Annotated in this window: 38 protein-coding genes, 1 tRNA gene and 3 pseudogenes; 21 read left to right on the forward strand and 21 right to left on the reverse strand. The window is 68.3% G+C overall.

What is annotated here, in order from left to right; genetic code table 11:
- A pseudogene (locus Z052_RS05465) lies at positions 1-228 on the reverse strand (ISH3 family transposase); the annotation flags it as partial.
- A gap of 134 nt (positions 229-362) precedes the next feature.
- Entirely contained in the window at positions 363-1,067 is a 705-nt protein-coding gene (locus tag Z052_RS05470) for a TetR/AcrR family transcriptional regulator (RefSeq protein ID WP_099288888.1), read from the reverse strand.
- Between the two features lie 202 nt (positions 1,068-1,269).
- Between Z052_RS05470 and Z052_RS05475 the strand changes: the two genes are divergently transcribed.
- From Z052_RS05475 to Z052_RS21370, 3 genes and pseudogenes are all read left to right on the forward strand, one after another.
- Positions 1,270-2,901, forward strand: coding sequence for a COG1361 S-layer family protein (locus Z052_RS05475; protein WP_394338382.1), 1,632 nt, complete (start codon positions 1,270-1,272; stop codon positions 2,899-2,901).
- A 3-nt stretch (positions 2,902-2,904) separates the two neighbouring features.
- On the forward strand, positions 2,905-5,376 hold the full coding sequence (locus Z052_RS05480) for an RND family transporter (protein WP_094580385.1): 2,472 nt from the start codon (positions 2,905-2,907) through the stop codon (positions 5,374-5,376).
- A gap of 297 nt (positions 5,377-5,673) precedes the next feature.
- Positions 5,674-5,754 (forward strand): annotated as a pseudogene (locus Z052_RS21370) (transposase); the annotation flags it as partial.
- Between the two features lie 348 nt (positions 5,755-6,102).
- Here the strand turns inward: Z052_RS21370 and Z052_RS05490 are convergent.
- From Z052_RS05490 to Z052_RS05495, 3 genes are all read right to left on the reverse strand, one after another.
- On the reverse strand, positions 6,103-6,558 hold the full coding sequence (locus tag Z052_RS05490; RefSeq protein WP_089308075.1) for a pyridoxamine 5'-phosphate oxidase family protein: 456 nt from the start codon (positions 6,556-6,558) through the stop codon (positions 6,103-6,105).
- A gap of 125 nt (positions 6,559-6,683) precedes the next feature.
- Positions 6,684-6,842, reverse strand: a complete 159-nt coding sequence (locus Z052_RS20425) for a hypothetical protein (RefSeq protein ID WP_007345024.1) — start codon at positions 6,840-6,842, stop codon at positions 6,684-6,686.
- A 74-nt stretch (positions 6,843-6,916) separates the two neighbouring features.
- A complete protein-coding gene (locus tag Z052_RS05495; protein ID WP_099288889.1) occupies positions 6,917-7,552 on the reverse strand; it encodes a helix-turn-helix domain-containing protein in 636 nt (211 codons plus the stop codon).
- A 114-nt stretch (positions 7,553-7,666) separates the two neighbouring features.
- Here Z052_RS05495 and Z052_RS05500 point away from each other — a divergent pair, with 114 nt between their 5' ends.
- The 6 genes from Z052_RS05500 to Z052_RS05525 all read left to right on the forward strand — a co-directional run bounded on the left by Z052_RS05500 (position 7,667) and on the right by Z052_RS05525 (position 14,729).
- The gene (locus Z052_RS05500; protein WP_049931354.1) at positions 7,667-8,053 is read left to right on the forward strand and encodes a helix-turn-helix domain-containing protein; all 387 of its coding nucleotides are present in this window, start codon (positions 7,667-7,669) and stop codon (positions 8,051-8,053) included.
- A 134-nt stretch (positions 8,054-8,187) separates the two neighbouring features.
- A complete protein-coding gene (locus Z052_RS05505; RefSeq protein WP_099288890.1) occupies positions 8,188-9,969 on the forward strand; it encodes a PAS domain-containing sensor histidine kinase in 1,782 nt (593 codons plus the stop codon).
- A gap of 89 nt (positions 9,970-10,058) precedes the next feature.
- The gene (locus tag Z052_RS05510) at positions 10,059-12,221 is read left to right on the forward strand and encodes an acetate--CoA ligase family protein (protein ID WP_099288891.1); all 2,163 of its coding nucleotides are present in this window, start codon (positions 10,059-10,061) and stop codon (positions 12,219-12,221) included.
- Positions 12,214-13,275, forward strand: a complete 1,062-nt coding sequence (locus tag Z052_RS05515) for a phosphotransacetylase family protein (protein ID WP_099288892.1) — start codon at positions 12,214-12,216, stop codon at positions 13,273-13,275. Before Z052_RS05510 ends, Z052_RS05515 begins: the two co-directional genes overlap by 8 nt.
- A gap of 126 nt (positions 13,276-13,401) precedes the next feature.
- Positions 13,402-14,445, forward strand: a complete 1,044-nt coding sequence (locus Z052_RS05520; RefSeq protein ID WP_099288893.1) for a hypothetical protein — start codon at positions 13,402-13,404, stop codon at positions 14,443-14,445.
- Between the two features lie 101 nt (positions 14,446-14,546).
- Positions 14,547-14,729, forward strand: a complete 183-nt coding sequence (locus tag Z052_RS05525) for a hypothetical protein (RefSeq protein ID WP_049931360.1) — start codon at positions 14,547-14,549, stop codon at positions 14,727-14,729.
- Positions 14,730-14,780: 51 nt separating this feature from the next.
- Here the strand turns inward: Z052_RS05525 and Z052_RS05530 are convergent, their stop codons facing one another.
- Positions 14,781-15,890, reverse strand: coding sequence for a DUF373 family protein (locus Z052_RS05530; protein WP_049931361.1), 1,110 nt, complete (start codon positions 15,888-15,890; stop codon positions 14,781-14,783).
- A gap of 91 nt (positions 15,891-15,981) precedes the next feature.
- Positions 15,982-16,704: pseudogene (locus tag Z052_RS05535) on the reverse strand (DUF6517 family protein).
- A gap of 125 nt (positions 16,705-16,829) precedes the next feature.
- On the opposite strand from Z052_RS05535, the gene Z052_RS05540 reads away from it, so the two are divergent.
- Both Z052_RS05540 and Z052_RS05545 read left to right on the forward strand, forming a co-directional pair.
- On the forward strand, positions 16,830-17,828 hold the full coding sequence (locus tag Z052_RS05540) for a radical SAM protein (protein ID WP_089308067.1): 999 nt from the start codon (positions 16,830-16,832) through the stop codon (positions 17,826-17,828).
- 170 nt (positions 17,829-17,998) lie between these two features.
- The gene (locus tag Z052_RS05545) at positions 17,999-18,295 is read left to right on the forward strand and encodes a rubredoxin-like domain-containing protein (RefSeq protein WP_049931363.1); all 297 of its coding nucleotides are present in this window, start codon (positions 17,999-18,001) and stop codon (positions 18,293-18,295) included.
- A 37-nt stretch (positions 18,296-18,332) separates the two neighbouring features.
- On the opposite strand, the gene Z052_RS05550 is transcribed toward Z052_RS05545, so the two are convergent.
- The 6 genes from Z052_RS05550 to Z052_RS05575 form a co-directional block, all read right to left on the reverse strand.
- Positions 18,333-18,608, reverse strand: a complete 276-nt coding sequence (locus tag Z052_RS05550) for a preprotein translocase subunit TatA (protein ID WP_049931364.1) — start codon at positions 18,606-18,608, stop codon at positions 18,333-18,335.
- A 62-nt stretch (positions 18,609-18,670) separates the two neighbouring features.
- Positions 18,671-19,996, reverse strand: a complete 1,326-nt coding sequence (gene nreA, locus Z052_RS05555) for a DNA repair protein NreA (protein ID WP_099288894.1) — start codon at positions 19,994-19,996, stop codon at positions 18,671-18,673.
- Positions 19,997-20,061: 65 nt separating this feature from the next.
- Entirely contained in the window at positions 20,062-20,988 is a 927-nt protein-coding gene (locus Z052_RS05560; protein ID WP_094520107.1) for a hypothetical protein, read from the reverse strand.
- Positions 20,989-21,039: 51 nt separating this feature from the next.
- Positions 21,040-22,035, reverse strand: a complete 996-nt coding sequence (locus Z052_RS05565; protein ID WP_049931367.1) for a transcription initiation factor IIB family protein — start codon at positions 22,033-22,035, stop codon at positions 21,040-21,042.
- 30 nt (positions 22,036-22,065) lie between these two features.
- A complete protein-coding gene (locus Z052_RS05570; RefSeq protein WP_049931368.1) occupies positions 22,066-22,404 on the reverse strand; it encodes a hypothetical protein in 339 nt (112 codons plus the stop codon).
- A gap of 30 nt (positions 22,405-22,434) precedes the next feature.
- Positions 22,435-22,860: a pterin operon protein gene (locus Z052_RS05575; RefSeq protein ID WP_049931369.1), complete on the reverse strand. Its 426-nt coding sequence runs from the start codon at positions 22,858-22,860 to the stop codon at positions 22,435-22,437.
- A 112-nt stretch (positions 22,861-22,972) separates the two neighbouring features.
- Between Z052_RS05575 and rnhA the strand changes: the two genes are divergently transcribed.
- Both rnhA and Z052_RS05585 read left to right on the forward strand, forming a co-directional pair.
- Positions 22,973-23,569: a ribonuclease HI gene (gene rnhA, locus Z052_RS05580; RefSeq protein WP_049931370.1), complete on the forward strand. Its 597-nt coding sequence runs from the start codon at positions 22,973-22,975 to the stop codon at positions 23,567-23,569.
- Positions 23,556-24,332, forward strand: a complete 777-nt coding sequence (locus Z052_RS05585) for a hypothetical protein (protein ID WP_241897906.1) — start codon at positions 23,556-23,558, stop codon at positions 24,330-24,332. Before rnhA ends, Z052_RS05585 begins: the two co-directional genes overlap by 14 nt.
- 105 nt (positions 24,333-24,437) lie before the next feature.
- Here the strand turns inward: Z052_RS05585 and Z052_RS05590 are convergent, their stop codons facing one another.
- On the reverse strand, positions 24,438-24,788 hold the full coding sequence (locus tag Z052_RS05590; RefSeq protein ID WP_049931372.1) for a PadR family transcriptional regulator: 351 nt from the start codon (positions 24,786-24,788) through the stop codon (positions 24,438-24,440).
- A gap of 353 nt (positions 24,789-25,141) precedes the next feature.
- Between Z052_RS05590 and Z052_RS05595 the strand changes: the two genes are divergently transcribed.
- Positions 25,142-25,675 (forward strand): inorganic diphosphatase, encoded by a 534-nt coding sequence (locus tag Z052_RS05595; protein WP_049931373.1) that lies wholly within the window; start codon positions 25,142-25,144, stop codon positions 25,673-25,675.
- Positions 25,676-25,900: 225 nt separating this feature from the next.
- On the opposite strand, the gene Z052_RS05600 is transcribed toward Z052_RS05595, so the two are convergent.
- The 3 genes from Z052_RS05600 to Z052_RS05610 all read right to left on the reverse strand — a co-directional run bounded on the left by Z052_RS05600 (position 25,901) and on the right by Z052_RS05610 (position 29,603).
- A complete protein-coding gene (locus Z052_RS05600; RefSeq protein WP_099288895.1) occupies positions 25,901-26,698 on the reverse strand; it encodes a winged helix-turn-helix domain-containing protein in 798 nt (265 codons plus the stop codon).
- Between the two features lie 107 nt (positions 26,699-26,805).
- On the reverse strand, positions 26,806-27,054 hold the full coding sequence (locus Z052_RS05605) for a hypothetical protein (protein WP_049931375.1): 249 nt from the start codon (positions 27,052-27,054) through the stop codon (positions 26,806-26,808).
- 356 nt (positions 27,055-27,410) lie between these two features.
- Entirely contained in the window at positions 27,411-29,603 is a 2,193-nt protein-coding gene (locus Z052_RS05610) for a caspase family protein (RefSeq protein WP_094520109.1), read from the reverse strand.
- 152 nt (positions 29,604-29,755) lie between these two features.
- Here Z052_RS05610 and Z052_RS05615 point away from each other — a divergent pair, with 152 nt between their 5' ends.
- From Z052_RS05615 to Z052_RS05625, 3 genes are all read left to right on the forward strand, one after another.
- Positions 29,756-30,712, forward strand: coding sequence for a succinylglutamate desuccinylase/aspartoacylase family protein (locus Z052_RS05615; RefSeq protein WP_094494406.1), 957 nt, complete (start codon positions 29,756-29,758; stop codon positions 30,710-30,712).
- A complete protein-coding gene (locus tag Z052_RS05620) occupies positions 30,712-31,896 on the forward strand; it encodes a pyridoxal-phosphate dependent enzyme (protein WP_099288896.1) in 1,185 nt (394 codons plus the stop codon). The genes Z052_RS05615 and Z052_RS05620 overlap by 1 nt, the downstream gene beginning before the upstream one ends.
- Before the next feature lie 82 nt (positions 31,897-31,978).
- Positions 31,979-32,875 (forward strand): ketopantoate reductase family protein, encoded by an 897-nt coding sequence (locus Z052_RS05625; RefSeq protein WP_049931379.1) that lies wholly within the window; start codon positions 31,979-31,981, stop codon positions 32,873-32,875.
- 56 nt (positions 32,876-32,931) lie between these two features.
- On the opposite strand, the gene Z052_RS05630 is transcribed toward Z052_RS05625, so the two are convergent.
- The gene (locus Z052_RS05630) at positions 32,932-33,153 is read right to left on the reverse strand and encodes a hypothetical protein (protein WP_094494408.1); all 222 of its coding nucleotides are present in this window, start codon (positions 33,151-33,153) and stop codon (positions 32,932-32,934) included.
- A gap of 358 nt (positions 33,154-33,511) precedes the next feature.
- Between Z052_RS05630 and Z052_RS05635 the strand changes: the two genes are divergently transcribed.
- The 3 genes from Z052_RS05635 to Z052_RS05645 are packed head-to-tail and all read left to right on the forward strand — an operon-like array spanning position 33,512 to position 36,790.
- On the forward strand, positions 33,512-34,360 hold the full coding sequence (locus Z052_RS05635; protein WP_049931381.1) for a CBS domain-containing protein: 849 nt from the start codon (positions 33,512-33,514) through the stop codon (positions 34,358-34,360).
- Positions 34,360-36,162, forward strand: coding sequence for a glycine--tRNA ligase (glyS, locus tag Z052_RS05640; RefSeq protein ID WP_049931382.1), 1,803 nt, complete (start codon positions 34,360-34,362; stop codon positions 36,160-36,162). The genes Z052_RS05635 and glyS overlap by 1 nt, the downstream gene beginning before the upstream one ends.
- A 4-nt stretch (positions 36,163-36,166) precedes the next feature.
- Positions 36,167-36,790 (forward strand): hypothetical protein, encoded by a 624-nt coding sequence (locus tag Z052_RS05645; RefSeq protein WP_049931383.1) that lies wholly within the window; start codon positions 36,167-36,169, stop codon positions 36,788-36,790.
- Between the two features lie 58 nt (positions 36,791-36,848).
- Here Z052_RS05645 and Z052_RS05650 read toward each other — a convergent pair.
- A tRNA-Ser gene (locus tag Z052_RS05650) sits at positions 36,849-36,933 on the reverse strand.
- Between the two features lie 129 nt (positions 36,934-37,062).
- Between Z052_RS05650 and Z052_RS05655 the strand changes: the two genes are divergently transcribed.
- Entirely contained in the window at positions 37,063-38,025 is a 963-nt protein-coding gene (locus Z052_RS05655; protein WP_049931384.1) for a MoxR family ATPase, read from the forward strand.
- Positions 38,026-38,052: 27 nt separating this feature from the next.
- Here Z052_RS05655 and pyrE read toward each other — a convergent pair whose 3' ends face one another.
- Positions 38,053-38,607: an orotate phosphoribosyltransferase gene (gene pyrE / locus Z052_RS05660; protein ID WP_049931385.1), complete on the reverse strand. Its 555-nt coding sequence runs from the start codon at positions 38,605-38,607 to the stop codon at positions 38,053-38,055.
- Positions 38,608-38,678: 71 nt separating this feature from the next.
- On the reverse strand, positions 38,679-41,613 hold a 2,935-nt coding region (locus Z052_RS05665; protein ID WP_241897907.1), incomplete at its 5' end, for a PAS domain-containing protein.

The following is a 41,613-nucleotide window of genomic DNA, read 5'->3' on the forward strand; positions in this document are numbered from 1 at the left end:
GAGATGTCCTCGGACGGTGTTGGCGTGTGGCGAGTCCTCGGTCGTTTCGCAGACGTGATTGATCGAGGTCCCGCCGGCGCTGGCGCCGGCGAGGACCTCGTACAACGTCTCTGTCGTGACCTTGACGTTCTCGTCGAGGTCTATCTCAAGCTCTTCGTTGAGGCTGTTGACGACAAAATTAAGAAGGTGCTCTTCCTCTATCTCGTTGTCTGCTTCGGTAGGTTCCACACTTTCCCAAGCAGACACTCACTCAAACCCGATGTGATCGACTGAGTCTGTAACAACGGCTATTGGCAAATGACTTGCTTGAACATTATCAAGGAGCGAACGGCGTCAGCCGTGAGCGAGCAGGGTGGGGTAGTTCACCCGCTGTGATCGTCACAAGAAGTCATCGATTCATCTGCGAACAATCCCGTGATAACCGTGTCGATTAGTGCCTCCTCAACCTCATCATAGGTCTCGTTCAGGACGATCGGTGTGTTCTGTGCTTGCGTGACGAACAGCAGCGACCGTAGGAGTCCTCGTACGATGTCCGGATCGTCTATCCGGACATCATCGCGCGCAACCCATGCTTCCGGCTGCGGTAACACGCGGAAATCTGCTTCGGCACCTGTGTCGGGTTTGTTGTCGCTATCGCTTTTACTAATCGTGCCCGTGTTATTGTTGTCCCCTGTACTGGTAGCATCATCATAGTTTGTTCCATTCAACTGCTCATCGATCCGCCGTATCTCACCCTCCACAAACAGCCTCCGAATAAGAGGGTTCGATCGGACTTGTTTAAGTGTCGTCCGCAGGATCATTTCAGCTTCCGCCTGTGGTGTCTCCACCTCACCGATGACTGCTTCGAGTTGTTCAAATAACTGATCGCGCTCAGAGACCAGCACAACAAGATACAGTTGCTCTTTCGAGTCAAAAAACTGGTAGAACGTACTAGTACCGATTCCCACCTCTTCGGTAATATCATTCACACGCGTTCGATCGAAACCGAACTGCGCGAAAAGTTTGTGGCCCGCCTCGATCAACTCTTCGCGGATACGCTCGCGATCTTCATCGGTAAAGCGCGCCATTATTGCTTCCTCGCGTCAGCTGCGATAGCTTCGTTTTTTCGCTCCATGCCGAGATACGAGAGTCCACGAACAAAATGTTTATTGGTTCTCGGGTGAAGTAGTGAGTGTGCAACGAGCTCGCCACTTCTCGCCGAATAGTCCCGCAACGGAATTCCCCCGATCCCGGAGTACAAACACCACGACTATCGAGGTGCGGTAGCGCATGCGGACTCGCCCCCTATCCGTTGTGCTTGTGAGTGTGCTTCTCCTCACTAGTGGTCTCGGCATCGGTGCTGTCGGCGCCGAGCTAACCGGCTCCGACGCCGCACCTAGCATCGGCGTTAGCGCGCCCGCACAGGCCTCGAACATCGGTGGGTCTCCTGATCTTGACGTGTTCGCGCCGAACCCGAACCTCGTCCCCGGCCGGACCAACCAGATCTCCCTCCAGATCGCCAACGACGGAAACCTCCGGTTCGGGAACGCTGCGAACAGCGATCTTGTCACTACGGCGCGCAACGTCCGCGCCGAGGTTGAGGCGAGTGGTCCACTATCTGTCGAGTCGGGCGAGACATCGATCGGCAGCGTGACGACAAGCGCCCCCGGTGAACTACCGGTGAGTCTGAACGTGCCGCAGGGCGTCGAGCCCGGAACATACTCGCTAGATCTAGATCTCACCTACGGCTACATATCCTCCGGCGAGAGCCGAACCGTAACGATCTCCCGCGACGTCGAAGTCCGCGTGCGCGACGACGCCCGGTTCCAAGTCGTTGACATCGACAGCGACGCGCAGATCGGTGACAGCGGCACCGTTGAGGCGACGATCGAGAATGTCGGCGCGGAGACGGCGCATAATGCTGACGTGACTTTTGGGACGCAAAGTAATAGTGTCACAGTGAGTGACGGTCAGTCCAACACTGTTCGGATCGAGGAGATCGAACCCGGCGAGACGACATCTGTCGCATACGATGTGGGCGTCGCGTCCGATCTACCAGTCCAGCAGTACACGCTCTCCGGTTCCGTACAATTCGAAGACCCAGACGGGATCACCCGCACCGATGATGGGCTCTCACTCGGGATCCTCCCGCTTGCCGAACAGGAGTTCGCATTCACTAACGTGGAGTCACAGCTTCGCGTCGCCGAGGACGGCGAACTGGTCGGCACCGTTCGCAACGACGGCCCTGTTCCGGCCCGTAGCGTTGTTGTTCAGTACGCCGGCAATTCCCAGAGCGTGATCCCGGCAGAGCGGTCGACCGCTGTAGGGACGCTTGATTCCGGTGAATCCGCGAACTTCACACTGCCAATCTCGATTAGTGGCGAGGCCGAGTCCGGCCTGCGCTCGCTCGATATGGCAGTCCAGTACCGAAACGGTGAAGATGAGTTGCGGGCCTTCGAAGACCTCGTCGTCGACGCTGAGGTTGCCCCTGAGCGCGACCGTTTCGACGTTGCGGTCGAGAACCGCACTATCCAGTCAGACGGGACTCGTACCGTCGATGTCACCGTAACGAATAATCTCAACGAGACTGCCAGCGACGTCGAGGCACGGTTGTTCGCCGACGATCCGCTCGATACAGGTGATACCGACACGGGATACGTCCAATCACTCGACTCCGGGGAAACCACCACGATGACTTTCGAGTTGACTACTACAGGCTCTGCAACGCCGGGTAGCACGTACCCAATCTCGCTTGACTTCCGGTACGATGACGCGGACGGAGACAGCCAACTGACAGACACCTACCGTGTCCCGATAGACGTGATCGAGAGTGAGGGCGGCGGACTGCCGCTGCCAGTTATCATTGTCGCGCTGCTTGTCGTTGGGACGGGGGCGCTTGTCGTCTACCGGAGGCGGCAGTAACCGATGTCTCTCGGCGAGCGGATCGAGGCGTGGACACGGCGACTTAACGACGCCATCGTCGACAGCCCGCGCCGAGTCATCATCATATTCCTTGTTCTCACGCTGGTGTTTACCGGCGGGATAGGCCTTGTCAGCACGGACACTGAGGCCACCGATTCGTTCACCGATGGTCTCGAGGAACAGCAGGCACTTGACGCGGTTAACGAAGAATTCGAAGATCCATTCGAATCCGATGATGAGTCCACACAACTCATCCACTCGGGAAGTAACGTTTTGACAAAAGAGGCGTTACTCAGAGACCTCCGGGTCTTAGAGGAGGTTGAGTCACGAGACGACCTCCGGGTAGCCTCGGCCAACGGCCCGGCCACAGTCGTCGCACAGACAATCGACCCGTCGGCGACCACGGCAGCCGAACAGCGGCGCGTCCTGGAGTCGACGAGTGCGACCCGAGTCAGACAGGTCGTTCGCAGCCTCTCAGAAAATCCGCGGTTTACGGGGACGCTCGCGACAGATTTCAATCCGGCGAGCGTGAGCGCAAGCGCGTCGATTACGGTCATCTCACACGACGTGCCGGGAGGGTTCTCGGATGGGGACCTCCAAGAGGTTCAAACGACGATCCGATCGATTGCGGCTGATCAGCCAGGGGATCTCACGGCGTTCGGCAGCGGCGTGACGAACGCCGAGACGGCCAACGTCATCGGTGATTCGCTCACCATCGTAATGCCTGTCGTTGTGCTGTTGCTGCTTTTGTTCCTGGTCGTCGCCTACCGTGACCCGATCGACCTCGGGCTCGGGCTGCTGTCGCTTCTGATGACCATCATCTGGACGTTTGGGTTCCTCGGATTCTCTGGAATCCCATTTAACCAACAGATGATTACCGTTCCTGTGCTGTTGCTTGCGGTCGGGGTCGACTTCGGAATCCACATTATCAACCGCTATCGCGAGGAGACCGTCAAGGGGTACGAGGCGACAGAGGCGATGCGTGAGGCGAATAACCAACTGATGATCGCGTTCATAATTGTCACTGTGACCACTGTGTTCGGATTTGGGGCAAACGTAATCTCTGACCTCACGCCGATCCGAAACTTGGGAATCGCCTCGGCGGTCGGGATTACCTTCACTTTCCTGATCTTCGGGTTGTTTCTGCCGGCAGCAAAACTGGTCGTCGACAGACTGCGAGAGCAGTACGGAGTCCCAGAATTCAACTCGGCTCCGATCTCTTCGGAGGACTCAACACTTGGAAAATTCTTGACGTTCCCGGCACAGGTCAGTCGGTACGCGCCAATCGCGTTCGTGGTCGTGCTGCTCGTGACGGGGGGGATGGCCGCAGCGTACGGCAGCGGCGTCGACACCTCTTTCGAGACTGAGGACTTCCTTCCCCCGGAGGAGCAACCGGACTATGTGACCGGCCTCCCTGAGCCGTTCGCACCGAGTGAGTACACCGTCACTGAGACGTTGAACCTGCTTGAAGATCGGTTCTCGACCAATCAGGACCAAACAGTGAAGTTGTACGTCGAAGGGAACTTCGAAGAGGGCCATGCGCTTGAGGCTCTCGCGGACCCAAACGACGATGCATCAGGCTCACTCGCAGTCGGTGACGGCGGGAGCGCCCAGCCAACAAGTATTGTGACTGTGATTCAATCGCATGCCGAACAGAATCCGGAGTTTGCCAAACTGGTTGCCCGCAACGATATCGACGGAAACGGAATTCCCGACCAGAATCTCGACCGCATCTACGACGTGCTGTTCGCCTCGTCGTCCGGCGATCGGGCTGAGCAGTACCTCACGCCGGATCGACGGAGTGCGCAGGTCGACTATGCGATCGACTCCGGGGCTTCACAGGCTGAGGCCGCGGCCGACACTCGGGAGTTCGCTGAAGAGTTCCGGTACAAGACGACCGCCACCGGTCAGATCGTCGTATTTGATGCCGTGACTGATATCATCTTCAATTCTTCGATTCAGGGACTAATCATCGCAATTGGGTTAACAGGATTGTTCCTCGTTATTGCCTACGCCGTATTGGAGAGCAAGCCGCTCCTCGGAATAGCGAATCTCTTCCCGATCTTAATCGCAATCGCATTCTTACTTGGGACAATGCGATATCTCGGGATATCACTGAACGCGCTGACCGGCACAATTCTATCGATTTCCATTGGGCTCGGAATTGCGTACTCAGTACACGCCACTCATCGGTTCATCGATGAGTACAACGCCGGCGCCGACGCTTACGAGTCGATGATTATCACGCTCTCGGGGACGGGAGGCGCCCTGCTCGGAAGCATGCTCACCACTTCGCTCGGGACGGGCGCGCTCGCGCTCGCCATCACACCCGTGCTTGGGGACTTCGGCCTTTTGATGGCGCTGAGCGTGGTATACTCTTTCGTATTCACAGTGATCGCGCTTCCTCCAGCAGTGTTGTTGTGGGAGCACTATCACGGGATATGGGAAGGGATCAACCTGTCTGTCTCTGGGTGAGATTCAATATTTGCCAGTATTATAATTTTACAAAGTAAGCTATAGAAACAAACCCTTCACCCTCAAGAGGAGAACCGTGTCAGCGGTGATTGAGTAGGGTTGGGAAGAAGTCAGTATATTTTCGACATGTAATTCTAGTCGAATTGTTGCTTGGACAGGTAGCTATCTATCCAGCAAGAGTCACCGGTTGTTGTCGGCGATGCTACTCTGGGATCTGTACTAGTGTGTACGGTTACCTGACTTGGCATCGGTCCGGGTGCGTCGTCGACACCTTTCGTTTTGATCGAGTAGTGAAATAATGCGGTGAAGGATATCGGGCTGAAGTACCTCTGCGACCAGCAAAAGTCTAGGCATAGAGGCGCATCCGTAGGCGTGTGATTGGACAGCGAGGCGTTGAATGTGAATGGCGGATCCTCGCCTACTACCTTGGGCAGTTAAAACGGGAGTCCACGCTGAATGCCACGCTCTTGCGTCTCGTCCGCACACAAGAGCTGCTCTTGTGAACACTGTATCCCCTCTCTACTCACTCGCTTCGCTCGTTCGTTGAGGAAGGGGCCTCAGCGCCTCAATTCAGGTAAACTACAATATCCCAACCCAGTGGTGCGGTGCCGTGGGAATCTTTGCGCTTCAGCGCGGGGAGGGTGTCAAACAGCCTGAGTTATTCGCTTCCCATGAGACGGCAGAAAAATTAGTTTGGATTAAATACAAACCTAATCGGAAAAATCCCTACGCCTCGTCGCGCTCGACAACGACCCTCCGTCCGGTCAGTTCTTGGGGCGCAAAGCGGTAGAGTTCGATGTCGAGGTCCGGCTTGTCGTCGGCCCAGATCTCGAAGAGGGGACGCTGCGTCTCACCGTACTGGGCGATAGTTTCGGGGGTGAGCTCGTCGACATCGACGCGTTCGAGGGTGCCGACGCCGACGACGCTGGCGTACTCGTCGTCTTCGTCCTCGTAGACGACTACGCGGGCCCGCGGCGTCGACGCGAGGAACCCGCGCTTTTCGCTGTCGGGCGTCGACACCAGCCGGAGGTACAACGCGCGCTCGTCCGCGTCGTACCCGTAGGAGATCGGGATCGCGTACGGCGCGTCGTCGCGCGCGAGCGCGAGAACGCCCGTCTCGTGGCGAGACAGGTGTGCGTCCACCTCGGTCGATGACATCTCGACCTCGCTGTTCGTCGGCATATCGAACCTTCTTCCCACGAGTTGATAAAGGGAACGAGACGGCGCGCAGCGCGGGGACAGCGGGGAGGCGTCTCTGCGGTGCGGACGACGGCGGAGGCTCTGCGGCGGTCGCCGGCCGACTCCGTTCAGCTGATCGTCGGCGCCTCGCCGATGTCCTCCTCGGTGACCGGCGCCCCGCAGACGACACAGCCCGTCTCGAGTAGCGTCGCCCGCATCGCGTCGTCCACCTCGATCGAGCGCCGACACTCCGGGCAGACGAAGGTGTGGGTGGATCGCCCCGTCATACCCGTGCGTACGCTCCCCATGCCCATCAAACGGACCTCGGATTCTCGCGGCGTCGGAATGTGATAATCGATCCTTAGTCAAGCAGCGACCGGAACAGCTTCCGCTGGGCGGCGGCGACGTGCTCGGTGAACGTCGACCGACCGATGCCCAGCGACGCCGCGACCTCGCCGGCGTTGGCGCCCTTCGGGTGGTCGAAGTACCCCGCCTCGTAGGCGGCTTCGAGCACCTCGCGTTGGCGCTCCGTCAGTTCGCTCCGGTCGACGGTCACCAAGTCCGACTCCGTCGGCGTCGTCGACGACTGGAGCAGGCGCTTCACCTCCATCTCCGGACACGCGTCGCGGAACGCCTCCAACACCGACCGCAGTGTCGGCAAGTCGCTCGCGTGGAAGGTGACGCGCAGCCGCCCGTCGCGGACCACCGCCTCCGAGACGGGCGTCTCGTGGCGGTCGAGGACGGCGAACGGCGAGTCCGGGTCGACCGCCGCCTCGAACCGGTAGGCCGCCCGCCCGCCGTAGTCGAAGACCACTTCGACTCCCTCGGGGACCGAGAGGTCGGCGTCGGCGATGAACTCGACGACTACTCGCTCGGGGTCGTCGGCGGGCGTACACCGCGTGACGCCCGTGACAGGCGTCGTTCCGTCGACGACGCCGTCGAACGGCGAGGCCGCCGCGGTCGGCAGCGAGACCTCCGCCCGGATTCCCGATCCCATCTCGTTCGTCCGTGCCCGCGCCGGGCAAAAACGTTGGCGGGCGCGCGGTCGGGTATAAAACTCCCCGTATATGAGGGGCCACAGTTCGGGAGGCTGTAGCCGTAACGTACAGGTATGAAACGTCCCCCGCGCACGACCGACGCCACGACGACGACCGAGGGAGACGCGGCGCTCGACGCGACGTTCGAGGCGCTCGCCGACGCCGACTGTCGGGCGATCCTCGCCGCCGCGGCGACGCCGAAGACGACGAGCGAACTCGCCGACGACTGCGACATCGCCCTCTCGACCGCCTACCGGAAGGTTGAGCTGCTGAGCGAGACGCCGCTGCTCGCCGAGGGGGTTCGGCTCGACCCGGACGGCGACCACGCCGCCGAGTACGTCCGCGATGCCGCCGAGGCCGCGATCGAGTTCGGCGACGACGGCGTCTCGCTCGCGGTCGACGACGAGGGGGCCGACCCGCTTGCCGCCGCGCTCAACGCCCCCGGCGTCTCGGCCGACTGATCTGCCACGGCGCGACGGATCGGCCTCCCGGAGGTGCGATCAGGGCGCGTTCGCCCGGCGGTTCGTCGGCGACCGTTTTCGCACCTGATAATCACGCGGCCACGCTTATACGCCAGTTCTCGAAGGTGTTCCGTATGTCCCGCTCACCGGAACCCGAAACCCTCGTCGACCTTGCGCAGGACAAGGTCGCGGTGATCGACGAGAAGGGCCGGTTCCGATACCTCAACGCGGCCACCCGCGAGTTGCTCGGGTTCGACCCCGACACGCTCGTCGGGACCGACGCCTTCGACCTGATTCACCCCGACGACGCCGACCGCGTTCGGACGGCGTTCGAGGCCCTCGTCGCCGGCGGAACCGCCCCGGAATCGCCGTTGGAGTACCGCTACGCGACTGCCGACGGCGACTGGGTGTGGTTTCGCACCCGCGTGTTTCCGCCGTCGGAGACCGGCCTCGACGGCTACGCGCTGAGTTCTCGCGACGTCACCCTTGAGGTCGAGTCACGCCGGCGCTTGGAGACGATCGCGTCGACGTCGCCGGACGTGCTCTGGATGTTCAGCGCCGACTTGGAGGACCTGTTATTCGTCAACGGCGCGCTCGAATCCGTGTTCGGGATCGAGCCGGACGCGCTCGAACGGCGCCCGCAGATGTTCCTCGCCGCGGTTCACCCCGACGACCGTCCGGCCGTCGAGGACGCGATGGAGCGGCTCTCCGACGGCGAGCCGACGAACCTCGACTACCGGATCGGGCCGGCCGATGGGCGGACCACCTGGGTCAGGGTGCCCTCGCGCCCCGTGTGGGAGGACGGCGAGGTCGTCGCCGTCACCGGTTTCGCCCGCGATGTCACGGACGAGTACCGCCGCGAGCGTCAGCTCACGGTGATGGACAACCTTCTCCGACACACGATCCGCAACGACATGAACATCGTCGACGGCACCGCGGAGCGCATCGCCGACCGCGTCGAAGACGCCGTCAGCGCGACGGCGACCGAGGAACGCGGTGTCGTTTCCGACGAGTTCGACCTGGCCGAACTCGCCGCCGACCTGATCGACCACGCGGAGACGGTTCGCCGGGTCGCCGACGACCTGTTGACGACCGCCGAGAAACAGCGCGGCGTGATCGACCTCCTCCGCCACCACGAACACCCGCAACCCCTCCGGGTCGCGCCGCTCGTCGAGAGCGCGGTGGCGGACGCCGTCGACGACCGGTCAAGTCCGACCGCGGAGATATCGGTCTCCTGCCCCGGCGACGTGCGGGCGTTCACGCACCCCGAGCTCGACTACGCGATCGCCGAACTGATCGAGAACGCGATCGAACACGCCGAGGCGGCGCCGAGCGTCGAGATCGAGGTCACCGCGCCCGCCGACCGGGTCAAGATCGCGGTCCGCGACAACGCGCCGCCGATCCCCCCGGCCGAGCGGGACCCGATCACCGACCGGTGGAAGATGGACGACCTCAGACACACCGGCGGGATGGGGCTGTGGCTCGTCTACTGGATCGCCGATCGGTCCGGCGGCGACTTGGCGTTCGACGCCGGCGCCGACGGCAACGAGGTGACGATCTGTGTCCCCGACGCCGACTGTGACCCCGGCGACTCGACGGTGGATCGGACCCATCCGGTCGCGCCGGACGCCCGCCCGAGGCCAGCCGGACCGGACGCGGGGGAGATGACGCCGGTCGTCAGTTCGCCACCGTCCGATGTTGAGGTCGCCGAGTCGCCCTCGGCTGACGCCGAGACCGCCGAGTCGCCCCCCTCCGACGCCGGGACCACCCAGCCCGAATCCGAAGCCGGCGGCGCGGAGTCGGCCGATCCGGAGCCCACCGGCTCGGAGCCGATTGACTCCGGCCTCTCCGCGTCCGAGACTGCCGCGGATCTCGACGGCCCCCCCGACTCACCGCCGGGATCCACGAACGGTTAACCGAAACCCGATCGATCGTTCACCGTTGACTCCGATTCCGAAGAACATCCCACCGATCTTAAGCCGTCGCTTCGCGTACTCCCGGGTTGATGGGTACGCTCAACGAGCTGTTCGACCCGGACCGGGTCGCCGTCGTCGGCGCGACCGCCCGCGAAGGGGCCGTCGGCCGCGCCGTCACGTCGAATCTCCTCGACGACTTCGACGGCGACACGGTCCCCGTCAACCCGAACTACGACGCGGTGCTCGACACGCCCTGTGTCGACGACGTCGCCGACGCTGACGCCGATGTCGCGGTCGTCGTCGTCCCCCCCTCGATCGTGTTGGACGCCATCGAGGCGTGCGGGGAGGCGGGGGTCCGCAACGTCGTCGTGATCACCGCCGGGTTCGGGGAGACCGGAGAGGACGGAGCGGCGAGGGAGCGTCGCCTCGCGGAGCTAGCCGACGAGTACGACCTCAACCTCGTCGGCCCAAACAGCCTGGGGATCATGTCGACGCCCTCGGGGATGAACGCCACGTTCGGCCCCGAGAACGCGCTCCCCGGCGGGCTCTCCTTCATGAGCCAGTCGGGCGCGTTCGTCACCGCGGTCCTCGACTGGGCCAACGACAACGGGATCGGATTCAAGGATGTCGTCTCGCTCGGCAACAAGGCCGTCTTAGACGAGACGGACTTCGTCGACCACTGGGGTGACGACGAGGAGACCGACGTGATCATCGGCTACCTCGAGGGGATCGAGGACGGCCGCGAGTTCATCGAGACCGCCCGCGAGACCTCGCAGGACACCCCGATCGTCGCGGTGAAGTCGGGGCGCACAAGTGCCGGCGCGCAGGCCGCCTCCTCGCACACCGGCACGCTCGCCGGCTCCGACAAGGCGTACGAGGCGGGGCTCGATCAGGCAGGCGTGATCCGCGCGGAGTCGGTCGACGAGTTGTTCGACGCCGCGGGGATCTTGGGCAGTCAGCCCCTCCCCGACACCGACAGCGTCGCCATCGTCACGAACGCCGGCGGCCCCGGCGTGATGGCGACCGACGCGGTCGGCGACGCCGACCTCGACATGGCGTCGTTCACGAGCGAGACGAGCGACGCGCTCGCCGAGTCGATGCCCGACGAGGCGAACATCCACAACCCGGTCGACGTGATCGGCGACGCCGACGTCGACCGGTTCCGAGAGGCGTTGGAGATCACGGTCACCGACGACAACGTCGGCGCCGCCCTCGTGTTGGCCGCGCCGACCGCGACGATCGACTTCGACGAGCTCGCGGACGCGATCACCGACGTGAGCGACGAGATGGACGCGCCCGTCGCCGCCTGCCTGATGGGCGGCGACCGCACCCGCGAGCCGAAACAGCAGCTTCAGGCGCGGGGGATCCCCTGCTACTTCGATCCTGCGCGCGCTATCGACAGTCTCGCGACGCTCGCCACCTACCGCGACATCAAGGCGCGCGAGTACGCCGACCCGATGTCGTTCGACGTCGACCGCGAGCGCGCCCGCGAGATCCTCGGAGCGGTGCGCGACCGCGACGACAACCGCTTGGGCGTCGAGGCGATGGAACTGCTCGACGCGTACGGCATTCCCACGCCCGACGGCGCCATCGTCGACTCGCCCGAGCGCGCCCGCGAGGTCGCCGAGGGAGTCGACGGCGACGTGGTGATGAAGATCGTCTCGCCGGACATCCTCCACAAGTCCGACATCGGCGGCGTCGCCGTCGGCGTCGCGAACGACGACGTGGCCGACACCTACGAGGACCTGATCACCCGCGCCCGCAACTACCAGCCGGACGCGACCGTCCTCGGCGTCCAGGTTCAGGAGATGGTTGACCTCGACGACGGCGTCGAGACCATCGTCGGGATGAACCGCGACCCGCAGTTCGGCCCGCTGCTGATGTTCGGGCTGGGCGGCATCTTCGTGGAGGTGATGGAGGATACCACCTTCCGCGTCGCGCCCGTCTCCGAGCCCGAAGCGCGGGAGATGACCGAGGAGATCCAGTCGGCGCCCCTGCTCCGGGGCGCCCGCGGCCGCGACCCGGTCGACGTCGACGCCGTGATCGACACGATCGGCCGGCTCTCGCAGCTAGTCACTGACTTCCCGGCCATCCTCGAACTCGACATCAACCCCCTCGTCGCACTGCCCGACGGCGACGGCGGCACGAACGCCGCCGCCGTCGACGTGAGACTCACCGTCGACCCGCAGGAGCTCGATCCGGCGGAGACCGAACAACAGCCGCTCGACGCGGAGGAACCCACCAATGACTGACACACCCACCACACTCGTCACCGCGACCGGAGACAGCGCCGGAAAGACAGCGATCACCGTCGCCTTAGCGCGGCTCGCCGCCGACCAGGACAGCAGCGTCGGCTACATGAAACCGAAGGGGACCCGGCTCCAGTCGAACGTCGGGAAGACGCTCGACCAAGACCCGATGCTCGCCCGCGAGGTGCTCGGCTTGGACGCCGAGATGCACCAGATGGAGCCCGTCGTCTACTCGCCGACGTTCGTCGAGGGCGCCATCCGCGGCACCGAGGACTCCGAGGCCCTGCGCGACCGCATTCGCGAGGAGTACGACGACATCGCGGCCGACCACGACCAGGTGTTCGTCGAGGGCGGCGGCAGCTGGACCACCGGCGGCGTCGTCGACCTCACCGACGTCGACGTGGCGGAGCTGCTCGACGCGAACGTCGTGCTCGTCGCCGAGTACGGCTCGCCGAACGACTTAGACGACGTGCTGGCGGCCGCCGACGCGTTCGGCGACCGCCTCGCCGGCGTCGTGTTCAACAAGGTGTCCGACGACGCCTTCGAGTCGCTCGATCAGGACGGCATCCCGTTCCTCGAATCGAAGGGGGTCACCGTGTTCGGCGCGCTCCCGTACGAGAAGGAGCTCGCGGGCGTCACGGTCGGCGAGCTCGCGGACGAGCTCGGTGCCGAGCTCCTCACCGACGCGCCGACCGACGCCTTCGTCGAGCGCTTCCTCGTCGGCGCGATGGGCGGCGACGAGGCGCTCCGCTACTTCCGGCGCGCCCGCGACGCCGCCGTCATCACCGGCGGCGACCGCGCGGACGTCCAGACCGCGGCGCTCGACGCCTCCGGCGTGGCCTGCCTCGTCCTCACCGGCGGGCACCGCCCCTCCGGCGCGGTGCTGGGCAAGGCCGCCGACGCCGGCACGCCCGTCCTCGCCGTGAACACGGACACGGTCACCGCCATCGACCGGGCCGAGGAGGTCGTCCGCGGCGGCCGCACGCGCGACGTCCGCACGGTCGACCGGATGGCGGAGCTGCTCGGCGACCACGTCGACGTCGACGCGCTCGTCTGACGGCGGGCGCGGCTCCCCGACTCCGACCGCTCCGCGAGCCGCGATCGCTCGCGGTCCGCGCCCTCGCCCGCTTCCGCGGGTGATCGTCTGACGTACTGTTTTCAGGGTGGACGACGTACCCCACCCATGACCAGTCTCTCGGAGGCGTACGGCGGACGGGGACGCTCCGGGGTCGACCCGCGACGGCTGTACCTCGGCGTGGGGGCGTTCGCCGCGGGCGCGCTGCTCGTCGTCGCGGGCATCCTCGTGGCGGCGGAGGTGGCGGTGCCGGCGGGCTACAGCTCCGGCGCGGCCCGGGAGCTCGGCGGAATCCTCGGCGGCGTCGGCGTTCCCCTCGTGTTGCTCGGCGTGATGGCGGTCCTCCCGGCCGACCGCAACACCTACGCCGCGGCCGTCGTCGGCGCGGCCGTCATGTGCCTCGGCGTGGCGCTGTTCGCGCACGCGTACCCCCAGCAGTGGGTCGGCGGCCCGCGCCCGGAGCTGACCGACCTCACCCTCCCCACCGCCGGCGTCTACTTCCTCGGCGCCGCGACGACGCTGTGGAGCGTTTTCGTCGGCGTCGCCAACTTCAAGACCCGCAACGACCCCGGCGGCACCGTCACGATGGAGGTGACCCATAAGGGCGAGACGAAGGTCGTCGAGGTCTCCCGCGACCAGCTCGGGAGCCGCGGCGGCGTCGGCCTCCTCGGCGGGACCCCCGACGGCGAGATCGAGACGCAGACAAACCGCCCCGACGACGCCGAGAGTGACTCCCCGGGCGCCGCGCCGTCGCGTTCGAGCCCGCCTTCTGGAGGGAACTCGTCCGGAACGCCGAGCGGCGCCGAGCGCTCGGACCGTCCGGGACGAACGAGTAGCGGGGGGCGCTCCGGGGCGAGCGGTCGCTCCGTCCCCGGGTCGCCGGGCGTGAGCGACGGCGGCAGCGCCGACAGCGACATCACCTCGCCGCTGGACGACGCGGGGCCGACGGACGGGCCGGAGTCCCCGACCACGCCGGAGTCCGCGCCCGCGCCCGGCTCTCCCGCGGCGCGTGACGGGCCCGGAGACGCCTACTGCGGCAACTGCGCGGAGTTCGACTACGTCCGGACCGACGACGGGATGCGCCCCTACTGCGGCCACTACGACGAGCTGATGGACGACATGGAAGCCTGCGACGATTGGACGCCGCGATAGTCTGCCACGTCGTCGCGAGCGCGCTGGCGACACCAAGAGACGGTCGGGTCGGGGCGGTTTCCCGACAGAAGAGCTAACTTGCGGAGCGTCGAGCGGACCCCATGGACGACCGCCGTACCCTCCTCGTCGCCGGATTCGTCGGAGCGTCGCTCTCGTATGTCTTCAACGTCCTCGCGTTTACCGGCGCGTTCGACGTGTTTCGCTGGGTCGTGTTCGCCGCGCTGTCCCTCGGGTTCACGTACGGATTCGACCGATTCATCGGCTGGCAGACCGCCCCGGCCTGACCTGTCCGACGGCGGGCGCCGCGGCTCGCCCTCGGCGCCGCCGTGGCGGCATCACACCGGTTCGGCCGACGGGAGTTGTGACTCGGCGACCGCGAACGCGAGCGTGCTCAACACGCCGATGAGCGTCCCCGCCGCGAGCGCCATCGCCAACTCCGAGAGCCCGAGCGCCGTCACGCCCGGCGCGTCCGGGAGGAAGAACCCCGACACCGCGAACAGCACGACGGCGATGGAGACCACGTAGAAGGGGGCGTTGAGGTAGCGCCACCGGAACCGGCCGGCGAGGTACTCGTCGGTGATCTGCCCGAGGCTGGAGGTGACGCCCGCGACGCCGAGCCACTGGACGAAGCCGTGGACGAACGCGGCGAGGGTGGTGCCGGCGGCGAGCGAGCTCCCCTGAACCCCGCCGACGGCGTCGACGGTCTCGACTCCCTGTACGCCGCCGACGACGACCAGCGCGAGCGCGACGACGTAGGTGACGAGGGTCACGCGGCCGGTGTAGAGGACGTTCCGGACGCTCTCCGCGGCGCCGTCAACGCTGTCTTCGAGCCCCAGCCCGCGGAACAGCGAGTAGAGCCCCACCGCGCCGGAGAGGATCCCCAGCACGGCCGCCCCCGCCACGTCGAAGAGGTTCGCGACCACGACGAGCGGGTAGATCAACAGCAGGACGCCGAGTGGAATGAGGATCGTGCCGCGGGTCTCCGGGTCGGCGAGGACCTGCTTGATCGTGTAGTACAGCGACTCGAGGTCCTGCGCCTGTCTGACGACAACGCGCCGCATCCCGTCGATCGGCATCCGCGACCGGATCACGGGGAGGACCGACTCGTCTTGTGCGCCGTCGGTGATCACGACCGCGGAGACCTCCTCGCTGGTCGACAGCTCGGCGAGCACGCGGTCGACCTCCTGGCCGACCGCGCGGTTCGCCTTCACGTCGGGACCGTCGACGCCGGTGACGGCGGCGACCTCGACGGCCTCGCCGTCGGCGGCCAGCTCGTCGTGGACGTTGACGCCTTGGAAGAGGACGTTGACGTCGGAGTCCTCGGGGTCGGCGGTCGCGAGCGCGACCGCGGCCTCGGTGACGTCCTCGTCGCCGATGACGGGCGTGGGGATCCCCGTCTTGCGGCCGAGGTCGTCGTCGAGGTCGACGCAGAGGACGAGCAGCATCGAACGGGGCTACGCGAGGGGACGACATATGTTTTCGGCTCGCGTCGCCCCTCCGCGTCGCACGCGATCCGCCGACTGCGTCGCCTCGCCGTCAGCTCTCGTCGGTCGGCTCGTGTTCGACCCCGTTCATCATCCGGCGGACGTTCTCGCCGTCGCTGAACGCGGCCGGGTACGCCGCCAGCGGGAGGACGAAGTCGTCCTCGACGCCGACCGGTTCGCCGATGTGGAGCTCCAGCTCGGTGGTCACGCCCGTCCCCTCGATCTCCGCATCGACCGTGTACACGACGACCGCCGTGTCGGTGTCGAGGACGCTCGTCGAGTACTCCGAGCCGCGCTCTAAGCCGCCGACGTTCTCGAAGCGGCTCAAGATGAGCTCGGCGCGCTCGCGGGTTCCCATCTCCGCGATCGGGTTGAGCGCCCGGCCGAGGACCTCTATCTGCGGCGTCGTCACCGCGGCGAACACGGCGGCCTGGTAGCGCTCGCCGAGCAGTTCGACCGCCTTGTCCTACTCCGCGACGGTGTTCGTCACCCGGACCTCTCGGGTCTGTCCGGCCGCCTCGACCTCTCGGGAGATCGTCTCGTCGGACACCTCGTTGAGCTCGTACCCGCTCTCCGAGAGCGTCGCGTCGGCCACCGTCGCGGTGCCGGCGGCGAACTCCGCGGGCCCGTCGCCGGTCGCGACGTCGAGCGCGGTACAGCCGGCGAGGCTCGCGAGGCCGACCGCACCGCCGGCCGCGAGCGCCCGGCGACGGGTGACCGCGTCGCTCGCGTTACTGTTCTCCGCGGCGTTCTCGGCGTTCGGGTTCCGGTTCATGGCCGCTGCTGACACCGTGCGGGGGTACATACTTTGTGTTCGGTGCCGCTCCGCCGTGCCAACGGCTCTCTCGGGAGCGCGCGGTTCGGACGCTTTTTGAGGCCGCGGCCGGTAGGATAGGGTAGATGATCTCCAAGGGCTGCGAACAGTGCGCCAAGGGCGGGAAGATGGTGCTTTTCGTCTACGGCTACTGCGACCAGCGGGACTGCTTCTACTGCCCCCTCGGAGAGAACCGGAAGAACGTCACCGACGTGTACGCCAACGAGCGGAAGGTCGAGTCCGACTCCGACGTGATCGAGGAGGCCAAGCGTATGAGCGCGCTCGGCACCTCGATCACCGGCGGCGAACCGCAGGAGGCGATGGCGAAGACGACCCGGTACCTCGAACTGCTGAAAGACGAGTTCGGTGAGGACCACCACACCCACCTCTACACGGGCATCACGGGCGGCCGCGAGAACATGCGCCGCCTCTCGGAGGCCGGCCTCGACGAGATCCGCTTCCACCCGCCGCTGGAGATGTGGGGCGACATGCACGGCACCGAGTGGGAGGAGATCCTCCACATCGCCCGCGAGGAGGGGCTCACCCCCGCCTTCGAGATCCCCGGCATCCGCGCGGAGCCGGAGTTCTTGGAGTTCTTAGACGAGGGCGCCGCCGAGTTCTGTAACATCAACGAGTTCGAGATGTCCGACGGGAACTACCGCCGGATGCAAGAGGAGGGCTTCGAACTACAGGAGGGCCACATGTCCGCCGTCGAGGGGTCGAAGGACGACGCCATCCTCGAAGAGATGGCGAGCCACGAGAAGGTGTACTTCTGTACGTCGGTGTTCAAAGACGCCGCCCAACACCGCAACCGCCTCAAGCGGATGGCGAAGAACATCCGCCGCGAGTTCGACGAGGTGACCGACGACGGGACGCTCGTCTACGGGAAGGCGTTCGCCGACCCCGAGCGGTTCGAGGCGCTCGGCGTGCCCGAGGAGTTCTACACCGTCAAGTCGAACCACGTCGAGGTCGCGTGGTGGCTCCTCAAGGAGATGATCGAGGACGGCGACCTCGACGAAGGCGAGATCGTCGAACAGTACCCGACCGTCGACGGGACCGTCGTCGAGCGCACGCCGGTCGCCTGACCGGTTCCGCCGACTCCCCACCCCCGTCGCACCTCCTGTTCCGGTCGAATCGCTTGTCCCGCCGGTCCCGACTCCGAGGCCGCGCTCCGGCCCCCTCGCCGCCACTTTCCTCGCTACGCTTCGTGACATTTGGTACCACACTTATGTACTACCGGCACTTATTGCCGCGTATGGCCTCGGAAGAACCCGTATTCGCCGACGTGAGCATCGGACAGGCGGTGTACAACGAGGACGGCGAGCGGCTCGGGTCGATCCGCGGCGTCGACGACGACGGCTTCTACGTCGCGTCGCCGTCGAGCACCGACACGCTGGCGCTCACCGACGCCAGGGACGTGTTCGGCACCGCGTACGTGATGTGGCGCTGTTGGGAGTGCGGCGAGATGGGCGAGATCGGCGACCAGCTCCCGGCGAACTGCCCGAACTGCGACGCGCCGCGCGAGCAACTGTACTACTGGGCAGAGGACTGATCGACGCGCCGCGAGTGCGTCGACGCGGCGGCGCCGCTCAGGCCCGCTCGCCCTCCTCCTCGTGCGCCCCGTCATCCACCTTCTCGCGGAGCCGCTCGACCTCCGCTTCCAGCTCCGCGATCCGCTCGGCGTCGGGCCCTCCCGCTCCGGACGCACCGTCCTCGGACCCGTCGTCAGACCGAGTCGTGAGGTAGAGCACCGCTCCCCCGACGAGAACGAGGGGGACCCCGAACAGGAGGACGGCGATTATCAGGACGATCACCAGCTCCGGACCGCCGGGGACGCCGCCGAACGCGAGGGCGAGAGGGACTATACGCCGCCCACTCGGGCCCGCGACTAAAACGGATCGGCGGCGAGGGCCCTTCGCCCGCCGGTTCACTCCGCGTCGACGAAGTCCGCGAGGTTCGCCTGTAGCCCCGCCGCCAGCGTCGACTTCCGGCGGAGCCGGCCGAGCGAGACGGGCAGGTGGTCGGCGACGCCGCGGACCGCCTCGCCGAACGTCTCCGCCGTCCCCCGCTCCCCCTCGAAGGCGTCGCGGACGGCCTCGCGCACCTGCCACACGCCGACCGGACCCCAGTAGTCGTCGGAGACGTGGCGCACGACGAGCGCCTTCGCCTGCCGGCCGCGGTCGTCGAGGTGTTCCAAGACGCCCAGCCGCGCCGCGTAGTATGCGCCCGCCGTCTCCTCGACGTAGCCGGTCCGTCCCTCGCGGCCCTCGCTCGCGGCCGCGAGGTAAACCCCCGCTTCGGGGTCTGGGTTCCAGATCGACCCGGGCGACTTCATCTCGACGAGCTCGTACTCCCACCGCCCCGGCACTAAGATCACCCAGAAGGCGTTGCCGAGGTACTCGTTGCGGTGGACCTCGATCCGATCGACCGCCGGGTTGTCGCGGATCGACCCGTGGAGGAACTGGCCGACCGTGTCGTCGACGGCCGTGATCGACCAGCGCGTCGGCACGAGCCGACGGTTCTCGCCGCGCCCGAGCGCCCCCGCCGAGAGGATCGTGTTGATCTCGTACACGTCGAACCCGCGGCGGTAGAGGTACGTCATCGCCCCCTCCGCGCGCCAGTCGTCGTCTTCGAGCGTCTTCTTCACCGGCCGCGGGACGTGCGGGTTCTCGCCGAGGTCGGCCGTGCGCGCCGCCGCGCGCGGCCCGGTCGGCGTCTTGATGTCTTCCGTGCCGACCTCGAAGTCGAGGTCCGGCCGGCCGTCGAGCCCGATTTCCACGTCGACCGGCCGGTCCGCGATGGCGATCTCGCGCTGGACGCCCAGCCAACCGTCCCACGCGTCGTGAACGCTCTCGGCCGGTCCGCCTCCGCCGACCGACTTCACCCCGCCGCTCGCCCCCGCATCCGCCACGTCGACCCCCCGCGTCGAGTTGAGCAGGCTCGTCCGACGGTCGAACACGTCAGAGATGGAGACGCCCTCCTCGTACCACGCGGCGGAGGTCTCGAACGCCTCGGCCCGCTCCTCGCGGCCGACCGGCGAGAGCAGGCCGGTCGAGACGTTCGGGTAGTCGGCGCGGCCGACGAAGATTGACGGCGAGACGCTCCCGACGACGGCGTCGTCGGAGACGTGTTCGTCGAAGCGCCGCTCGAAGGAGTCGAGATGATCGAGGATGCCGTAGTCCTTCTCGCTCGCGAGGCGCCGCCGCTCGGCCCGCTCGTTCGCCTCGTACTCGATGAACTCGTCGAGCCGCATTCGCCGACCGTAGGGGCGAGTCGGACTTGACGGTGTCGCCGCCGTGGCCCCGCGGCGCGGGACGGTCAGGTCGAGAGCGACGTGACGCCGGCCGGGAGTTCGGCCCCGAGGGTCCACTCGTCGCCCTCGCGGCGGATCAGCGGGGCCGACGTCTCGGGCGCGAACCCGTCCTCGTCGACCCGCATCGTCCCGCCGACGAGCGCCCCGTCGACGACCGCCCAGGAGATCGCGAACGCCGGATCGGCGGCGGGCAACGGATCGGCGACGGCGTCGAACGCGGGGTCGCCCGCGGCCGCCGAGAGGGTCACGCCCGCGGGCGCCTCCGGTCCCCAGCGGTTCGCACTGGCGTAGAGGCGGCCGTCGTGGACGACCGACTCCCGGAAGTAGTTCGCCCAGAAGTCGCGGAAGTCGGTATCGAGCCGGTACCACCGGTCGCCGCCGTCCGTCCGATAGAGCCCGTTCCCAGTGGCGGCGACCACGCCCCCGTCACCGAGCACGCGCAGGTCGTGGACGTCGTCGTGGACGCCCTCCCCGTACCGCCGCCAGAAGTCGCCAGCGAACGCGTAGACGCCGCCGGGCTCTAACCCTGCGAGGACGCCGTCGTCCGGGTGGACGGCCAGCGTCCTGACGCTCGGCGCCCCGCTCGGCGCGCGGTCCCGCCAGCGGTCGCCGTGCGGGTGCGCGCCGAGGTCGCCGACCGGGTCGAAGCGCCACCCGTCGGTCGCCGGTCGCGCGCGCAGCACGTCGGCGTCGCCGGTCCCGACCAACACGGTCTCGGGGCCGGCGAGCACGGAGACGGGGTCGTCCGGGCCGTCGAGCGGTCGCCAGTCCTCGCCGTCCGGCGACCGGAACAGCCCGTCGGCGGTCGCGGCGAGCCGCGCGTCGCCGCTCGGTGCGACCTCGTGGACGCGGCCGCACTCGGCCGTCCGCGTCGGGTCGTCGTGCGGTCCGTCGAGCCGATACAGTCCGCGGTGGGTTCCGCAGACCAGCATGTCTCGCGATTGAACGTCGAGGAGAAAAACCGTGCCGCTTCCGCGGGGCCGTTAGCTGTGGATCCCCATCGCCTCGATCTGCTCTTGGTACCGATTCCGGATGGTGACCTCGGTGACCTGCGCCACGTCGGCGACCTCGCGCTGGGTCTTCTTCTCGTTACAGAGCAGCGACGCGGCGTAGATGGCGGCGGCGGCGTAGCCGGTGGGGGACTTCCCGGAGAGCAGCCCCTGCTCGGCGGTCGTCTCGATGATCTCGTTCGCCTTCGACTGGACCTCCTCGCTCAGCTCCAGCTCCGAGGAGAACCGCGGGACGTACTTCTTCGGGTCGACCGGCCGCATCTCCAGCCCGAGCTCCTGGGAGATGTAGCGGTACGTCCGGCCGATCTCCTTTCGGTCGACACGAGACACCTCAGAAATCTCCTCCAAGCTCCGGGGGATGCCCTCCTTGCGGCAGGCGGCGTAGAGGGCGGCGGTGGAGACGCCCTCGATGGAGCGGCCGCGGATCAGGTCCTCGTTGAGCGCGCGTCGATAGATGACCGAGGCGACCTCCCGCACCGAGCGCGGGACGCCGAGCGCGCTCGCCATGCGGTCGATCTCCGAGAGCGCGAACTGGAGGTTGCGCTCGCCCGCGTCCTTGGTTCGAATTCGCTCCTGCCACTTTCGCAGTCGGTGCATCTGCGAGCGCTTCTTCGACGAGATAGAGCGCCCGTACGCGTCCTTGTCCTTCCAGTCGATCGTCGTCGTCAGCCCCTTGTCGTGCATCGTCTTCGTCGTCGGGGCGCCGACGCGCGACTTCTCCTGCCGCTCCGAGTGGTTGAACGCCCGCCACTCCGGGCCGGGATCGATCTGCTCGTCTTCGATGATCATCCCCGTCTCCTCGTGTATCAGCTCCCCGTCGGCCGTCCGAGTGAGATCCTCCGGATCGAAGTCCTCGGGGTCCAGTTCGTCGATGTCTTCGATCGCCTCGACGTCGATCTCGTCTTCCTCGGCGTCCTCGTCCCCCACGCGCTGCCGGTCGTGATCCCGTTGCCGGGTGGGCCGTGTCATCGCATTTATATGCTATCCAATCCGTTTAACTTAAAAGTTCGTTACCGTGCGGGTCGTTACCACACCTTCGTGCGACGTCCAGTCGGACGCGGATTCGTCGGAACACCCCCCGGACGCCGCGGGTTCGCCCCCCGGCCCGTCCAGTCGGTCAAGCGACTCCGGCGGATCGACCGCGTCGACCGCCTCGCGGACCGCGGCGAACGCGTCGACGAGTCGCTCGATCAGCGACGTCTTCCCCGACCCGCGCGGGCCCGCGACGCCGACGACGGTCGGGAGGGGGCGGTCGGTTCCCCGCGCGTCGTTGGCCGCCCGCGACTCTCCGGCCGCGGACCCGTCCGTCGCGCCAGCGTCTCGCGTCGCGGGACTCATGCGTCGGTACCCGGTCTATGCCCTCGCGTTTCACTCGCCGCCCGGCTCCGACCCGTCTCCGCCCACGGTCCCCGGAACGGGGTCGGCGTCGGGCGGGAGCGCGACCGGCGCGAGCGCCGCGAGGTCCCTGACGGCCTGCGAACTGTCGAATCCCGGGCCGACGAGCCGCGGGAGGCCGTCCGCCGGGCCGTCGAGGCGCTCCGTCGCGACGACGGCGTCGAGCGCCTCTCGCACCGCGACGTGCGCGCGGTACCCGTCCGCGGACTCGACGCGGAGGTGGGTCGTGTCCGGCGGCGCCCCGTCGAGGAGCGGCCCGACCGGCACGCCGCGCCACTCGCCGCCGAACTCGGACCCGGTCGCGCACCGGTAGCAACAGGTGACGACGACGGTGCCGCACCGCTCTCGAACGGCGTCGAGCGACGCCAGCAGGTTCGACTCGACGTTCGACGCGGTCATCGCGTCGTGATCGAGGGACGCACCGCCCGTGTCGGCTGCGCCTCATCCGTTCGGGCTTTTTTCCGGCGGCGGACGGACAGCCCTTTGTCCGGCGAGCGCGGAGTCCGGCCGAATGCCGACGATCGACTGCGACCCGGCCGCCGCGCGCGAGCGCCTCGCCGACGCGGGCGTTCGGATCGACGAGGGCAACACGCCACACGAGCGGTGGCGCGCCGACCGCGACGGGGCCGTCGCGGTCGCGTACGACGACAAGGTCGTCGTCCAGGGGAGCGACCCCACCCGCCTGACCGCCCTGCTGCGCGACGGCGGCGGGCGCGCGCACGTCTACTTCGACGGCGCCTCCCGCGGCAACCCCGGTCCGGCCGCGGTCGGCTGGTGTCTGGTCACGTCCGACGGGGTCGTCGCCGAGGGCGGCGAGCCGATCGGCCGCGCGACGAACAACCAGGCCGAGTACGCCGCGCTGGTCCGTGCGCTGGAGGCGGCCGACGAGTACGGCTTCGACGCGATCGACGTCCGCGGCGACTCGGAGCTGATCGTCAGGCAGGTCCGCGGCGAGTGGAACACCAACGACCCGGAACTCCGCGAGCGTCGCGTCCGGGCCCGGGAGCTGCTGGAGCGGTTCGACCGGTGGTCGATCGCGCACGTACCGCGGGAGATAAACGAACGCGCCGACGATCTGGCGAACGAGGCACTCGATGACGCGAACTGACGACGAACCGCCGGAGTGGGCGAAGGAGCGCGCGCGGGAGATGATGGACGCGGCGGCGGGCGAGGGGGCGGACGACTCCGCGACCGCGGAAACGCCCGAACCCGACGACGAGCGCGTCCCGGACGTCCCGGTCGAGGCGGTCGACGAGGCGGAGCGGCTCACGCGGCTCGCCCGCGAGGCCGAGTCCGCGGAGCCGACGCCGGAGATCGAGCAGGCGGCCGACCAGTACCGGGAGCGGCGCGACGCCCTCGCTGCCGAGTACGGCTACACCGCGCGCGTCCGCGACGAGGACGACGCGCTCGTGTTGTACCCCGACGAGTGGATGGACGACGGGACCGTCCAGCTCGACCGCGTTGAGGACACCGAGCGCGCCGTCGAAGTGTCGCTGTCCGGCCCCGGCGACGCCGACCGCTACCGCGAGGTGGCCGCGTACAACGAGGCGGTCGCCGAGGCCGTCGCCGAGCGGGAGGCGGACGTCCACGCCCGGACCGCCGAGACGTTCGCGGCGTTCATGAGCAACCACTACGTTCGCCCCGTCGACGACGCCACGCCGGCGATGCGTACCGAGTTCCGAGAGGAGTATCTGGTCCGCAACGGCTGGCCGACCGACGAGCAGCTCGCCGCGGTCGACGAGTCGCTGTCGGTGATCGAGTCGGTCGCGGCCGGGGTCGACGGTCCCGCCGCGGACGCGGGCGCCGCCGATCTCGACGGCGCTGACGGCGGCGACGAGGCCGGCGGTCGCGGAGACGACCATTCGACGTAGCGGCGACTCAGCGGAAAGAGAACGCGGCTTTCGCCGCGCCGTGTGCCAAAATGTTCGTTCGGTGTTCGGTGCCGCTCGTCGCGCCGGCGTCGCGTCCGGATCTCGTTACTCAAGCAGCGCCCGGACCTCGTCTGCGCGTTCCTCGTCGGTGACGAAGCGGTCAAGTACCCACTCGATCTGGTCGAGGACGACGTCGTGGCCCGCGTCGGTGAGCTCGTACTGGTTCGTCCGCTTGTCGAGTTCGCTCTTCTCGACGAGCCCGTGGTCGACGAGATCGTCGAGGTTGGGGTACAGGCGACCGTGGTTCACTTCGGAGCCGTAGTACGCCTCGAGCTCCCGCTTGATGGCGAGACCGTACATGGGCTCTTCGGCCAGGATACTGAGGATGTTCTGCTGGAACGCGGTGAGATCGCTCGCGGCTGTCGACTCATCAGGGACTGATTGTGCCTCTGACATGGTAGTAGGGAGGGCGCTCGAACTTATAATCCTTCTCAACAGTCACTATCATTGCGATGCGTCACTTCCCGGATTTATCCGAGTGCGTCGGTAGGCGCGCTCTCTCGGCGGATGCGTGTTCGATCCGGCGGCTCGGGACGTTCGACCGATCGATTCCGCGTCCGCTGGTACGCCGACGATCCGTCAGCCAGAATTGGTGTTCGGCGTCCGATCGAAACCCCCAAATCCGGCGCTCGGCCCGCTCCGGGCCGGTGATGCCCGATCCGCCGATGACGACTCCGGACGGCTTCGGACGGCGTGCGCCCGTACGATCCCGAAAGGACTTTGCCCGACATCCACCCATCATCGGGCACATGGCCAACCTCTGGGAAGATCTCGAGACGGGACCGAACGCGCCGGACGAGATCTACGCCGTCGTCGAGTGCCTCAAAGGCGAGCGGAACAAGTACGAGTACGACAAGGACATTCCCGGCGTCGTCTTAGACCGGGTGCTCCACTCGAACGTCCACTACCCGTACGATTACGGCTTCATCCCGCAGTCGTACTACGACGACGAGGACCCCTTCGACGTGATGGTGCTCGTCGAGGACCAGACGTTCCCCGGCTGCGTCGTTGAGGCCCGCCCCGTCGCGCTGATGAAGATGGACGACGACGGCGAGCAGGACGACAAGGTGATCGCGGTGCCGACCGAGGACCCCCGATTCGACCACATCGAGGACCTCGACGACATCCCCCAGCAGACCCTCGACGAGATAGACGAGTTCTTCGCGACCTACAAGAACCTCGAGGCCGGCAAGGAGGTCGAAACGCTCGGCTGGGAGGACAAACAGGCCGCGAAGGACGCCATCGAGCACGCGCAGGACCTGTACGACGAACAGATCGCGTAACGCTGTATAACCGTAGCGCATCCGACGTCCGCACACGGATGCGTTATGCCTATGGGTAATCTTTAGGGTGTCGTCCGCCTAGCATCTGATAGAGTCATGAGCGCCACCACGCCCTCCGTCGGCATCGACCACCCGACGGTCGTTCCCGCGAACTTCGACCCGGACGACGACGCCGACGACGCGGCCGAGGACGGCGACGACGCGTAGCGACCTCCGCGTCTCTTCTCAGGCGCGCTCGACGACCGTCGAGAGCCGCGTCGCGTCGGCTCGCAGCGACGCGAACGCGTCGTCGACCCAGTCCACGACTGCGTCGTCGGTCGACTCGATGACGCATCGCGGGTTGTTCTGCTCGTCGTACGCGGCCACGCAGGCCACGTCACCGCAGCGGAAGAGCCCGTACTCGATCGGCTCGGCGCTGACGTACACCTCCGCGGCGTCGTCGTCCAGCGCGCGGTCGGTCGCGGGTTCGAACTCCGCGACCGACGTGTCGGCCGCGTCGCGGTCGATGATCAGCTCCACGTTCGCGCCGTCGTCGAGCGCCGCGGCCGCCGCGTCGTTGAACTGCCGGATGACGACCGGGGAGACGGCCCGGATCTCGCCGCCGTGGTTCTCGTGGAGGAGCTCCGTCAGCCGGTCGACGACCGCGAGGGGGTTCTTCTCGGACGCGACGGTGATGTCGCTGTCGGGGATCCCTTCCGGCGGGAAGTCGACGCCGGCCCGTTCGAGGGTCTCGTCGAACCCGCCGTACCGCTCGCCGCGTTCGACCTCCGTCAGGAGCGTCTCGTAGGCGTCGTGGACGCGCTCGCCGGTCGGCGTCACCCGGTAGGCGGCGTCGCGTTTCACCACCCAGTCCCGCTCGCGGAACCCGCCGAGGATCCGTTGGACCGTCGTTCGGGTCGCGTCGACCGCGTCGGTCAACTCCGCCGGGCGCCGCGGGTCGTCGCGCAGCGCCCGGAGTATTGCGACCCGAACGGGCGAGCCGGCGAGGCACTGTGCGCCGTCGTGTCCGCCCTCGGCCCTCATCGTGTGATCCGTGTGTACGGGTACCGCCCTGTTAACCGTACCGCGTCGCGGTCGGAAGTGTCCGAGCCGAATCCCCCGTTTGGCCCTTGAATCGCCCCTCAGTCGGCTCAGTCCCGATGGCGGAACGAGACGACGGTGCCGACGGTGTCCTCGCCGGCGATACGTTCCGTCGTGACGGTCACGGTCGCGAGCGCGTCTGCCCCGAGCGCCTCCTCGATCACCGCCCGGAGCGCGTCGGGATCGGCGCCCTCCTGAATCACCGGTACGCGGACCTGTCGGCGGTTGACCGCGACGTTTCCGAGGTCGTACTCCGTGTGCTCGAACGCCTCCCGGATCGCCGCTTCGATGTCGGCCATGGCACCGTCCCTTCCGCGCCGCGCGGTGAAAAAACGCGGTCCTCGGTGGATCCCGCGACCGCGCCGGTTCTCAGCCGTTGTCGATCGGAGCAGAACGAGCGATTTCTCGGCGTTCAGCGGTCATGCCAATTTAATACAAATCATTAATACTTCAAATATCTCTATAATACAACCGCAGAACAATCTTAATATTTATTTATTCTGATACTTTTCGAATATGCACGAAAGTGTGGCGGAATACGTGGCAGAGCACCCGAAAATGGCCGGCGTCCTGTTCACCGCGCTGCTGCTACTGACGCAGGCGGCGCCCGCTGCGGCGAATATCGCTGCAGCGGACCCGGGTCCGTAATAGAAGCCTATAAAAAGTTCAAATTGTCACTCCAGTCAAGTTCTCCATTATAAAAAACAGGGACTGTCTCTAACTCAAGTGACTCTCGGACTTGATTGTCACTTACAGAATTGAACACCGCGTTTGAGGGTACGACATAGTTTTTTGTCGTGTTAGTTATATTTGGAACATATAGACTGCCAACTCCGTAGGGGCCATTCGGAAAGGCACACATCTTGAAGTCCAATGACTCATCATTCGATTTTATGTCAATAACAACGGCAATTCCACTCCGGCTCTGACAAATCGTCGTTCCCCCGTCGCCGACGACGATGTACTGGTGCCCTGTGATCAGCTCGCGCTTCGCCACGTGAAGCGCGGTGCGGAGGTTGAACCCGCTGTTCATCAGGCGGGCGATGATCCGACCGAGTGTCGTCGCGGGCGAGTTCGCCACGTCCGAGAGGGTGACGATGCCGCCGCGCGAGCCGCGGTGGACCAAGGCCTCGCCCTGCTGGTAGGACTGGCAGGCGTTGAGCAGGAAGGCGCTGACGCCGATTTCGAGGTCTTCGTCCGTCAGGTCGAGGTAGCTGTCCGCGCACTGCATCCCGCGGTCGTCGACGTGCCCAATGTAGTGAAGGAAGTCCACGTCGGATTCGAGGGTCTCGCGCATTTCCGTGCGCGTGAGGTCGTGGCGCACCTCGATGTCGAACTGGACCATGTCGCGGAGCCCGTAGAGGTCGGCGACGTTCCCCTCCTCTCGCATCTGCTCGTCGTTACAGACGACGAGGACGGAGATGCGCGACTGCTCGACCTGACCCGCTTCGAGCCGGCGGTGGTACGCGTCGAGCGTCGCCTTGTTCGCGTCGAGCGGGACGCCGTCGCCGACCCACGCGTGCTCGACGGTGTCGACGGGCTCCGGTCGGACGAACTCTGTCTGGGCCGAGACGCCGCCGCGTTCGGCGGAGGCATCGGCGCCGCGGGTAGTCCCCGCGCTCGTGTCGGCCGTGCTCTCGGCGCCAGCGCTCGCGCCGCCGCGCACGAACTCGGCGTCGCCGAGGGCGCCGCCGTCGGGCGCGACGCCGCCGACCGGGACCTCTCGCCTCGTGGCCGCCGACGGGCTTCGGTCCGCGCCGCCGAAGAAGCCGACGCCGACGCCGCCGTCGTCGTCAACCGGTGTGACGGTCTCCGGCGAGCGGACAATCGACAGCTCGCCGGCGACGAACGGGAGCATCTCCACGTTCTCCGGGTCGGGACGGACGTCCGTCGTCAGTGTCCACTGCGGCAGTTCGGGCTTGATATCTTCGAAGGGGACTTCGAGGTACTCGCCGAGTCGCTCCGCGAGCGGCAGGTTGTACAGCCGCTTCCAGTCGAGGTCGAGGCCCGTCGTCTCGCGCTCGTGGAGGTCGACCGGGTAAAATCCCTCCGTGCGGGCGAGACAGTCCATGTGGAACGACTGTCGGAGCACCCGCGCGGTCCGTTCCTCGAATCCCGGTTCGAGCGGGTAGGTCCAGCCGTCGCCCTCGATCCGCGGGGCGTCGCCGGGAACCACGTCGGCCGCGAAGTAGTACGCCAGCGAGACGACCGGGTAGAGGAACCGGTACTCGGGCGGGACGACGATCCGAACGCCGCTTTCGACGGGTTCGACACGTTCCGGGACGCGGAACTCCTCGGCGGGCTCGATCAGCGGTGGGTGACCCCGCAGAGTGGGGAACGACCGCTCCGGGCTCGTCGTCTGAAGCGCGGAGCCGAGCAGGGAGACGGCGTCCATCAGCGACTCCGGGTCCGTGGGGGTGGTGATCGTCCCCGCCGGCGTCTGGTGGAGCGACCGGAAGCCGAGCCCGACGGTGCCCGGCGTGTCGAGATCGATCCGGGTGGTCCGGTCGGTCGTGGAGACGGAGAACCCGGCATCGAAGGTGAGGTACAGTTTCGTCGGGGCGGGGTCGATCCCGACGTGGTACGTGTCCCGTGGCATCTCGTAGCAGTCGCCCCGGGTCAACAGTACCCCGTCAGCGTCACGAGCTTGAACGACCGCGACCCGCGGGATCTCGATCGCCCCGGTCTCGACTGCGACGCTGGCGTCGACCGGGAAGTAGTGGTCCGACTCCGGACGCCGGCGCGGGTCGACCGGCCGGTCGGTGTACACCTCGAACTGGGTGTTCTCGATGTGGTCGGTGACGGTTATCCCGTCGGCCTCGCGCAGCGGGTCGATGTCGATACTCATTAGCGGGCTCACCGCGGCCGTCGGTCGGGGAGACGGCGACCGACGCCGCGGGGGTGGTACCAGTCCGTTGAGCGAAAGCGGCGATAAAGGTTGTGTCGGTCGGATCGCCGCGGACCGAACGGATAAAGTCCCGGCCGCCCCACCTTCGCGTAATGATAACGCTGGGAACGGCCCGCGCCTCTCCGGGCGAGACGGACACGGGCCGTCTCGAGGTGGGGGAGATGCGAGACGGGAGCCCCGTCCGGCTGCCGGTCGCCGCGATCAACGGCGCGGCCGACGGGCCGACGCTGTACGTCCAGGCGGTGAGCGACGGCGACGAGCTGAACGGGTTGGGCGTCGTCAACCGCGTCGTTCCGCGGCTCGACCCGGCGGAGCTGTCCGGCTCGGTCCTCGTCGTCGGCATCGTGAACCACTTCGCGTTCCAGGCCGCCGAACACCGGAACCCGGTCGACGACCGCAAGATGAACCGCGGGTACCCGGGCGACGCCGACGGGACGACGAGCGAGCGGATCGCCCACGAGACGTTCCAGATCGCCAAGCGCGCGGACTACATCCTCGACCTCCACCAGGGGTCGACGAGCCGGATGATAAACGAGACGCGCGTGCGCTGCGGCGTCCGCCACCGGCTCCACGGCGACTGCCTGGAGCTCGCGAAGGCGTTCGGCTGCGGGCACGTCCTCGATATCAAGGGCCCGGACGGCCAGCTCGCGCGGGCCGGCCCGGAGCACGGCATCCCGACCGTCGACCCGGAGCTCGGCGGCTGCGTCGGCTGGGACGAGGAGTCGATCCGATACGGCGTCGAGGGCGTGTTCAACGTGCTCCGCCACTACGGCTTCCTCGACGGCGACGCCGCGCTCGAATCGCAGACTCGGGCGCGCGGCTTCGATCAGTACGGCTCGCCCGCCGGCGGCCTGGTCCGTTTCGAGTGCGAGCTCGGCGAGCGCGTCTCCGCGGGCGACGTCCTCTTCGAGGTGACAGACACCTTCGGCGCGCTGGAGGGGCGCGTGACGGCCGACACCGACGGCATCTTCTGGCGGACGCGCCGGCTCCCGCAGGTGGCCGCGGGGGAGTACGTCTGCTCGATCGGGACGAACGTCGACACGTACTGATGGGCGCTCCCGACGCTCCGTCGCCGAGGGGGCGAGACCCCCGGCGACTCCGCTGTTCCGCGTGCGGCGAGACGTACCGCGACCGCTGGCGCTGTCGGTGCGGCGAACCCCTCGATTTCGCCGATCCCCCGGTTCCGGACGGTCCCGCGCCCGACCCCCAATCGTTCGACGCGCGCAACGGCCTGTGGGCGTTCGACGACCTGCTCGCCGCCGGGGACGACCCCCGCGACCGGGTGACGCTCGGCGAGGGGATGACCCCGCTCGTCGACGCGGACGCGGGCCGCGAGCTCTCGGGAGACGCGGGGAGCGAAGTCGCACCGTGGAACGCGTCGTTCAAGCTGGAGTACGTCTTCCCGACCGGCTCGTTCAAGGACCGCGGCGCGACCGCGACGCTGACGCGGGCTCGCGAGCTGGGCGTCGAGCGCGTCGTCGAGGACTCCTCCGGCAACGCGGGCGCCGCGATCGCGACATACGCCGCCCGGGCCGGAATGGCGGCCGAGATCTACGTCCCGGCCGACGCCAAGGAGTCGAAGCTCCGCGCGATCCGCCGCGCCGGCGCCGAGCCGGTCCGGGTCGAGGGGAGCCGAGGCGACGTGACGGACGCGTGCGTCGCGACGCTCGACGACCGCGAACGCGCCTGGTACGCCAGCCACGCCTGGAACCCGGCGTTCTTCGAGGGCACCGCCACGGTCGCGTACGAGATCGCGCTCCGTCGCGACTGGAACGCCCCGGACGCCGTCGTGACGCCGCTCGGCCACGGGACGCTCTTCCTCGGCGCCTATCGCGGATTCCGTCGGCTCGAACGGGCCGGCTGGATCGACGAGGTCCCCCGCCTCTACGGCGCGCAGGCGGCCGGCGTCGCGCCGATCGTCAGAGCGCTCCGCGGCCCCGACGCCGCCGACCCGGACGGGACGGTCAACGCCGCGGCCGACGGGATCCAGATCGCCGAGCCGGTCCGCGACCGCCAGATCCGGGCGGCGATCGACGCCACCGGCGGCGACGCGCTCGCGGTCACCGAGGCAGCCGCGACGCGCGAACTCGACCGCCTCCACGCCGCCGGCTTCTACACGGAGCCGACCTGCGCGGTCGCGCCCGCGGCGCTGCGGACCCTCCGCGAGCGCGGCGAGATCCGCCCGGACGAGGACGTGGTCGTCCCGCTGACCGGGAGCGGGTTGAAGGGCTGAGGCGAGCGGGGTCGTCGGCTCTCGGGCGAGGCGGACCGACCTCACCGTTACCACTATTCTACCGGCGCCCCTCCCTTTGCGCATGGAGGTGCTCGTCTACGGCGCCGGCGCGCTCGGAAGCCTCGTGGGCGGGCTGCTGGCGCGTACACACGACGTGACGCTCGTCGGGCGCGACCCGCACATGCGGGAGATTCGGGAGGACGGGCTCCGGATCGACGGCGAGGTCGACGCCCGGGTCGCGCCGCGCGCGCTCACTGACGCGACGCACCGGCGAGCCGACCTCGCCTTGGTCACGACGAAGGCGTACGACACTGACGCGGCCGCTCGCGCGCTCGCGACCGGCGAGTACGACGCCGTCTGCTCGCTCCAGAACGGCCTCACCGAGGAGCGCCTGGTCGCCGCGCTCGACGCGACGGTCCTCGCGGGCACCGCGAGCTACGGTGCCCGGTTCGCCGAGCCGGGCCGCGTCACCTGTACCGGCGTCGGCGAGGTCGTCGTCGGGGCGCTCTCCGGCGGCGCGAGCCCCGAGGCCGCGCGGGTCGGCGCCGCCTTCGACGCGGCGGGCGTCGAGGCGGTCGTGGCCGAGGACATGCCGGCCCGGCGCTTCGAGAAGCTCGCCGTCAACGCCGGGATCAACGGACCGTCGGCGCTCGCGCGGACGGCGAACGGCCCGACGCTCGACGGCCCCGCCGGCGAGGTCGCCCGCGAGGCCGCCCGCGAGACGGCCCGCGTCGCCCGTGCGGTCGGGGTAGACCTGTCCGACGAACGGGCGGCCGACGCCGTCGAGCGCGTCGCCACCGACACCGCGGCGAACCGGTCGTCCATGTACGAGGACGTGGCGAACGGACGCCGCACAGAGGTCGACGCTATCTACGGCGCGGTCGTCGACCGGGGCGACCGGCGCGGCGTGTCGGCGCCGACCTGCCGGACGGTCGGGTCACTGATCCGCGGCTGGGAAGCGGCCCGCGGGCTCCGGTAATGCGGGACCGATTCGGGAAAACGAGACGGCGGCTCTGCTCGGCGACGGCTACGCGCTCAACACCACTCCTTGAGGACGGTCGCGTCGGTCTCGTCGACCGACACCCACGCGTCCTCTCGCGAGACGTCCGCGATGACGAACTCCGGCCGCGACGCCGACGAGTCGACGGACGCCATTACGTCCGGCGCGTCGGCGGCGTCGAGCGCCGGGTCCGTCGGGAGCGCAGTCCGGCGGCGGTCGGGGTCCGGGTCGTCCCATGGAGTGGAACTCCGTGACATGGTTGTGAATAGTTCACAGTACGTATAAGAGTTGCGAACGCGATCGAATTCGGCCGTCGGATCGGAGATTCCGGGGACGCTCTGCCGACGGTTCTTTCCGCGGAGCGCCCGCCGAACGACGATCCGCCGAAACGTGTCGGTTTCTACATCGGCTCGCGGGATCCTGTAGGGCCCCGCCTGACCGGGTCCGATCGCCGCTGACCCGGCCCCGCGCGCTGGCGGTCCAGCTCCGCGTGTCGCTGACTAGACCCTGCGTGCCGCTGACCGCTCCCGCGTGTCGCCGCCCGGCCTCGCGTACCGGTGGTCCGGCTCCGCACACCTTCGCAGTATACAAGAGGTGTCACGCTGAAAGACGGGCATGAACGTCGCAGACGCCATGACGCCCCGCTCGGAGCTCGTCGTCGTCGAGATACCCGGGAGCCGCAACGACGTGTTAGAGTACATCCAAGAGCACGGCTTCTCGTCCGTGCCCGTCGTGAAGGACGTCGACGGCGACGAGGTGTACCGCGGGCTCGTCACGCGCGACGACCTGATCGAACAGCCGGACGAGGACCAGCTCGCGCTGCTGATGCGCGAGGTCCCCACCGTCGGGGCCGCCGCCGACATCGTCGACGCCGCCCGGACGATGGCCGCCGAGGGCTCGCGCCGGCTCCCCGTGGTCGACGGCGACGAGCTCGTCGGTATCGTCACCGTCACCGACGTGGTGCGGGCGATCGCCCGCGGCGAGGTCGACGGCGAGACGCGCGTGGGCGAGCTCGCGACCCGGGCGGTCAACGCGACCCACACCGACACGCCGCTGCCGGTCGCCGAGCGCGAGATCGCGCTCTCGGGGGTACCGTACGCGGTCGTCCTCGACGACGACGCCGCGACCGCGGGGATGCTCACCGAGGTCGACATCCTGGAGGTCGCCCGCGTCGTCGAGGGCGAGGCGAGCACCGGCGACTCGATCGCCGACCAGGACTCCGACTGGTCGTGGGAGGGGATCAAGGCGACGGGCGCGCGCTACCTCCCGACCCGGAACGTCGAGATCCCCGCGGAGGCGGTCCGCCACTTCATGACCGAGGACCTCATCACCGTCAACGCCACGCGGACGGCCAAGGAGGTCGCTCAAGAGCTCATCAGCAACGACATCGAGCAGGTCCCGCTCGTCTCCGGCACCGATCTGGACGGGATCGTCCGAGACGTCGACCTGCTGGAGGGGTTATAATGGCCGCGGACGTGCTCGCCGAGCTCGCGAAGCGCCGGGGCTTCTTCTTCGGATCGAACGGCGCCTACGGCGGCACCGCCGGCTTCTACACGTTCGGCCCGCAGGGCGCGGCGCTCAAGCGGAACGTCGAGGACGCGTGGCGCGACCGGTTTACCATCCGCGAGGGGAACCGCGAAATCGAGGCGCCGACGGTGATGCCAGAGGCCGTGTTCGAGGCCTCCGGCCACCTGGAGGGGTTCGACGACATGCTCGTCGAGTGCCCCGAGTGCGGCGCGTCCCACCGCGCCGACCACCTCGTCGAGGACGTCACGGAGATCGAGGACGCCGAGGCGCTGCCCGGCGAAGAGGTCGCCGAGCTCATCGCCGACAACGACATCGCCTGTCCCGCCTGCGGCACCGAACTCGCCGGCCAGCCGGTCGAGGCGTTCAACCTCATGTTCGCGACCGACATCGGCCCCGGCGACGCCCAACCCGGCTACCTCCGGCCGGAGACGGCCCAGGGGATCTTCGTGGAGTTCCCGCGGCTGAAGGAGTACGCCCGCGGGAACCTCCCGTTCGGGATCACCCAGATCGGCCCGGCCTACCGCAACGAGATCTCGCCGCGCGGCGGGCTCCTCCGCCTCCGCGAGTTCACGCAGGCCGAGTTGGAGCAGTTCATCGACCCCGAGGCGGACGAGCCGCCGCTCGACCGCGTGCGCGACGTGGAGGTCTGCCTCTACCCCGCGACGGAGCAGGAGGCCGACGACGGCGACTACCTCGACACGACGGTCGGCGAGGCGGTCGACGAGGGCGTCATCGGCTCCCCGTGGGTCGGCTACTACCTCGGCGTCGCGCAGGAGTGGTACGAGCGCGTCGGCGTCGACCTCGACCGGTTCCGCTTCCGCCAGCACCTCGCCGGCGAGCGCGCCCACTACGCCGCCGACTGCTGGGACGCCGAGAGCGAGGTCGACGGCGACTGGATCGAGATCGCCGGCTTCGCGTACCGCGGCGACTACGACCTCTCGAAGCACGACGAGTACGGCGACGACTCGTTTACAGTGTTCAAACGGTACGACGAGCCGAAGACGGTCGAGCGCGCGACCGTCGACCCCGACATGTCCGTCCTCGGCCCGGAGTTCGGCGGCGACGCCGCCGCGGTCGCCGAGGCGCTCGAAGCCCTCGCGGAGCGCGACCCCGACGCGTTCGACGGCGAGACGGTCGAGGTGACGGTCGGCGAGGGCGACGACGCCGAGACGCACGCGGTCGACGTCGACGTCGCGGACTTCTCGGTCGAGGCGGTGACCGAGAGCGGCGAGCACATCACGCCCCACGTCGTCGAGCCGTCGTTCGGCGTCGGCCGGACCGTCCAGACGCTGCTCGCGCACGCCTACAGCGAGGACGAGGTCGACGGCGAGGAGCGCACCTACCTCTCGCTCGAACCCGAGGTCGCGCCGCAGGACGCCGCCGTCTTCCCGCTCGTCACCAACGACGACCGCCTGACCGGGCTCGCCGACGAGGTGGCGGCCGACCTGCGGGCCGCCGGGCTCGCGGTCGCGTACGACGACTCCGGCTCGATCGGCCGCCGCTACCGCCGGCAGGACGAGGTCGGCACCCCGTTCTGCGTCACCGTCGACCGCGACGGGATCGAGGGCGACGGGCCCGACACCGTCACGCTCCGCGAGCGCGACTCCGCGGCGCAGGTCCGGATCCCGGTCGCGCACCTCGCCGACGAGCTGACGGCGCTCCGGGAGGGCGAGCCGTTCGCGTCCGTCGCCGACCGGTACGACGCGGTCGACACCGACGTCGAGACGGCGGGGAACTGAGGGCGTGCGTCTCCCGGCCGCCGCGTGGCGCGAGCGCGTGGAGTTCGAGCGGCGGCTGGTCCACGCCAGCGGCACGCTGTACCCGGTCCCGTTCTTACTTGGCTGGATCTCTTGGGAGACCACCGGGCGACTGCTGATCCTCAGCGTCGCGATCGCCGGGGCTCTCGAAGCGCTGCGGCTCGCCGACTCCGTCGGCCCGCTCGCCCCGCTGTACGACGCGCTCGTCCGCGACTACGAGGCCGACGGGATCGCTGGGTACGCGCTGTATCAGGCCGGGATGGCGGCGACCGCGCTCGTCTTCGCGCCCGTCTTCGCCGTACCCGCGATGTGGATGCTCTCCGTCGGCGACCCGATAAGCGGCGGGCTCGGCGAGAACGCGGCGACGGAGCCGAAGCGCCTCCCGGTGGTGGCGGCGATGGTGTTCGTCTGCTTCGGGATCGCCGTCCCGTACGCGATCCCCGAGTTCGGCCCCGATCCGGGCGTGATCGTCGCGCTCGCGGGGGCGATCCCCGCAGCGATCGCCGACGGGCTCCCGCCGCTCATCCGCGGCGTGGCGGTCGACGACAACCTCACCATCCCGCCGGCGGCCGCCGGCGGCATGTTCCTCGCGGCCGCGCTGATCGGGTAGGCGCATCGCCCGGAGCGCAACGGCGGCGCTGTCGCTCGCCGGGCGAAACTGAGAGAAGCGCCGAGGCGGAGATTTGAACTCCGGTGTCCGAATGGACAGTAGATTTCGAATCTACCGCCTTGGCCAGGCTAGGCTACCTCGGCTCGACTTGACGTTGGCCGGTTCCGCTGTTATGCGTTTCGATCGCGGTCGCGGCGCGGTCTCGGACCGCCGGTCCGTCACCCCACCGTTCCGCCGACAACGCTTTTCGGCCCGGCTCCCGTGCGGTGGATATGGACGTCCCCGAAGCGGCCGACGCCTGCGCCCGCGTCGTGAGCGAGGTCGGCGGCGCGGTCGTCGCCGACCGCGAGTTCCTCGACCGCGTCACCCTCGGCATCCTCGCCCGCGGCCACGTCCTCCTGGAGGACGTGCCGGGCACCGGAAAGACCCTCTCAGCGCGCTCGTTCGCGACCGCGCTCGGTCTGGAGTTCTCGCGGATTCAGTTCACCCCGGACCTCCTGCCGGCCGACGTCACCGGCACAAACGTGTTCGACGAGCGCGACGGCTCCTTCAGCTTCTCGCCGGGGCCGATCTTCGCGAACGTCGTGCTCGCCGACGAGATCAACCGCGCCCCGCCGAAGACGCAGGCCGCTCTCCTGGAAGCGATGGAGGAGGGGCAGGTGACCGTCGACGGCGAGACGCACGCCCTGCCGAGCCCGTTCTACGTGATCGCGACGCAGAACCCGGTCGAGAGCGAGGGCGCGTTCCCGCTGCCGGAGGCCCAGCTCGACCGCTTCACGATCAAGACCTCGATCGGCTACCCGGACGAGGACGGCGAGTTAGAGCTCCTCCGGCGGCGTGCCGGCCGCGTCGAGCAGTCGCCGACGGTCGAGCGCGTCCTCGATCCCGACTCCGTGGCGGCGCTGCGGGAGGTGCCGGAGTCCGTCCGCGTCGAGGACGATCTGCTCCGCTACGCGGCGGCGCTCGCGCGGGCGACCCGGGAGGACCGCCGCGTCGAGGCCGGCGTCTCCCCGCGGGGGACACAGCGCCTCTTCGAGACCGCCCGCGCGGCGGCGGTGATCGCCGGCCGTGAGTTCGTCACGCCCGACGACGTGAAGCGGGTCGCGCAGCCGACGCTCGCCCACCGGCTCGTGTTGACGCCGGACGCGGCCGTCAACGACGTCGACGAGCGCGACGTGATCGCCGACGTGCTCGACCGCGTCGCGGTGCCGACGGTGGACGCGGCCGAGGCGTAGCTCCCGTGACGACCGCCGCTATCGCCGCTACTCCGCGTTCTCGTCCCGCTCCGCCAGCAGTTCGGTCGCCGTGAGCAGCGACTCCAGCTCGATGTCGTGCTCGGCGAGCAGCGCTTCCGCGCCCTCCTCGCGGTCGACGACGACCAGCACGCGGTCCACCGTCGCGCCCGCCTCCCGCAGCGCCTCGACCGCGTCGACAGCGGACTGCCCCGTGGTGGCGATGTCCTCGATCACGACGACCTCCTCGCCGTCGCCGAGGCGCCCCTCGATCCGGTTGCCCGTGCCGTACTCCTTCGCCTGTTTGCGCGCGATGACGTACGGACGACCGAGCTCGGCGGCCGTCACCGCCACCAGCGGGACCGCGCCCAGCGCGACTCCCGCCAGCTTCGCGTCGGCGTCGGCCAGCCGGTCAGCGAACGCCTCGGCGACGAGCGTCAGCGCGTCCGGGTCGGTCTCGAAGAGGTACTTGTCGACGTAGTAGTCGCTCGTCCCGCCGTGGGACAGCTCGAACTCGCCGAACCGGACGGCGTCGGCGGCGGTGAGCGCCGCGATCAGCTCGCGTCGTCGGTCGTCGTCGGTCATACGCCGAGAAGGGCCGCGGCCGACAATAAACGGGTCGGAACGCGGAGGGGCTCGTCTCTCTCCCGCCCCGCTCACTCCGCCGCCGGCAGGACGAGCGTCACGGTCGTTCCCCCGCCGCCGAGGCCGTCGTCGAACCGGATCTCGCCGCCGTACGCCTCCACGACCCACGCGGCGATCCACAGCCCGACGCCGGTGTTGTGCTGTAGCTGGGTCACCTCGCGGACGCCGGTGATCACCTCCCGTACCGCGGTCGGCACCCCCGGCCCGTCGTCCGCGACGCTCACACGCACGACCCCGCCGTCCAGGTCGCGCTCGGCGCTCACCGCGACGCGCGGCGCGTCGCCGCCGTGTTCGACCGCGTTCTCGACGAGGTGATCGATCGCGACCGAGAGGCGGTCGTCGCCGCGCACCGCGATCCCCGCCGGCACGTCGGCGGTGATCCGCGTGTCCGGCCGATCGGCCGCGTGTCGCGCGGTGACCGCCTCGACGATCGGTCCCACGTCGACCGGCTCGGGGTCGGTCGCGTACCCCTCCTCGACGATCCCCCGGAGGGTCCCGGCCCCCTCGGCGACGTCGGTCAGCCGCTTGCCCGTGGTCTCGATCCGCCGGGCGTAGTCGCGGATCCGGTCGTCGTCGGTCCGATCGGCGATTTCGCCGGCGAAGCCGAACACGACGTTCAGCTCGTTCCGCAGGTTGTGCCTGAGGATCCGGTTGACGATCCGCACGTAGCGTTCGCGGCGCTTCCGGTCGGTGATGTCGGTGTAGATGCCGAAGGCGCGTCGGTCGCCCTCGGTCTCGTAGCTGAAGCCGCGGAAGAGGAACTCCCGCGGCCCCTCGACGGTCTGTCGTCTGATCTCCTCCGCGGCGAAGCCGTGTTCGCGGACCAGCGCGTCGAGGTCCGCCGCCTCGACGGCGCTCGCCTCGACGCTGTCTCCCAGCCGGTAGTCGTGGATGTCCAACGCCTCGATCGTCCGGCCGCGCAGCGCCGCCTCGTCCACGCCGAACTGCGCCTCGAACGCCGGGTTGGCGCCGTCGATCACCGTCTCGTCGTCTTCGAAGACGACCTCTATCACCGGGTCGGGAATGCGGTCGAACAGCCGCCGGAAGCGGTCGCGCTCGGCCGACAGCTCGGTCCGCGTCCGGAAGAGGTCGGTCGTGTCCGACAGCGATCCGACGACGCCGCCCCCGCGGTCGGACAGCGACGACAGCCGGAGTCGGCCGTGCCGCGGTCCGCGATCGCCGTCGCGCTCGACGCTCAGGTCGACCGTCCTCGTCGGCTCTCGACCGCCCGCGACCTCGGCCGGTGTGCCGGTGAGCGCGCCGACCGCGTCTACCACGCGCTCCGCGTCGTCCGGGGCGACGAGCGCGTCGAGCCGCCGACCGACGATGTCCCCGGTGCCGCCGGCGCCGACCCACTCGGCGAACGGCCCGGTGGCGTAGGTGACGGCGCCGTCGCCGTCGAGGACGCACACCATGTCGTCGACGTTCTTCAGCGCGTCCTCGTAGGTCCGGAGCCGCCGGCGCCGGTCGTTGGCGTCCATCGTGGCGACGGCGTTCGTCGCCAGCAGTTCGAGCACGCTGACGTCGCTCTCGCCGAAGGCGTCCGGCTCTCTGGACCCGACGATGAACACGCCGTGGTCCCCGAGCGGAACCGCGACGAACGACCGCATCCCGTGGTACTCGGTCCGGTCGCCGTTCGACGGGCCGCCGCCGATCGACGCGAGCCGCTCGTCGGTCGCGAGGTCGTCGCACACCCACGTCTCGCCGTCTCGGAACACCGCACCGGTGATCCCCTCGCTCGGCGGTCGCGGGTCCCGGCTGGCGGCGAACGCGTCGCCGATCCCCTCGCTCGTGGCGGCGAGGCGGAGCAGGTCCGCGTCCTCGTCGAAGAGCCGCACGCCGCTTATCTGGTAGCCGAGGATCTGGTCCGCGGCCTCGACCAGCCGCTCGGCGACCCCGTCCGCGTCGCTCTCCCGCTGGACGCGTTCGACGGTCCCGAGCAGCCGTTCGAGCGTCTGCTCGCGGCGCTTCCGCTCGGAGACATCGGCGAAGAACACGGAGAGCCCGTTGGGCGAGGGGTAGGCGGTCACGTCGGTCCACAGGTCGAGCGGCTCGTACCGGTCCTCGAAGGAGACGACCTCTTGGGTCTCCATCGCCCGTCGGTAGTTCCGCTCGTACTTCCGCCCGAGCGCCGCCGGGAACTCCGCCCAGATGTCGGCGCCGATCAGCTCGTCGGCGTCGCGGTCGAGCAGCGTCGCGGCGGCCTCGTTCACGTAGGTGAACCGGAACTCGTCGTCGAGCGCGAAGAACCCGTCCTCGATCCGGTCGAGCGTCTCCTCGAACCGGTCGACGGCCGCAGCCCGCTCCTCGCGGACCACCTCGCGCTCGATCGCGCCGCCGAGCCACTCCGCGAGCAGTTCGACGAACAGCCGCTCCGACGCGTCGAACGGGCGGTCGCGGGGCCCGACGTCGAGGAAACAGAGCGTCCCGTATACCTCGCCGTCGACGACGACCCGACCGCCGACGTAGCTGCCGACGCCGGACCGCTCGTACGCCGGATCGCCGGCCAGCCCCGCCGCCTCTGGGTCGGTGATCGTGACCACGCCCGAGTCGCCCTCGGCCGCGCCGTCGCCTCCGGTCTCCGACCCGCCTTCGGTCGCTCCGTCGCCTCCGCTCTCCTCGCCGCTTCCGGGCGCCCCGTCGCTTTCCGGTCCCGCGCCGGCACCGCCGCGAACCGTTCGCCGGCAGTAGGTCAGCTCCAGCGGGAGCGTCCCGTCGTCGTCGAGCTCGTCCGCCGCGATCGACTCCACAAGCCCGGTCGAGTCCCGGTACCGCTGGATCTCGATCCAGTCGCCCTCGACCCGCGACGAGTAGCCGATCGACAGGTCGAGGTAGTCTCGCCCGAGGTCGAGCAGGGCGTCGACCTGCTCGTCGAGGTCGGCGCACCGGTCCGAGACGATCCGCACGAACGGTTCGAGGAACTCCCGCCCGCCCGCGGTCGTCGGT

Origin of the sequence: Halorubrum sp. C191, assembly GCF_002727095.1 — an archaeon.
Classification (GTDB): domain Archaea; phylum Halobacteriota; class Halobacteria; order Halobacteriales; family Haloferacaceae; genus Halorubrum; species Halorubrum ezzemoulense.

What these genes read in the sequence shown, in the direction of transcription:
- Z052_RS05520 (WP_099288893.1), top strand. Translation starts at nt 13,402, where the DNA reads ATGACCAGTCTCTCGGAGGCGTACGGCGGACGGGGACGCTCCGGGGTC.
- Z052_RS05655 (WP_049931384.1), top strand. Translation starts at nt 37,063, where the DNA reads ATGGACGTCCCCGAAGCGGCCGACGCCTGCGCCCGCGTCGTGAGCGAG.
- Z052_RS05570 (WP_049931368.1), bottom strand. Translation starts at nt 22,404, where the DNA reads ATGAGTCCCGCGACGCGAGACGCTGGCGCGACGGACGGGTCCGCGGCC.
- Z052_RS05575 (WP_049931369.1), bottom strand. Translation starts at nt 22,860, where the DNA reads ATGACCGCGTCGAACGTCGAGTCGAACCTGCTGGCGTCGCTCGACGCC.
- nreA (WP_099288894.1), bottom strand. Translation starts at nt 19,996, where the DNA reads ATGCGGCTCGACGAGTTCATCGAGTACGAGGCGAACGAGCGGGCCGAG.
- Z052_RS05590 (WP_049931372.1), bottom strand. Translation starts at nt 24,788, where the DNA reads ATGTCAGAGGCACAATCAGTCCCTGATGAGTCGACAGCCGCGAGCGAT.
- Z052_RS05500 (WP_049931354.1), top strand. Translation starts at nt 7,667, where the DNA reads ATGAAACGTCCCCCGCGCACGACCGACGCCACGACGACGACCGAGGGA.
- Z052_RS05605 (WP_049931375.1), bottom strand. Translation starts at nt 27,054, where the DNA reads ATGGCCGACATCGAAGCGGCGATCCGGGAGGCGTTCGAGCACACGGAG.
- Z052_RS05475 (WP_394338382.1), top strand. Translation starts at nt 1,270, where the DNA reads ATGCGGACTCGCCCCCTATCCGTTGTGCTTGTGAGTGTGCTTCTCCTC.
- Z052_RS05525 (WP_049931360.1), top strand. Translation starts at nt 14,547, where the DNA reads ATGGACGACCGCCGTACCCTCCTCGTCGCCGGATTCGTCGGAGCGTCG.
- Z052_RS05545 (WP_049931363.1), top strand. Translation starts at nt 17,999, where the DNA reads ATGGCCTCGGAAGAACCCGTATTCGCCGACGTGAGCATCGGACAGGCG.
- Z052_RS20425 (WP_007345024.1), bottom strand. Translation starts at nt 6,842, where the DNA reads ATGACGGGGCGATCCACCCACACCTTCGTCTGCCCGGAGTGTCGGCGC.
- Z052_RS05495 (WP_099288889.1), bottom strand. Translation starts at nt 7,552, where the DNA reads ATGGGATCGGGAATCCGGGCGGAGGTCTCGCTGCCGACCGCGGCGGCC.
- Z052_RS05540 (WP_089308067.1), top strand. Translation starts at nt 16,830, where the DNA reads ATGATCTCCAAGGGCTGCGAACAGTGCGCCAAGGGCGGGAAGATGGTG.
- Z052_RS05480 (WP_094580385.1), top strand. Translation starts at nt 2,905, where the DNA reads ATGTCTCTCGGCGAGCGGATCGAGGCGTGGACACGGCGACTTAACGAC.
- Z052_RS05615 (WP_094494406.1), top strand. Translation starts at nt 29,756, where the DNA reads ATGATAACGCTGGGAACGGCCCGCGCCTCTCCGGGCGAGACGGACACG.
- Z052_RS05635 (WP_049931381.1), top strand. Translation starts at nt 33,512, where the DNA reads ATGAACGTCGCAGACGCCATGACGCCCCGCTCGGAGCTCGTCGTCGTC.
- Z052_RS05515 (WP_099288892.1), top strand. Translation starts at nt 12,214, where the DNA reads ATGACTGACACACCCACCACACTCGTCACCGCGACCGGAGACAGCGCC.
- Z052_RS05470 (WP_099288888.1), bottom strand. Translation starts at nt 1,067, where the DNA reads ATGGCGCGCTTTACCGATGAAGATCGCGAGCGTATCCGCGAAGAGTTG.
- Z052_RS05600 (WP_099288895.1), bottom strand. Translation starts at nt 26,698, where the DNA reads ATGAGGGCCGAGGGCGGACACGACGGCGCACAGTGCCTCGCCGGCTCG.
- Z052_RS05625 (WP_049931379.1), top strand. Translation starts at nt 31,979, where the DNA reads ATGGAGGTGCTCGTCTACGGCGCCGGCGCGCTCGGAAGCCTCGTGGGC.
- Z052_RS05610 (WP_094520109.1), bottom strand. Translation starts at nt 29,603, where the DNA reads ATGAGTATCGACATCGACCCGCTGCGCGAGGCCGACGGGATAACCGTC.
- rnhA (WP_049931370.1), top strand. Translation starts at nt 22,973, where the DNA reads ATGCCGACGATCGACTGCGACCCGGCCGCCGCGCGCGAGCGCCTCGCC.
- glyS (WP_049931382.1), top strand. Translation starts at nt 34,360, where the DNA reads ATGGCCGCGGACGTGCTCGCCGAGCTCGCGAAGCGCCGGGGCTTCTTC.
- Z052_RS05595 (WP_049931373.1), top strand. Translation starts at nt 25,142, where the DNA reads ATGGCCAACCTCTGGGAAGATCTCGAGACGGGACCGAACGCGCCGGAC.
- pyrE (WP_049931385.1), bottom strand. Translation starts at nt 38,607, where the DNA reads ATGACCGACGACGACCGACGACGCGAGCTGATCGCGGCGCTCACCGCC.
- Z052_RS05565 (WP_049931367.1), bottom strand. Translation starts at nt 22,035, where the DNA reads ATGACACGGCCCACCCGGCAACGGGATCACGACCGGCAGCGCGTGGGG.
- Z052_RS05510 (WP_099288891.1), top strand. Translation starts at nt 10,059, where the DNA reads ATGGGTACGCTCAACGAGCTGTTCGACCCGGACCGGGTCGCCGTCGTC.
- Z052_RS05490 (WP_089308075.1), bottom strand. Translation starts at nt 6,558, where the DNA reads ATGCCGACGAACAGCGAGGTCGAGATGTCATCGACCGAGGTGGACGCA.
- Z052_RS05620 (WP_099288896.1), top strand. Translation starts at nt 30,712, where the DNA reads ATGGGCGCTCCCGACGCTCCGTCGCCGAGGGGGCGAGACCCCCGGCGA.
- Z052_RS05560 (WP_094520107.1), bottom strand. Translation starts at nt 20,988, where the DNA reads ATGCTGGTCTGCGGAACCCACCGCGGACTGTATCGGCTCGACGGACCG.
- Z052_RS05630 (WP_094494408.1), bottom strand. Translation starts at nt 33,153, where the DNA reads ATGTCACGGAGTTCCACTCCATGGGACGACCCGGACCCCGACCGCCGC.
- Z052_RS05585 (WP_241897906.1), top strand. Translation starts at nt 23,556, where the DNA reads ATGACGCGAACTGACGACGAACCGCCGGAGTGGGCGAAGGAGCGCGCG.
- Z052_RS05530 (WP_049931361.1), bottom strand. Translation starts at nt 15,890, where the DNA reads ATGCTGCTCGTCCTCTGCGTCGACCTCGACGACGACCTCGGCCGCAAG.
- Z052_RS05505 (WP_099288890.1), top strand. Translation starts at nt 8,188, where the DNA reads ATGTCCCGCTCACCGGAACCCGAAACCCTCGTCGACCTTGCGCAGGAC.